Raw genomic sequence first — 42,076 nt, 5'->3', positions numbered from 1 at the left:
CCCACGCCGACCCCCGCCGCCCCGGCGGACATGAACTCGGCGGCGTTGGCGCTGCTGATGCCGCCCACGGCGAAGAGCTCGAGGTCGGGGTAGGGGCCGAGGAGCTGCCTCACGTAGGCCGGGCCCAGGACCCCGGCCGGGAAGAGCTTCAGGAACGTGGCGCCGGCGGCCCGGGCCTGGGCGACCTCGGTCGGGGTCATGACGCCGCAGAGGACCCCGAGGTCGGCCTCGCGGGCGAAGCGCACGACGTCCAGGGCCAGGTGGGGCGTGACGAGGAACGCCGCCCCCCGGTCGCGGGCGGCGGCGGCCGCCTCCGCGGAGGTGACGGTCCCGGCGCCCACGAGGACGTCCGGCGGCGCGCGCCGGCGCAGGGCGCCCACCTGGCCCAGCGCCGCCGGGTCGGACAGCGAGACCTCGATGAGGCGCACGCCGCTCTCGACGAGGGCGTCGGCGAGGCCGGGGAGCTCGTCGTCCGCTACGCCCCGCAGGATCGCGACGAGGCGGTGGCGACGCATGGCGCCGGCGAACGCCGCGGCGCCGCTCACGCCGCGACCCCCAGCTCGCGCGCCCGCTCGTACAGCCTGACCGCTCCCCTGGCGGCCGCCTCGTCGGCCGCCTCAGGCTCGACCACGCGCACGTCGGCGTGGCCGTGCTCCGGCAGCAGCGCCGCCAGCACGCGCACGAAGAGCCCGCCGCCGTAGAGCACCACGGGCGTGTCCGGCTCGGCCGCAGCGAGCAGGTCGAGGTCGAGGGACGCCAGCGCGCCCAGGAGGTAGCCGGTCATGCGGTCCCGGGGCTCGCCCGCGAGCTGTTCCCCGACCCTGACGAGGAACAGGGCGCGCCCCACGCCGTGCTCGCGGGCCGCGGACGCGCCCGCGAGAGCCGCCTCCAGGTCGAGCTCCAAGTCCTCCAGCGGCACGACGCTGCTCCTCAGGACCGTGTGGCCCGTGACCGCGGCCAGCAGCTCGCCGGTGATGGCGGTGCGCGAGGCGAGGATGCGCCCCTCGGCGTCGACGTCGATGGCCTTGTGGTGCGAGCCCACGTGCAGGTAGACGCTGTCGCGGCCGAGCGCGAGCCGAGGGTGCAGCCCCGCCACCTCGGCCTCCTCGCCCCGCAGCACGTCGCCCGTGACGAGTCCCTCGAGACCGCCCGAGGGCGGCGTCTTCACGCCCGGCACGAACGAGAGCGTCACCGGGCCGACCTCCGGGAACGCGCGCTGCCTGATGCCCGCGGCCAGGTCGTCGAGGCCGGCCGGTGCCGGCAGGTGCGGCAGCTCGTAGAGGCCCAGGTTCGAGGTGATCATGCCCGAGCAGACGATGGCCGCCGGCGCGGTGCCGCACTCGTCCAGGAGCGAGCGGAGGGCGGCCACCACCTTGCCGGTGTGCCCGTCGATCGCCGTGTCGCGCGCGCCGGCCTGGCGGCTGCCGCTCCACGCCACGCGGCCGTCCCGCCACACGCGCAAGCGCGTCGTAGTGGTCCCCGAGTCGACGACCGCGTAGGCGCTCACGGCGCTCCCCGGGGCGCGATGGGAGCGGGGCTCACGGCGCGCCCACCCGCGTCTCGGCCGCGGCGCTCACGGCGCCACCGCCAGCGACCTGACCTTCTCCTCGTCGACCTCGATGCCGAGCCCCGGTCCCTGCGGGACGGGCAGGTGCCCGTCGACGAGGCCCAGCGCGGGCTCCACGAGGATCGCGTCGCCGAGCGGGTTCTCGCCGAACCAGTACTCCATCATGTGGAGGTTGGGCGCGGCGGCGGCGCAGTGGGCGCTGGCCACGAAGTGGATGGCCGAGCCGATGCTCACGTGCGGGGTGAACGCGACCCCGAAGGCGTCGGTGAGCACGGCGATGCGCTTGAGCTCGGTGATGCCGCCGGCGCGGCAGACGTCGGGCTGGACGAGGTCGAGGGCGCCGGCGCGCAGGAAGCGCAGCACCTGGTAGCGGCTGTAGATGAGGTCGTTCGCCACCGGCAGGGCCAACGCGTGAGCGACCTGCGCGTAGCCCTCGACGTCCTCCGGCGGCAGCGGCGCCTCGAGGAAGCCCACCCGCAGCGCCTCCAGCTCGCGGCCCACCCGCACCGCGGTGCCGACATCGTAGTTGCCGGCGGCGTCCACGAAGACCCGCACGTCCGGGCCCACCAGCTCGCGCACCGCCGCCACCGAGGCGACGTCCGCCTCGGGGTCGAGGCCGATGGCCATCTTCAGCCCGCGGAAGCCGCGGTCGACGGCGCGCTGGGCCGCCGCGAGCATGCGCGTGTGGTCCTCGCCGCCGCGCGCTGCCCTGGTGGCTGGCACGCCGGAGGCGTACACCAGCACCCTGTCGCGGTAGGCGCCGCCGAGGAGCCTGTGCACCGGCTCGCCGGTGGCCTTGCCGATGATGTCCCACAGGGCGATGTCCACGCCGCTCATGGCCTCGAGGAGGAACCCGCCCTCGTGGCCGCGCAGGCGCATCGAGGCGTACATGGTCTCCCAGATGACCTCGACGTTCCTCGGGTCGGCGCCGATGAGCAGCTCGCGCAGCAGGTCGTGGACGATCGCCTGGGCCACGCGCGGGGCCACGGGCGCCTTCGCCTCGCCCCAGCCCACGAGGCCGTCGTCGGACTCGATGCGCACGAGGCAGGTGTCTATGCCGGCGGCGTACGACGGGCGCATGCGGGCCGGGTGCGGCACGCGCGTCTGGTTCCAATGAGCCAGGGGGTCGGGCACTGAGGACGCGGCGTCCGCGGCGCCCCACGACGCCTTGCCCCAGTACGCCCCGGCGGGGCTGGGCGCGCTGATCGCGATGGCCTCGACGTCGACGATGCGCATCACGCCACCCGGTGCGCGGCCACGACGTCCTCGCGCACCTCCACGCCCAGGCCCGGCCGGTCGGAGACGTGCAGGCGGCCGTCGCGCCAGTCGAGCGGCTCGGCCAGCAGGTCGTCGACGAGGGGGTTCTCGAACACGGGGAACTCGTGGATGAACACGCTCGCCTCGCTCACCGCCCAGTGCAGGGACGCCGCGATGTGTACGGCCGAGCCGATGCTGACGTGGGGAGCCACCCGCAGGTTGTGCGCGTCGGCCAGCACGCCGATGCGGTGGCAGGCCGTGAGACCGCCGGCGCGGCAGACGTCGGGCTGCAGCACGTCGTAGGTACCCGCGGCGATGAGGTGCGCGAAGCGGTAGTGCGTGCACTCGCACTCCCCGCCGGCGACGGCGATGTCGAGCTTCTCGCGCAGGAGCCGGTAGCCGGCCACGTCCTCGGGCGGCACGGGCTCCTCGAGCCACGCGAAGCCGTTGTCCTCGAGCACCCGCGCCATCGCCACGGCCTCGGACGCGCTGTAGCGGCAGTTCGCGTCGGCCATCAGGTCCATCGCGTCCCCCACCGCGGCGCGGGCCCTCTCGGCCTTGAGCCTGTCGACGCGCGGGTCCTGCCCCACCTTCAGCTTCAGGGCGGTGAAGCCCAGGTCGCGGTAGCGGACGGCCGCCTCGGCGAGGTCCCCCGGCTCGAGCCACTGCAGCACGCTGGCGTAGGTGCGCACGCTCTCGCGGCGCCTGCCGCCGAGCAGGGTGTAGACCGGCACGCCGAGGGCCTTCCCCGCCAGGTCCCAGAGGGCGATGTCCACCCCGCTCATCGCCTCCTGCATGAAGCCGAGGGCGTGCCCCCGCGGGCGCATCAGCGCGTACTGCTGGTCCCACAGCACCGCCGGGTCGAGAGGGTCCTTCCCGAGGAGGTGCGGCGCGATCAGCGCGTCGATCGCGGCCTTCGAGACCTCGGGGGCGACGGGCGCGTGCACCTCGCCCCAACCGACGAGGCCCTCGTCGCTGGTCACCCGCACCAGCGTCGTCTCGGCGAACCGGAACGGCACGGCGAAGCTGGCGGCCCTCCAGGTGCCGATCCCCGGCACGGGCGCCTTCAGGACCATGGCCTCGATGCTGGCGATCTTCATGACGTGACTCCTCCGGTCTCCATGCGGCCGTCCCTCCGGCACGCACGCGGCGACCCCACCGGGCCTCCCGCCGCCTCGCCGCCGGGGCTCATGCCGCGACCCCTCCGGGTCGTCCGCGCGCCGCTGCCGTCACCTCGAGGAGGGTGAGCAGCAGCGGCCCCTGGCCCCAGGGGAAGACGCCGACGGGGGCGTTCGCGTAGGTGTCGCGCCCGCCGACGGGCGTGGCGTGGGAGACGGGCAGCGCCCCCGGCTCGCCCCTTCCCTCGGCCGGGTCGACCACGGCGAGGAGCGCCCCTACGGCCGCCTCGACCATCGCGTCCAGGCCGGGCACCGAGCCCAGCAGACCGTGCCGACGGGCCTTCAGCGCGGCCGAGGCGTAGAAGGCGGCAGCGGAGGACTCCAGGGGCGTGGAGGGGTCGTCGAGCACCGTGTGCCAGTGGCCCGAGGGGTGCTGGAGGGACGCGACCGTGCGCAGCTGCCGCTCCAGCAGCGCCCCGAGCACCCCGCGGCCCGGGTGCGCGTCGGGCAGCTCGACGATCGTGTCGAGCAGGCCGTGCATCGCCCAGCCGTTGCCCCGCGCCCAGCAGCACTCGCTCCGCTCCCGGCGCCGCGTGTCGTAGCCGTGCCTGAAGAGGCCCTCGTCCTCGTCGAGCAGGGTGTGGGCGTAGGCGAGCGTCGTCTCGATGGCCAGGGCGCGCCACCTGCCGTCGCCCGTGACGTTCGCGAGGCGCGCGAGGAACGGCCCGTCCAGGGCGAGGCAGTCCACCCAGATCAGGTCACTGAGCCCGGGCAGGTCGGGGCGATGGACCCTCACGCCGCTCGCCGCCGGGAAGCTCAGGTGGAGCTCGCCCAGCCTCAGGGCGGCCTCCAGGTAGACGGCGTCGCCGCTGGCCTCGTAGAGCTCCAGGACCACGACGCCGGGGGCCACGTGGTCGGCGTACGGCAGGGGGTCGGGCGAGCCGGGAGCCGTCCTGGCCTCGCACCACGGACGCACCAGGCCGGCGACGAACTCGCGGGGGCGCGCGTCGCCCGTCGCCCTCCCCACCTCGAGCAGGGCGCGGAGGCAGACGTCCTCGCCGAAGCCCCACACCTTGTACGGGTAGGCCATCGCCCTCTCGGCGGCCGCCCGCATCACCCGCGCCGCTGCGGCAGCGTCCACGGCGGGCCTCAGGCCGGCACCGGGGCGATGAGCAGGTCCTCGACCTCGGCGAGCAGGGCGTCCAGCTCGGCGTGGTCGACGGCGTCGAGCGGGATCGCGCCCACCCTGACGTGGCTCGAGCGCAGCACGCCGCGCCGCCTCAGCACCTCCTTGGTCATGTCCATGCGGAACACGGCCTGGAACGTGAGCAGCGGGAGGCTGCGGTTGTAGAGCGCCCTGGCGGCGGCCACGTCGCCGGCGCGGTGCAGCTCGTAGATCCTCACGTGGACCTCGGTGAGCTCGCAGGCGGGCATCGCCCCCAGGGCGCCGCGGTTGAGCTCGTCGACGATGTAGCGTCCGCCGGCGCCGCCGAACACGCCCTCGAGGGCGGGCGGCGGGTCCGTGAGCAGGCGCGTGATCCGCTGGCCGCCGGGGGCCGTCTCCTCCTTCACGTAGCGGACCTGGGGCACCTTCTCGATGAGGTCCCTGATCGTGTCCGGCGCGTAGGCGGAGCCGAGGGGCGGCGGGGCGTTCTGGACGATCAGTGGCAGGTCCACCGCCGCGGCCAGGCGCTCGAACAGCCTGATCGTGGCGGGCAGACCGTCGCGCACGACGTACGGGGGCATCACCATGACGGCGTCGACACCGGCCCTCTCCACCGCCCGCGCCAGCTCGACGGCCCCCTGCGGGCTCGTCGCGGTGGCGGTGCCGACGACGGGCACGGCGCCGCCCACCTCGGTGACGATCAGCTCCGTGAGGCGGAGGCGCTCGGCCTCCGTGAGGGCGTAGAACTCGCTGGCCATGGCCGGGAACGCCACGCCGTGCGCGCCGGCCGCGAGGACGTAGCTCACCACCCGTCGCATCCCGGCCTCGTCGACGGCGCCGTCGTCGGTGAAGGGCGTTGGCAGGATGGGGATGATGCCTCGTAAGCGACTCATTGCTTGACACCTCCGGCCGCGATGCCCTGCACCAGGAACCGCTCGAGGAACGAGAAGAGCAGGATCACGGGCACGACGAACACGAGTGAAGCGGCCATTATCTCGTCCCACTGCACCTGGTACTGCTGGTTGAACGAGGCGATGCCGATGGGGCCCGTCCAGCGCGACTCGCCCGACATGAGGGTCGCGGCGAACACGAACTCGCCCCAGGTGAGGATCGCGCAGTAGATCGTGGTGGCCGCCAGGCCGGGCAGCGAGAGGGGCACGACGACGCGGGCCAGGGCCATGAACGCCGAGGTCCCGTCGATCATCGCGGCGTCCTCGAGGTCGCGGGGGATGCTGTCGAAGAAGCCCTTCATCATCCACGCGCCGAACGGGACGATGAACGTGGTGTTGGCGATGATCAGCGCGGCGAAGCTGTTGATGAGGCCGAGCTGACCGAAGATCGCGTAGAGGGGGATGATCAGCAGGCTGGCGGGCAGCATGCGCGCGGTCAGCAGCAGGTAGCCGGTCTCGCGGACGCCGCGGAAGGAGAAGCGCGACATCGCGTAGCCGGCCAGCGACGACACGGGCACGGCGACGAGGATCGTGAGGACCGTGACGATGGCGGAGTTCTTGAACCAGACGAAGATGTCGCCCTCGCGCAGCACCCTGGCGAAGGCGGCGAACGTGCCGTCGTCGGGGAAGAACCGCGGCGGGTAGGACAGGAGCTGGTTGCCCGGCCTGATGGCCGTGATGAACATCCAGTAGAAGGGGAAGAGCAGGACCACCAGGGTGGCGATGACCAGCGCGTAGATCAGTACGGTGGTCGCTCGGCGGCGCGGCATCAGTAGAACGACCTCGACGTCAGGCGCAGGTAGAAGAACGTGCTGATCACGGAGAGCGCCAGCGTCACCATGCCGACGGCGGCGGCGTAGCTCATCTCGAAGTACTGGAAGGCCTCGCGGTAGATCTGGACGGCCAGGGTCTCGGTGGCCCCCGAGGGCCCGCCGCCGGTCATGACGAAGATGATGTCGAACACCCTGAACTGCCACAGGGTGGCGATGACGAGCGAGATACCTATGACCGACCGCAGCGCGGGCACGGTGATGAACCGGAACTGCTGCAGGGGGCTGGCGCCGTCGACGCGCGCGGCCTCGTAGAGCTCCTTGGGCACCGACTGCATGCCGGCCAGCAGCGAGATCGTGAAGAACGGGTAGCCCTTCCAGATCGTGGCCGCGGTCACGGCCGCCAGCGCCGGGACCGGCTGCGTGAGCCACTGCACGGGCCGGTCGACCAGGCCGCCGCGCAGCAGGAGGTAGTTGACGACGCCGAACGACGAGTCGAAGAGCCAGATGAAGATGGTCGCGGCGACCACGCCCGGGACGGGCCAGGGCAGGACCATGAGCACGCGCGCCAGGGTGCGACCGCGGAACGGCTGGTTGAGCAGCACGGCGGTGAAGAGGCCGACGCCGAACGAGCCGGCCACCCCGAAGAAGACGTAGTAGAGCGTGACGCGCAGCGACCGCCAGAACGCCCTGTCGCCGAACATCGACCGGAAGTTGTCGAGGCTCACCTCGCCCGTGATGCCGCGGTCCACCCTGAAGATCTCGATGTCGTGGAGGCTCATCCGCGCCGCCATGAAGAGCGGGTAGACGATCACGAGCAGGACGACGAGGATCGCCGGCGCCAGCAGCGCGAACGCGTAGACGCGGCTGCGGAGCGCGCTGCGGGTCGGCCGGCGCCGGCGCGCGGCGCCCAGGCTGATGGGGCTCATCGTCACGTGGTCGGGCCTCCGGCGTGGTCGTGGGCGAGCGTCACGAGGGGCTCGGATGCGGTCACGAGCGGTCTCCGTCGGCGCCTCGGGTGCGTCGCGGTGGGACCGCCCGGGGCGCCCGCCTGAGCGCGGCGCCCCGGGGGCGAGCGGCGACTACCTGAGCATGCGGTCGATCTCGGCCTGCATGTCGTCGAGCACGGCGTCGGGGTCCTGGCCCTGCACCACGACCGCCAGGGTCGACTCGACGACGAGGTCGCGGAAGCGGGTGTACTCCTCCTCCAGGCCCGGCGGGACGTAGTCGCGGGCGTTGTCGGCGGCCTGGACGTACTGCTGCATGTTGGGGTTCTCGGCGAGGATCTCGTCCGAGAGCACGCCCGCCCGGGCCGGCGGCTGGCCGGCGATCGTCGCGTACCTCTCCTGCCACTCCTGGGAGGTGAACAGCTCGATGAACTCCCAGGCGAGCTGCTCGCGCTCGGGGTCGAGGCCGGCGGGGATGGCGAGGACGTTGGAGGCCCCGCCGTAGACCTGGCCGTTCAGCGGCAGCTGGGCCACGCGCAGGCCCTCGCGGACCTCGGGCGCGGCGCTGTCGATGTTGCCCTGGATCCACGGGCCCTCGAACATCATCGCGGCGCGTCCCTCGACGAAGTACTGGCGCTTGCCGTTGTTGTCGAGGCCGAGCGGCACCGAGCCGTCGTCGACGAGCTGCTTCATCACGGCCCAGGCCGCCTTGGCGGCGTCGCGGTTGAGCTGGCCGTCGGCGTCGACCCAGTGGCCGTCGGGGTCCGCCTCGAACAGGAACGCGGTGGCGTAGGACTCGACCCCGGCGTGCGTGACGGTGGGGAACGCGATGCCGTACTGGTCGATCGTGCCGTCGCCGTCCTTGTCGACGGTGAGCCGCCTGGCGTACTCGATCAGCTCCTGGCTGTTGGTGGGGGGACCGTCGAGGCCAGCCTCCTCGAACGCGGCCTGGTTCCAGCCGAGCACGTAGCCGTAGCCGAGGACGATCACGCACAGGGTCTGGCCCTCGTACTGGCAGGAGGCCTGGACCGGGGTCCACTCGTCGAGGACGGGGCTGCCGGACTCGGCGAGCCGGTCGTCGAGCGGGGTGAGCCAGCCCTCCTGGGCGTAGATCATGAAGTTCGCGGCGGGCAGGTGGAGGATGTCGGGCGGGTCGCCGGCCGCGAAGCGGGTGACCATCTTGTCGTTGTAGCTGGCGAACGGCTCGTGGGTGAACGCGATCGTGACGCCGGGGTGCTGCGCCTCGAACTCGTCGATGAGCGCGTTCCACCAGTCCGAGGTGCCGGGCTCGGTCACCTGCCACGACGGCATGTCGAGCGTGATGTTCTGCGCGGTCGCGGAGCCCATGGCGAGGGCGCCGGCGACGAGCGCGGCCGCCACTGCGCGACTGAAGCGTGGTCTGTACATGCTTCCTCCTTAGTGGGTTGCGTCGGGGGAGACCGGGGCTTCCTTGCTGGCTGGTTCCCTCCCTTCGGCGCGCGTGATGTCACCTATCAGCGAGGCGGCGGAGCGCCTGAGGTGGGCGTCCAGGGCGGCCTTCAGGGCCTCGGCGTCGCGCCGGGCCAGGGCCCTCACGATCTCCCGGTGCTCGCGCGTCTCCTGGGGCACGCGCGCCAGCCACCCCGTGGCGTCGACGTGCGCCCTGGCGATCTTCAGGTGGGCGCGCAGGTCGGCGTAGAGGGCGATGAGGCGGCGGTTCTTCGAGAGCCCGACGAGCTTGAGGTGGAACTCGAGGTTCTTCGCGTCGTGCACGCGCGCGGCCTCGGCCGGGCTGGAGGCGTTCCTGACCGTCTCCGGCATCCCGTCGACGAGCGCCTGCAGCTCGGCGATGTCGGCGTCGGTCGCGTTGGCGCAGGCGGTCTCGCAGGCGAGCACCTCGAGGGCCCGCCTGATGTCGAGGGTCTCGGCGTAGTCGGTGGTGGTGAACTCGGTGACGAAGGTGCCGCGGCGCGGGCGCACCTCCACGAGGCCGTCGGTGGCCAGCATGGCCAGCGCCTCGTGGACCGGGGTGCGGCTGACGTCGAGCTGCCTGGCGATCTCGTCGACGTTGATCTTGCTCCCCGGCGGGAACTGCTGCTCGACGATGCGCTCGCGCAGGACCTGGTAGACGGTGTCCGTGACGCGCTCGGTGCGGATCGCTGTGAGGGGCTGCTCCATCGCCCTCGCCTCCTGGGCCCCGCCGCGCCGGCGGCGGCTCGGCACGGCTCGTCTCCTCGTCTCGGCCGCTCGCTCGGCTCCTTCTCTCGTACCGGCTTCTCGCGGGCTCCTCGACCCTCGTGGCTTCTCGCCGAGCTCCTCCACCCTCGCTGGCTTCTCAGCTCTTCGACCCTCGCTGGCTTCTCGCCGAGCTCCTCGTTCGCTACCGGCCCCTGGCCGGGCCTCTCGGCTTGACGAGCCTGACTTGTGCTGTAATATCTGAAATGTTACATATCAGCTTCTACGGCGTCAAGTACGGCCCCGCAGTGGAGCGGCCGGTTAGGGCCCCGCAGGCAGAGCGACCGAAGCCGGCGGCGCCGCAAGCGCAGCGTCCGAGGCCGGCGGCCCCGCAGGCAGAGCGACCGTGGCCGAGCACGGTCCGGTAGGAGGCAGCGATGTCCGACCAGGTTCCCGACCCGCACGCGATCGTCGCCGCGTTCGCCGCGCGAGCCAAGCTGGACCTGAGCGCCGACGAGCGGGCGCGGTTGGTGGAGTACGTGAGGGACACGTGGGACCTCGCCGACCGCCTGCGCGAGGTCGCGACGCCCGGCCTCGAGGGGCTGCGAGAGGCCCTGCCCCTGCGGGCCGCCTACGCGAACCGCCCAGGTCGGGAACGCGCGGAGGAGCTCGCGCCGCCGCCGGGACCCGGCCGGCCGCGGCCCGTGCCCGACGAAGTCCTCCTCGGCAGCCTCACCGACGCCGCGAGCGCGCTGGCCCGGGGCGACCTCACCCCGCTCGACCTCGTGCACGCCCAGCTCGAGCGGATCGCCCGCTACGACGGTGCCGTGCGCAGCTACGTCACCGTGGACGGGCAGGGCGCCCTGGCCGCGTCCGCCAGGCTCACCGACGAGCTGGCGACGCAAGGGCTGCGCAGCCTGCTGCACGGCGTACCGTTCGGCGCCAAGGACAGCATCCCGGCCGCGGGCCTGCGCTGCACGTACAACTCTCCGCTCACGCGCGACTGGCGCCCGCGACGCGACGCCGAGGCCGTGCGCCGCCTCCGCGCCGCCGGCGCCGTGCTGGTCGGGAAGCACAACCTCAACGAGTTCGGCTGGAGCCTGCCGCGCGAGGACGACCTCAACCCGCCGCCGCGGAACCCCTGGCTGCCCGAGGAGTACTCGGTCGGCTCGAGCAGCGGCGGCGGCGCGGCGCTGGCGTCCGGCCTGGCGATGTTCGCCCTCGGCACCGACGGCGGCGGCTCGGCACGCCTGCCCGCCGGGCAGCACCTGCTGTTCGGGCTCAAGCCGGGCCACGGACGGGTGCCGTCGGCGGGCGTCTCGGAGGGGCGCGTCTCCGAGGTCAGCGTGCTCGCCCGCGCCGCCGAGGACGCGGCGGCGGTACTGGCCGCCCTGCTGATCGACCCAGACGAGGACGGCGCCGCCGAGCGCCTGCGCCTGGAGCCGGCCGCCTGGGTCGAGCACGTGCGCTCCTCTCCGCGCGGGCTGCGCGTGGCCGTGCCCGAGGGCTACGTCGCCGAGGTGGGCATGGAGGACTCGGTGCGGGCGGCGTTCGACGCCACGGTGCGCGCCGTGGAGGACCTCGGCCACGAGGTGGTACGCCTGCCGCCGCCCACCTTGAGCATCCTCCGCGACGGCGTCAGGGCGAACTTCGTCGTCATCGCGGCCGAGCACTACTTCGACCACGAGGGGCCCGCCAAGGACCGCGGCCGCTACGGCGCCAGCGCCGCCTTCTACAACCTGCCCGGCGCCTGCCTCACCGCCGCCGACTACCTCCACGCCCTGCGCGTCGGCGAGCTGGTGCGCCGGGAGGTGGACGCGGTGCTCGCGGACGTAGACGTCATCCTCACGCCCACCAGCCCGGTGACGCGGACCTCGACAGCGCGGAACCCCGAGACGCACCGCCGCGGCGGCAACGCCGCCTACACCTCGCCCTTCAACATCTCCGGCCACCCGGGCGTGTCGCTGCCGGTCGGCCTGAGCGACGAGGGCCTGCCGATCGGCATGCAGCTCGTCGGGTCCGTGGGCGGCGAGTTCGAGCTGCTGCGCGCGGCGCGGCAGCTCTCCGGCGCCTTCGCGCTGCCGGCCTTCCCCGACCTGGACCGGATGGCGAGCCTGGTAGCGGGTTGAGCCCGTGACGACCCGCGCCTACGACCTCGTCCTGCACGGGGGCCGCGTGCCGGGGCCGGACGGCGCGTGGCGACGCGCCGACGTGGGCGTCGCGGGCGGGGTGATCGCCGCCGTGGAGGACCGCATCGACCCGGCGCTGGCGCCGCGGTCCGCCGACCTGGCGGGCGCGCTGGCGCTGCCCGGCCTGGTGGACCTGCACGTGCACGCCTACCCCGGCGCCACCTACTGGGGCATCGACGTCGACGAGGTCAGCCTGCGGAGCGGCGTCACGACCGTCGTGGACGCCGGCAGCGCCGGGCCGTACACGTTCGCCGGCCTGGCCCCGCGGCTGCGCGCCGCCCGGGTCAGGGCGCTCGCGTTCCTGAACGTCGCCGCCGGCGGGCTGGCCGCTCCATCCGGCGAGCTGCTGTCGCCAGCGGCCCTCGACGTCGAGGCCGCCGTGCGCGTGGCGCGCGAGCACCCCGACCTCGTCGTGGGCTTCAAGCTGCGGGCCTCGCCGAACACGGTCGGCCCCAACGCCGCCGCGGCGCTGGCCGCCGTCCGCCGCGCCGCCGACGAGACCGGCCTCAAGGTCATGGTCCACGTGAGCGAGGCGCCGCCCGACCTGGCCACCGTGCTCGACCACCTGCGCGCCGGCGACGTCCTCACCCACTGCTTCACCCCCTACGACAACTGCGTGGTCGGCGAGGACGGGCGCCCGCGCCCCGAGGCCGTCGCGGCGGTCGAGCGGGGCGTCGTGCTGGACGTGGGGCACGGCAGCGGCAGCTTCTCGTTCCCGGCCGCCGAGGCGTGGGCGCGCTCCGGCCTCCCGCCGGCCGTCATCAGCACCGACCTGCACCGGCGGTCCGTGCTGGGGCCGGCCTTCGACATGACCACCGTGATGGCGAAGGCGCTCGCCGCGGGCGAGACGCTCGAGCGGGTCCTGCGCGCGGTCACCGCGCTGCCGTCCGGCGTGCTGCGGGGAGCCACGGGGCGCTCGCAGCCTCCCGGGGTCTCGGGCGCTCTAGACGTGGGCGCGCCGGCCGACATCGCCGTGCTGCGGCTCGAGGACCGCCCGCTGAGGGTCTGGGACTCGCGCGGGATCGAGAGGGTCGCCGAGCGGCGGTTCGCCTGCCTGCTCACGGTCAGGTCCGGCGAGGTCGCGTTCGCGAGCCCCGAGGTGCGCCTGGTCGGGGCTTGAGCCTCTCACGGCGCCGCGGGTGCGAGACGCCCGCGCCGCCGGTTCCCGCTCCACGCGGCGTCACGGCCGCGAGGTGCCCGCCGCGGGTCCCGAGCCCTTCAGACCGCCGCGGGGCCGAGCCGGCCCTCGCGGTAGCGATCGAGGTCCGCTGCCGGCAGCGGACGCGCGAAGTAGTAGCCCTGCACGGCGTCGCAGCCGAGCGCCTCGAGGAACTCGAGCTGCTCCCTCGTCTCCACGCCCTCCGCTATGACCTTGAGGCCGAGGCTCTTGGCCATCGAGATCATCGCCTCCACGATCGCTCGCTGCTTGGTGCCGGCGCCGAGGTCCCGCACGAAGGAGCGGTCGATCTTCAGGCTGGTGATCGGGAGCCCCGAGATGTAGGCGAGGCTCGAGTAGCCGGTGCCGAAGTCGTCGAGCGAGAACCGCAGCCCCTTCTCGACGAGCCGGGCCATCACGGTGCGCGACGCCTCCACGTCGTGCATGAGGTGGCTCTCGGTGATCTCGAACGTCAGCAGGCGCGGGTCGACGCCGGTGCGTGCGATGGTCTCCATGACCTGCTCGTAGAGGTCCGGCTGGTGGAACTGGCGGGCGGAGAGGTTGATGGCCACGCGGGGCGGGGTGCGGCCGTCCTCGCTCCAGGCCCTCGCCTGGGCGCTGGCCGCCTCGATCACCCACGCCCCCAGGGCCGTGATGATGCCCGTCTCCTCGGCCAGCGGGATGAACCTCGCCGGCGACACCGGGCCGACGCCGGGCCGCTCCCACCTGACGAGCGCCTCGACGGCGTCGAGGCGCCTCGTGGCGAGGTCGACGACGGGCTGGTAGTGCAGCGTCAGCTCGCGCGCCGCCACGGCGTTGCGCAGGGCGTTCTCCAGCTCGAGGCGCTCCTCGGCCTCGGCGCTCATCGCGGCCGAGTGCTTCAGGTAGCCGCCGGGGCGGTCCTGCCTGGCGCGGTACATCGCGATCTCCGCGCGCTGCACGAGCTCCTCGGCGCCGGCGTCGGCCTCGCCGCAGACGGCGACCCCGGCGCTCGCGCCCACGAACAGGTCCTCGTGCTGACCCACCGTGAACGGGAGCGACAGCGCGGCGATCAGGCGGCGCGCGTAGGCGTCGGCGGCGTCGGCGTCGCCGCCCCGCACCGCCAGGGCGAACTTGTCCCCCCGCAGCCGGGCGACGACCGCCCCGAAGGGAGCCACCTCGCGCATGCGCTCGCCCACGGCGCGCAGCAGCTCGTCGCCCACGTCCTTGCCGAGGCTGTAGTTGATGGCCTGGAAGCGGTCGAGGCCCACGACGACCACGCCGGCCGGCGCTGTCCGCGGGGGGTGGTGGCCCGGCTCGGAGGGGTCGTGGGCCGACCCGAGCCACTCCGCGAGGTAGGCGGCGTTCGGCAGCCCCGAGACGCTGTCGAAGTAGGCGAGCTCGCGGATCTTCTCCTCGTTCCTGATGTAGTCGAGCGCGAAGGAGACGTCGGCCGCGATCTCCGTCAGCAGGCCCATCTCCCTGTCGTCGAACACGCCGGTCTCGGCGGCGAACAGCGTGAAGGCGCCCACCAGGCGGGACTCCGAGCGCAGCGGCAGGACCACCGCGGAGCGGCACCCCAGCGCGAGGGCGGCGTCGGACCACGGCACCTCGGGGCGACCCGCGCCGGTGTCGTCCCATACCAGCGGCTCGACCTCGCGCTCGGTGCCCGGCGCGAAGCCCGTGCCCGCCGGCTCCGCCGCGCCCAGGTCGATGAGGCTTCGGAAGCGGTCGTCGCCGCCCGCGCTGGCCTCCGGCACCAGCGCGCCGCCGTCGGCCGCGTACGTGCCGATCCACGCGAAGGCGAAGCCGCCCTTCTCGACCGCGGTGGCGCACGCGCGCTCGAAGAGCTCGCGCCGGGTCCGCACCCTCACGATCGTCGTGTTGATCTGGCTGAGGACGGAGTAGTACCGGTTCAGCCTGGCGACCCTGGCCTCCTGCCTCTGGCGCTCCTCGACCTCGGCCGTGAGCGCCGCCGTGCGCTCGTCCACCAGCCTCTCGAGCCCCTCGTAGAGCGTCGCGCGGTCGAGAGCCACCGCCACCTGGTCGGCCAGGGCGGCGAGGCGAGCGCGCGTGGCCGGGTCGAGCTCCCCGCCCGTCCACGTCAGCGAGATCGACGCGACCTCCTGCCCGCGCGACACCAGCGGCAGCCTGATGGGCACGCCCGCGGCGGACGCCGGTCCCCCGGCGCCGGCGTCCGGCGCGTCGCCTTCGCCGCCCCTCACGGCCACGTCGACCGCCGCGACGCCCGGCATCTCGGACAGCCGTCGCCGCGCGACCTCCACGACCTCCGAGGTCGAGGCGGCCTGGTTCAGGGCCCTGGCCAGGCCGTAGAGGCGGGCGAGCACGAGGTTCGCCTGCGTCACCTCGCGCTGCTTGCGCACCAGCTCGGCGTTGAGGTCCACCGCCTGCTCGAACGTCGAGATCAGCAGGTCGAGGATCTGCTGGCGCTGAGCGCTTATGAAGTGCGTCTTGCCCCCCAGGCGCAGCTCGAGGCCCATCTGCATGCGCTGGTCCTCGCGGAGCGCCCTGTTGGCCATCAGGTAGTTGAGCCGCGACAGGAGGTAGCGGGCGCGGTACGGCTTGCGGATGAAGTGGTCGGCGCCGGCCTCGAGGCCCTTGATCACGTCGGAGGGCTCGGACAGCGTGGTGACCAGCATGACGGGCACGTCGGAGAGCCGGGGGTCGTCCTTCACGGACCGGCACAGCCCGTAGCCGTCCAGCTCGGGCATGACGATGTCGCTGATGATCACGTCGGGGCGGCGTTTCCGCGCCAGTTCCAGCGCCTGACGCCCGTCGGCCGCCCACACCACCTCGTAGCCCTCCTGCTCGAGCAGGACGCGCAGGCCCTCCGCCTCGGTGCGGCTGTCCTCGGCCACGAGGATCAGGCGGCCCCCCGGTCCTCCGCTTGCCATCTCCTCCATCCCTACCCCTGCCTTCCCGGTCCCGTCGCCGTCGCGAGGCGCCTCACGGCCGGCCCGATCTCCTCGAGTGGCAGCACGTGGCTGGCCCCATCGAGGCGGATCGCCTCCCCCGGCATCCCGTGGACCACCGACGACGCCTGGTCCTGCGCGATGGTGACGGCGCCCGCCTCCCTCAGCTCCCTGAGCTCCGCGGCGCCGTCCCTGCCCATGCCCGTGAGCAGCACGCCCACGACCCCGGCCCCGTACACGTCCCTCAGCGAGCGGAACAGGTGGCCCACAGAGGGCCTGAGGCCCGGGCGCGCCGCGCTCGACGTGAGGGCGACGCGACCCTCCGGGGTCACGCCCATCTCCCGCTCGTCGGGGGCGAGGTAGACGTGCCCGGCGACGAGCCTGTCGCCGTCGGACGCGACGCGGACCGGCAGGCCGGTCGCGTCCTCCAGCCACCTGGCGAGCCCCTCGATGAACCCGGGCGACATGTGCTGCACGACGAGGACCGGCACGGGGAGCCCCGAGCCCAGCGCGGCGAGGACGGTGCGCAGCGCCGGCGGGCCGCCAGTCGACGCACCGATGCCCACCGCGCGCACGCGCGCTCCCCTGGCGAGGGCGCCCGCCGGGCCGGCGGCGCGAGCGGCCGCGCGGGACCTGCGCTCCTCCGGCCAGCGACGCACCGGCTTGACCTCCGCCATCAGCCTCACGGTCCTGCGGAGCGACTCGGCCGAGGCGCGGTGGTCCGGGTGACCGGGGCCCGGCGGGCGGGGCACGGCGACGAGGGCGCCGGCCTCGATCGCGGCCATCGCCGTGGCCACCTCCACCGGCTCCACGCTCCCGCTCACGACGACGATCGGGGTGGGCTGCGTCTCCATGATCCGCTTCGTCGCCTGCACGCCGTTCATCCGCGGCATGTGCAGGTCCATCGTGACGACGTCGGGCCGCAGGCGGCGCACGGCGTCCACGGCCTGCTCGCCGTCGGCGGCGGTGCCCACGACCGTGAGCCGCGGGTCCGCGCCCAGCACGTGCACGAGCAGCTCGCGCGCCACCGGCGAGTCCTCGACCACCAGCACCCTGAGCCGCCCGTTCATCCGATCAGCCGCCGCACCGTGTCGAGCATGCCGCGCTGGTCGAACTCGCTCTTGACGATGTACGCGTTCGCGCCGGCCTCGACGCCCCGCTCGACGTCGAGCGGGGAGCCCAGGCTCGTGATGAGGATGACGGGCAGCTCGGCGAAGCGCTTGTCGGCGCGGACGCGGGCGGTGAGCTCGAGGCCGTTGAGCCTCGGCATGTCGACGTCGGTGACGATCAGGTCTATCGGCTCCGCTTCCAGCTTCAGGAACGCGTCGATCCCGTCGACGGCCGTGGTGACCCTGTACCCGGCGGCCTCCAGTATCCCCTTGAACAGCGAGCGCGAGGTGATCGAGTCCTCGACCACGAGCACGCGCCGGGGCGCCCCGTCGGCGTCGTCCCGGCCCGCGCGCTCCGGCCGGCCGGTCGCCCTGACGGCCGTGCTCAGCGCCTGGAGGACGTCCGGGACGTTCAGGACCGGAGCCACCCGACCGTCGGGCAGGACGGTGGCACCGGCGAGGTGCCTGACGCGCCTCAGCTGCGGGCCCAGGGGCTTCACGACCACCTCGCGCTCTTCGATGACCTCGTCGACCTCGAGCGCCACCCGCGGCGGACCAGCGACCACGACGGCGACGGACCACTCCGCCCCCGCCGCCTCGGTCGCCGGCAGGCCGAGCAGCTGGTCGAGCCTCGCCCAGCCGACCTGCGCGCCGTCAACCTCGACGGTCCGGCGGTCGCCGGCGCCGTGCAGGTCGTCGGGGCGCACCCTCAGGACCCGGTCCACGCCGGCGGACGGGACCACGAACGCGTCCTCGCCGAGGCGGACCACCACGCCCCTGAACGTGGCGAGCACCAGCGGCAGCGTGAGCCTGAACTCCGTGCCCCGGCCGGCCCTCGTCTCGACCTCCACGCGCCCCCCTACCTGCTCGACGCGCTCGCGGACGATCGCGAGCCCCAGGCCGCGGCCCGAGAGGTCGGTGATGACCGGGCTGGTCGTGACGCCGGAGCGGAAGGCGAGCTCGATGAGGTCGCGCTCCGTGAGGTCGGCCCGGTCAGCTACGCCCAGGAGGTCGGCGGCGGCCCGGCGCAGCGCGTCCAGGTCGATGCCGGCGCCGTCGTCGGCGACGACGACCTCGACCGTCGCGCCGTCCCTGGGCGCCACGCCGACGCGGACCGTGCCCTGCCGCGGCTTGCCGGCGGCGGCGCGGACCTCGGGCGCCTCGATGCCGTGGTCGACGGCGTTGCGCAGCAGGTGCAGCAGGGGGTCCCTAACCGCCTCGAGGACCCCGCGGTCGACCCTGATGTCCGCCCCCTCCAACGCCAGCCTCACGTCCTTGCCCCGGGCGCGGGCCATCTCGCGGACCGTGCGCGCCAGCGGCTGGAGGACGGTCGAGAAGGCGACGGCCTGGAGCTCCCTGACGTCGGCGTAGAGGCTGGTGCCGAGCCGGCGGAGGGTGCGGGCGTGGTCCTCGGCCGCGTGCGCGAGCTGCGCCAGCCGCGCACCCAGCCGGTCGCGTCCGCGCGGCGGCTCGAGGAGCGCCGCGGCCCGGCGCAGCGCTGCCGCCAGGCCCTCGCCGTCCGGGGGCAGCCGGCGCTCGAGGTCGCGGAGCACGGCGCGCGCCCGCGCCCGCTCCTCGTCCGCGGCGACGGCCGCAGCTACCGCCTCCCCCAGCTGGGCGGCCAGGCGCTCGGCCTCCAGGCGGGGCTCCATGAGGGCCTCGACGTCCGACAGCACCTCGTCGAGCTTCGCGGTGGAGACCCGCACCGAGCCCTGGGTCGTGCGCGACGCGCCGCCCCGCCGCGCCTCGCTCGCCGCCGCCGGCGCGCTCGGCTCGGGCGCGAGCGGCACGAGGGCGTGCGCCGCGTCGACGGCGCCGACCGCGGGCTCGACCCAGGCGCCCGTGACGGCTCCCTCGAGGCGTCCCACGAGGCGCTCGACCGCCTGCGTGTCCGTGTCGCCGGCCGCGAGCATCGCCGTCAGCTCGTCGACGGACTGCTGCAGCAGGGCGGTCAGCTCCGCCGTGACGGCCAGGCGGTCGCGCTTGACGTCGGAGAGGACGCTCTCGAGCGCCTGGCAGACCGCCTCGAAGCCGGTCATGTTCACGGCGCGCGCGGCGCCCTTGAGGTTGTGGGCCTCCCTGAACAGGGACTCGACGGCATCGCGGTCCCCGGCCGCCAGGGCCGACAGGCCGGCTGACATCGCGGCGAGCCTCTCCTCCGCCTCGGCGGAGAAGGTCGCCAGGAGGCGCCTCAGTAGCTCCGCGTCGCTCATCTCGCTACCGCCGCCTCGGCGGGGTCAGGCCTCCTCTGTCGAGATGAGCCTGCGGATGCTCTTGGCGAGCTCCTGCAGGTCGCGCGCCGCGGCCTCGGCCTGGCGCGTCCCCGCGACGTTCTGGGAGCTCGCCTGCTTGATGTTCTCCATGGCCAGCGCGACCTGGTCCATGCCGACCATCTGCTGCTGGTTCGAGCCGACGATCTGCGTGGCCGCGTCGGCCGCCGCGGCGACGGTCTCGGCCAGGGTGTTGATGACCTCGCCGGTCGCCAGCGTCTGCTTGACGCCGGTCTCGACGGCCTTGTCGCCCTGCTCGGCGGCGAGTACCGCCGCGTTGGTCGCCTTCTGCACGTCGGCGAGCAGCGTGCGCACCTGGGCCGTGGCCTGCTTCGACTGGACGGCCAGGCTCTTGACCTCCTGCGCCACGACCGCGAAGCCCTTGCCGTGCTCGCCCGCCCGCGTCGCCTCGATCGCCGCGTTCACGGCCAGCAGGTTGGACTGCTCGGCCAGGTCGTTGACGGTGGCGACGATCTCGCCGATGGCCTGGCTCTGCTCGGCGAGCTGCACGATCGTGCTGGCGATCAGGCTCATCTGCTCCTGGATGTCGTGCATGCCGTCGATCGTCCGCTCGATGGAGTCCCGCCCGGCCTGCGCGACCTCCGACATGCGGCGCGCGCTGTCGGCGACCTGCTTGGCCTTGTCCGTCGCGACCTGGGAGGTCTGCTTCACCTCCTCGACCGTCGCCGTCGTCTCGCTCACGGCTCCGGCGCTCTCGGCCGTGGCGGCGGCGACCTCGGCGGTCGTGGCCAGGATCTGCGAGGCCGCGGCGGTGAGCTGCAGTACGCCCTCCCTCAATGGCCTCGTGATCGCCCGGCCGAGGTAGAAGGCCGTGGCCAGGCCCACGACGATGGCGATGCCGCCCACGACGAGCATCGTGATGGTGATCGACCGGACCGCCCGCGCCGTCGCCACGCGCGCGTCGCCCACCTCCTGGGCCTGCAGCGAACGGAGCTCGCCGACCAGGTCGAGCACGGCAGAGGTGGGTCCCGCGAGCTCCACCTCCGAGCGCTCGACCCCGCCGTCGTCGCCGGTCACCGCCTCCGCGAGGAAGCGGTCCTGGCCCTCTGCCAGCTCCCGCTCGCGGGCGGCGATCTCCTCGAGGAGGGCCTCCTCCTGCGGCGTCAGGCCGAGCTGGCGGAGCGACTCCAGGGCGGCGTCGAACTCGGCGCGAGCCGTCGCCAGGCCCTCCCGGAACTCTGCGGCGAGGGAGGGGTAGAGGAGGACGCCGCGGAAGTCGATCACCTGGTCGCGCACGCGCAGCGCCAGGGTGTTCGCGACGTCGGCGGCGCGCTCGGCGCGCGTGCTCAGCTCCTCGTACTGCGCGCGTATGCCGTTGACGCTGTAGATCGCGATCGCCGTGACGAGGGCGAAGACCGCGAGCACGACGGCGTACCCGAGGAACAACCTGCGGCTGATGGTCATGTCGTCTGCTCCTCCTGGGCAGGGTGGAAGGTGTCATGTCCGACGATCAGGGCCTCGTCGCCCAGCAGGCGCGCGGCGTCGAGCACGACGAGGCCGCCGGGCGCGACCCCGGAGGCGTAGGCGCCGCCCCAGCCCGAGCCGGCCGGTACGGGCTCGACCTCGTCCCGCCCCAGCGCCTCCACGCCGGGGACGTCCTCGACGGCCAGGCCGAAGCGCATCTCTCCCTCCTGCAGCAGCACGAGGAAGCCGCCCTCCGGGGGACGCGCCCCGGAGACGCCCAGGAGGCGCCCGGCGTCGAGGACAGAGACCACGTCGCCGCGGTGGTGAGCGAGCCCCAGGACGAACGGCGGCGTCCCGGGCAGGCGCGTCACGCGGCCGAGCGGCAGCACGGCTCCCACGTACGCGGCGGGGACGGCGAACCTGCCGCCGGCCACCGCCACCACCAGGTGGTCAAGCAGCTCGCCGGTCGCCCGCTCCGGCTCCAGCGGCGCGGCGAGCTCGCGCGCCCGCGCGGCCAGCAGCCTGCCCACCTCTTCTGGGGTCGGCTCCCTCGTCGCCGCGGCCAGGCGGGCCTTGACGGAGTCCCACCACTCCGCGCGGCTCTGGCTCGCCTCCGCGCCTCCCGTGCGCCCGGGGCGGCTCATCCGGCCGGGCCCACGGCGGCGCGGGCCGTCGGTGCGCGGCCGTCCAGCTCGGACATGGCGACGTCGACGAGGGTGATGAGGTCGAGGACGGTCAGGCCCTCGGACCCCTCGACCTCCTCGTGCGGCGGCCTGGCGTGCAGCAGGGCGAGGGCGGCGGCGTAGGAGCGGCGCGCGTCGGCGCGGCGGCCCTGCGCGCTCCGCAGGCAGGCCAGCGCGACGTGGGCGAGGACGAAGTCGGGGTCCAGGTAGATCGCCTCGCTCAGGGCGCGCGCCGCCCGCTCGGGGCTGCCGCGCTCGAGCTCGACTGTCGCCAGCAGGTAGCGCGCCCTGGGGTCGCCCCGGGCGGACGCGATGGCCGCGGCACAGAGGTCGGCCGCGCGGTCGACGCTCCCCCTGTCGGCCGCCTCCTTGGCCAGGCGTAGCAGCGCGGCGCCGTCCGCGGTCGGTGCGGTACGCGGGACCCCGCTCACGGGCCGTTCGGGCGCGGCGGGCCGCCGGGCCCCGCTCGCGGCCCTCCTCGGCGCGGCGGGCAGGCGACGGGCGCCCGCGGGGGCCGCGCGGCGCGGAGGGCGCGGGGCGGTCCCCGACCGCGGCGGCTCGGTGTCCGGAGCGGCGGGTCGCGGCGGCGTAGGGCGCGCGGCCGCGCCCGGTCCCGCGCGGTCGGCCAGCGCTGTACGCGCCCGCTCGGCCGGCGAGGTCCGCGCGCGCTCGGCCCGCCCGGGAAGCCGGTACATGGGCACGTCGACCGACCTGTCGCGCTCGAGGCCGCGGAAGAGCTCCGGGGAGGCCTCGTAGGGGCTCGGGACGAGCCAGCCGTCCGCGGCCAGCACGGAGCCGAAGAGCTGGACGACGCGCCGGGCCTGACCGGGCGCGAAGTACATGAGCACGTTGCGGCAGAGGACGAGGTCGACGGCCCCGGGCCCGCCCGCCGGGTACGGGTCCTCGGCGAGGTTGTGGACCGTGAACCTCACGCGCTCGCGCAGCCAGGGCGCCACCTGGACCTCGTTCCGCCCCACGGCGACGAAGTAGCGACGCCTCACCCAGTCGGGCGTCGCCCGGAACGACCACTCGCCGTACACGCCCGCCTCGGCGACGCGGACGGCCGCGGGGTTCACGTCGCTCCCCACGATCGAGACCGACCAGCCGTCCTGGACCGGCAGCAGGCGCGCCAGGAGGATCGCCAGCGAGTAGGCCTCCTCGCCCGTCGAGCAGCCGGCGCTCCAGAGCCGCAGGCGGCGCGTCGTGCCGGCGCGCTCGCGGATCAGCCGCGGGAGCGCCTGGGTCTCGAGGGCGCGGAACAGCTCGGCGTCCCTGAAGAAGTACGTCTCGCCGATCGTGAGGTGCCGTCCGAGGCGGCGCAGCTCGGCGGCGCCCACCGGCGCGGCGAGCAACCGCTCGGCGAACGCGGCCACGCTCCGGCTGCCCGACTCGCGCGCGGCCTCGCTGAGGCCCTGCTCCAGCTCGCGCGTGCGGTTGGGCGGGAAGGCCAGGCCCAGCCGCGCGGCGACGAGGGAGCTGACGCCGGCGGCGAGGTCCTCAGTCAGCGCGCGCGTCATCCCGGCGTCCCCCAAGCTCGTTCAGCGCGCGGTCCAGCTCCGCCTGCTCGTCCAGAGACAGGAACCTCTCGAGGTCGTGCACGAGGACCAGCCCGTCTCCGAGGGTCGCGACGCCCGCGACGAGGTCCGTCCCCGGCAGGACCTCGCGGGCGACCTCGATCGCCGCCCGCGGCACCGACTCGACGCCGTCGACGGCGTCGACGAGCAGAGCGACCGGCCGCCGCTCGGTCCTGGCGAGGACCAGGACGTCGTCGGCGGCGATGGGGCGCCGCGGCTTGCCGAACCTCTGCCTCACGTCGAGCACCGGCACCACGTCCCCGTGGACGTCGACGATGCCGAGGACGACGGGCGGAGCGCCCGGCAAGGCGGTCGGGCGCGCCGCCCGCGTGGCGCGGTCGACGATGGCGGCGTCGAGGGCGTACCTGTCACCGTCGAGCTCGAAGACGACGAGCGAGGCTTCCCCCTGCGCAGCCTGGCTCTGAGGGTCGGCGTGCGGAGTCAAGGCTCACACCAGCTTAACAGGCGCGTCTCACCGAGTACTAACGAACGGCACGGGTCGCCTGCGTTGCCCCCGGGGGCGCGCGTCCGCCGGCGCTACCGAGACGCTGCCCCCGCCCGCGGGGCTCCCCACGCCGGTGGCCCGCTTCTACGCGGCCCTCTACGGCGACGCCGTCCCCGTGCGCACGTCGGCCGTGACCAGCGGCCGCGGGCGGATGACGGTCGGCGGCATCGCGTTCCCTGCCCGGTTCCGCTTCACCCACGACGCCGGACGCGCCTACCGCCACTACTTCGAGCTGACCTCGTTCGGTGTTCCTGTCGTGCGCTTCGACGAGGTGACGGGCCTCCCCAGGTTCAGCGAGTCGCTGTGCTACCGCGAGGCCGACAGCGAGGGCATGAGCCTGTGGATCAACGAGCTGCGGGAGTGCGGAGGTGAGAGCGTCGCGCCCCGCGTCCGGGCATCGCCGCCTCCGAGTGACGCGTAGACCGCCGCATCGGCCGAGCGCCTCTAGAATCCGGGGAGCGCGGAGGAGAGGCGTTGCGCGTCGCTCATGGGGGCGTGACCGGGAGGGTCGGGGCGGAGGCCTCATGCACAGGATCCTGATCGTCGACGACGACCCGGCGACCCGCGAGGTGCTGAGGTCGTACCTGCGGCACGAGCGCTTCGAGGTCGCCGAGGCGGCCACGGGCGACGGCGCGCTCGACCTCGCCGCCGGCTCCGAGCTGGTGATCCTCGACCTGATGCTGCCCGGCACTGACGGCTGGCGCGTCGCCGACGTCCTGAGGCAGGAGCGCCCGTCGCTGCCGATCCTCATGCTCAGCGCGCGCGGCGGCGAGGAGGACCGCGTGCGCGGCCTCGAGATCGGCGCCGACGACTACGTGGTCAAGCCGTTCAGCCCGCGCGAGGTCGTGGCGCGCGTGAAGGCGCTGCTGAGGCGCAGCGGGGCCAGCGACGAGCTGCGCCACGGCGGCCTGGTGATCCGCTCCGCCAGCCGCGAGGTCCACCGCGACGGTCAGCCCGTCCCGCTCACGCGGCTCGAGTTCGACCTGCTGCTGGTCCTGGCGCGGCACCCCGGCATGGTCTGGCACCGCGAGCGGCTCCTCGAGAAGGTGTGGGGGCCGGACTTCCCCGGCGTGACCCGGGTGGTGGACGTCCGCATCGCCGCCCTGCGCAGGAAGCTGGGCGACGAGGCCGAGCGGCCCACGTTCATCGAGACGGTCCACGGCGTGGGCTACCGCTTCAAGGAGGCCTGATGCGGCTGTTCACCCGCATCCTCCTGAGCCACCTGCTCGTCGTCCTGGTCGTGAGCGTGTCGCTGATCGTCCTGGCCGGCGTCGTGTCACCGTTCTTCTACCGCGACCACGTCGAGCTCCTCGTCGAGCCGACGGAGGACGGCATCGCGCTGCGCCAGCAGCTCAGCTACGGGCACCAGCGCACGATGGTCCGCGCCTTCCTCTCGTCGCTGCCGCTGGCGCTCCTGCTGGCCGCCGCGACGGCCTACCTGGAGGCGCGGCGCATCGCCAAGGTGGTGGACAGGACGGCGCGCGCCAGCCGTGAGCTGGCCGAGGGGCGCTACGACAAGCGCCTCAAGGTGACGGGGAGCGACGAGCTGGCGGAGATCGCGCGGCACTTCAACCAGCTCGCCGAGGCGCTGGAGCGCCACGAGCGGTCGAGGAACGAGCTGGTCGCCAGCATCGCTCACGAGCTGCGCACGCCCCTCTCGGCCCTGCAGGGCTACGGGGAGGCGATGTCGGACGGGGTGCTGTCACCGCAGGCCGGCTCGGCGGCGATCAACCGCGAGGTGAAGGCGATGCGCCGCGTCGTGGAGGACCTGTTCCTGGTGGCGAGGCTCGACGCCCGCGCTGTCGGTCTGCGGCCCACCCTCTGCGGCACCGGCGACCTCCTGTTCGACGCCTACGACCGCTTCACGACGGTCTTCGAGGACAAGGGCGTGGACCTGAGGCTCGAGGACGCGGGCCCGCGGACCGAGGTCTACGTGGACCGCGACCGCATGATCCAGGTCCTCTCCAACCTCCTCTCGAACGCCCTGCGCCACACGCCCGCGGGCGGCAGCGTGACGCTGGGCGCGAGGGCGGACGGGGGCGAGGTCAGGCTCTACGTGACCGACACCGGCGAGGGGATCGCCGAGGAGCACAAGCCGTTCGTCTTCGAGCGCTTCTACCAGGCCGACGCGGCGCGCAGCCGCCGCGGCCACGGCAGCGGGCTGGGCCTCACCGTGGCGAAGGGCCTCGTCGAGGCGATGGGCGGGCGGATCGGCTTCGAGAGCGCGCTGGGCTCGGGGAGCTCCTTCTACATGACCCTGCCCCTGCCGGACGCGGCCACCCGCTCGGCCGCGTGAGCCGCCCGTCCCTCGCCGCCGTGAGGTCGCAGGACGCCGCCGGCCGTTCGGCCGCCCCTCCTCAACTCAGCCGCCCGCGTTACAGAACGGTAACGACCCGCTGCTAGCCTCGCCCCCGACGAAGGCGTTCGGTGGCCCGTCGCCGCGCTGGCGGCGCCGGAAGGTGGCGCCGCGACCCTTCAGCGCGGCTCGGGCCATGGGGAGGAGATCGCGATGCGGCTTGTCGGCCTGGAGACGGCCTCGAGGGACGGCCGCGTGCGGCTGTCCGGCTGGGTCGAGCGGCGCGGGCGACCCGGGACGGTCGAGGTGTACTTCGAGTACGGCGAGGACCTCCGGCCGTTCGTGCGGGAGTCGGCCGACGCGTTCTTCCCGGTCCTGCTCGTGGCGTCGATGCTCTACGCCGAGCCCCTGAGGCTCGACGCGCCCGTCTCGGCCGACCTGCTGCGCGGCGCCCGGGAGCTCCAGGCCGTCTTCTCGCAGTGGTACCCGGAGGAGCTCTCCGAGGTCGAGGTGACCGCCGAGGAGGCGTCGCCGTCGCGCGTGGATGCCGGCGCCAGCGCCAGCTTCTTCTCGCTCGGCGTCGACTCCTTCTACACCCTCCTCAAGCCGGCCAACGACGCGATGCTCGGCTACCTGATCTACGTCCTCGGCGTGGAGAAGCCGCTCTCCACCTACGGCAGGGGGCAGCACGAGCCCGTCGTGCGGCGCGTCGAGCAGGTCGCCGCGGCGACGGGCAAGAAGACCATCATCGGCTGGACGAACCTGCGCGACGTCTTCCCCCTCGACTGGAGCCGCCACCTCCACGGCGCGGGGCTGGCGAGCGTGGCCCACTCGCTCGGTCGGGGCCTCGGGGCGGCGCTGGTCCCCTCGACGCACCCCTACCGCGACATGCTCCCCTGGGGGAGCACGCCCCTCACGGACCGCCTGTGGTCCTCCGAGCTAGTGCGGATCGTCCACGACGGGGCGGAGGCCGCGCGCGTCGACAAGATCGCGGGGCTCCTCGTCGACGAGCCGCTGGCGGTCCAGCACCTGCGGGTGTGCACCGAGAACGACGGGGGTCCAGACAACTGCGGTCGGTGCAGCAAGTGCGTGAGGACGATGCTGACGCTGCAACTGCTGGGGCGCCTGAGCTCGGCCCCGACCTTCCCGCCCGAGCTGCCGCCCGACTACGCGCGGCGGCTGAGGCACGACGACGAGAACGACGTCAGCTTCATCAGGGAGAACCTGGAGCTCGCCCGCCGCGTCGGCGCGGACCGCCGGGTCGTCCGCACGCTCGAGCGCCTCGTCCTGGCCTCCGAGGCCGAGGCCTACTGCGAGGGCAGGGGCTTCTTCCCGTCCCTGGCGGGGCTCCTCGGCTGGTACGCCTGGACCAGGAACGTGCTGCGGCTGAAGGAGTGGTACGCCCGGTCGCAGAACCCGGCGGTCAGGTTCGCCTGGCGCCGGCTGAAGGGAGCCTTCACCGCGCAGCGGCGCGAGCCCGACGCCGACAGGTCGTCGCCCGACGCGCAGCGCGACGCCGTCGCGTGGAGCGGCCAGCGAGCGCGGCCTAGCTAGGCGTTCGGGGCCCTCGTGGGCGAGGCCCGCCCCTGTGACCGGGCCCGTCGCCGCATGCCCCTCTCGTCCTCCAGCGCAGGCGATGCGGACCGACGGCTCCGGCGGCGGTATAAGTGGCACGGCTCCCGGGGCGTCCGCCGGCGACGTTCGCGCGTACCCTTGCGCCGGCGGCACGGGGCGGTAAGGAGTGCGAGGGATGAGCGGCACAGCGGGCGATAACCAGGACCAGCCCCTGCGGCAGACCGGCACGCCGCGGGTGAAGACCGGCTTCGCGGAGATGTTCAAGGGCGGCGTGATCATGGACGTCGTCACCGCCGACCAGGCGCGCATCGCCGAGCAGGCCGGCGCCGTCGCCGTCATGGCGCTGGAGCGCGTCCCCGCCGACATCCGCGCGCAGGGCGGCGTCGCCCGCATGTCGGACCCGGCCCTGATCGAGGAGATCATGGCGGCCGTCTCGATACCCGTCATGGCGAAGGTGCGCATCGGCCACTTCGTCGAGGCGCAGGTGCTGCAGGCCATCGGCGTGGACTTCATCGACGAGTCCGAGGTCCTCACCCCCGCCGACGAGGCCCACCACATCGACAAGCACGCGTTCACGGTGCCGTTCGTCTGCGGCGCCACGAACCTCGGCGAGGCGCTCAGGCGCATCGGCGAGGGCGCCGCGATGATCCGCACCAAGGGCGAGGCCGGCACGGGCAACGTCGTCGAGGCCGTCAGGCACGCACGTGCCGTCCTCGGTGAGATCCGCGCGGTGCAGGCCATGCCGCGCGAGGAGCTCATGTCCTACGCCAAGCAGATCGGCGCGCCCTACGACCTCGTCGTCTACGTGCACGAGCACGGCAAGCTGCCGGTCGTGAACTTCGCCGCCGGCGGCGTCGCCACGCCCGCCGACGCGGCGCTTCTCATGCAGCTCGGCGTCGAGGGCGTGTTCGTCGGCTCTGGCATCTTCAAGTCGGCGCCCGGCGAGGTCGACGAGGCCAAGCGCCGCCAGGCCTGGTTCCGGCGCGCCGAGGCGATCGTCAAGGCCGTCACCCACTACCAGGACCCCGCGATCATCGCCGAGGTCTCCAAGGGCCTGGGCGAGGCGATGGTGGGCATCGAGATCGACAAGCTCGCCGAGGAGGAGCTGCTCGCGAGCCGCGGCTGGTGAGGCGCGCAAGCAGGGAAGCGCGACCATGACCCGCGTCGGCGTGCTGGCGCTGCAGGGCGCCTTCCGCGAGCACCGCCAGGCCCTCGAGAGGCTGGGGGCGGAGGTCGTCGAGGTGCGCCTGCCGGGCCACCTAGCGGGCCTGTCGGGCGTCGTCATGCCGGGGGGCGAGTCGAGCACGATCGCCAAGCTGCTGGTCACCTACGGCCTCGACGAGGCGCTCTCCGGCTTCGCCTCCGCCGGCGGGTCCCTGTGGGGCACCTGCGCCGGCGCGATCGTGCTCGCCAAGGAGGTCGTCGGCTACCCGGAGCAGCCCCGGCTGGGGCTCATCGACATCGCCGTCGCCCGCAACGACTACGGTCGGCAGGTCGCCTCGTTCGAGGCCGAGCTCGCAGTGGCCGGCCTCGCCTCCCCGGTCTGCGTGCCGTTCATCAGGGCGCCGCGGATCGTGCGGGTGGGGCAGGGCGTCGAGGTGCTCGCGAGGCTCGACGGCGACCCCGTGCTGGTGCGCCAGGGACGCGTCTGGGCCGGCGTGTTCCACCCCGAGCTCTCGGGCGACGACAGGCTGCACCGCCTCTTCCTCGAGAGCCTCGCCCTCGCCCCGGCCTGAGGCCGGGCCCTCCCGAGCCGCCGCGGGAGTATGTTGGCGCGTGCACTCGTCGCCCTCGCGCGCGATGCTCAGCCGACCGCCCGACCTGATCGGCCCGAGGCGCTACCGGGGGCGCTTCGCCCCCTACGCCCTGGGCACCGTGCTGCTCGGCCTCGCGGCCGTCCAGCTCGGCTTCGTCGCCTACGCCCGGGTCCTCCACGAGCCTCCCGGCGGCTTCCTCGCCACGGCCCTCCTCGCCCTGCTCGCCGGCTACGCGCTCAGGCGGCTGGGCAGCGCCCGCGGCGAGCCGTCGCGCCGCGAGGCGCTGCTGACCGTGATCCTCACCTGGCTCGTCGTCCCCGCCTTCGGCGCGGTCCCGCTCTACGTGTCCGGGTACTTCACGCCCGTGAACGCGCTCTTCGAGGCGATGAGCGGCTTCACCACGACCGGCGCCACGGTCCTGCAGGACTTCGCCACCTTCCCGCTCTCCATGTTCATGTGGCGGGCGTTCATGAACTGGGTGGGCGGCATCGGCATCATCCTCGTCTTCATCGCGGTGTTCCCGCAGCTCGCCATCGCCGGCCGGCAGGTCTTCACCGCGGAGGCGCCGGGGCCCACCGACGAGCGCCTGACGCCTAGGCTCCGCGACACCGCGATGATGCTGCTGGGCGTGTACGGCGGCCTCACCTTGGCCTGCGTCCTGGCCTTCCGGGCCGCCGGCATGAGCCTCTTCGACGCCGTCGCGCACGCCTTCTCGACGCTGGCCGCCGGGGGCTTCAGCACCCGGGCGCTGTCGTTCCAGGCGTTCGAGCCCGAGGCGGTGCACTGGGTCGCGGTGGTGTTCATGTTCCTGGCCGGCGCCAACTTCGCCCTGCAGTACCGGCTCTACGTGCGCCGCTCCGGCGCGCTGCTCAAGGACCCCGAGTTCCGCGCCTACCTGCTGACCGTCCTCGCCGCCTCCGCCTGCCTCGTCTACCTGCTGCGCGGCCAGTACGCCTTCGGCGACTCGGTGAGGCACGCGCTGTTCCAGACCGTGTCGATCATCACGACCACGGGCTTCGCCAGCGTCGACTTCGCCCTGTGGGCCGCCCCCGCCCAGGTGATCCTCATCGCGCTGATGTTCATAGGCGGCAGCGCGGGCAGCGCCTCGGGCGGCATCAAGGTCGTGAGGTGGCTGATCGTCCTGCGCCAGACCGGCCAGGAGGTCTTCCGCACCCTCCACCCGCGCGCCGTCCTGCCCGTGCGGCTGGGGCGCGGCATCGTGCCCGAGGAGGTCGTGAGGTCCGTGGCGGCGTTCATGACACTCTACGTGCTGCTCTTCGCGGTCAGCACGGCCGCGCTGGTGCTGCTGGGCGCCGACTACGTCACGGCCTTCACCGCCAGCATCGCCTGCATCGGCAACATCGGGCCGGGCCTCGAGGACGTCGGCCCGATGCTCAGCTTCGCCGAGCTCCACCCCGTCGCCCGCGGGCTGCTCACGTTCGACATGTACGCCGGTCGCCTGGAGGTCGTCACCGTCTTCGCGCTGTTCACCCGCGACTGGTGGCGCCTGCCGCGGCGCGACGCCTACCGGGGCTGAACCCGAGGGGCGGCGCGTGCCGGCGGGCGTCTCTCACTCTCCCATCTCACCCGCGGCGGCCTCGAAGGCCTCGGCGGCCGCCTCGAAGTAGAGGCGCAGGCCGTCCCGCTGGTGCTCGTCGAGCCCGGAGATCGCGTCCGCTATGGGCTCGCGCACCCGCTCTAGCGCCGCCCGCAGACCGGGGTCGATGCGGCCCGTGTGCTCGATGCGGACCTTCCGCCTGTCCCCCTCGTCGGCCACGCGCCGGGCGACGCCCGACTCCACCAGCCTGTCGACGAGGCGCGTGGCGGCGCCGCTGGTCAGCCCTAGCGCGGCACCCAGCTCACCGGTCGTCCAGGACGGCCGCAGCGCCAGCAGGCTGCTCGCCTGGTAGTCGGTCGTGCCGATCCCCGCGACGCTCGCCGCCCGCTGGTGGAACAGCACGACGGCCGCCAGGTAGCGCCGGTAGACGGGGGTCAACGCCTCGAGCGGGTGGGCTTGCACGTTCGTACCTCCTTGACATGTCTGAGTATACGCAGTATCTGTGTCAACGCAGATGAATGGAGGAGGTCACATGACGCTGACCACATCTAGCAGAACGGCCCTCCCCGACGCCCCGGCGGCCCGCCTCGGGCTCGGCGCCGGCGTCGTCGCCGCGGTCGGGTTCGTCCTCGTCGACCTCGCCGACGCGCTCCTGCGGCCCGGCTACTCGCCGCTGCGTCATTGGGTGAGCCACCGCGCGCTCGGCGACCTGGGCTGGATCGGGACGGTCTCGCTCCTGGCGGCCGCCGCCCTGCTGCTCGCGCACGGGGCGTCCCTGTTCGCGGCCGCCCGCCGCGCAGAGAGCAGGAGCGGCTACGCTACGGCCCTCGTCGTCGCCGCGGTCGCCCTCCTGGTCGCCGCGGTCTTCCCCATGGACCCGTCGCTCGGCTACCCGCCCGCGACGCCGCAGCCCGACGCGCCGACGCTGGCCGGCCGGGTGCACGACGTGGCGGGCCCCGTCTTCGTCCTCGCCATGGCGGTGAGCGCGTTCCTCAGCCCGAGGTTCCTGCGCGCGCTGGGCGACTCGCCCCAGTGGGCGCGCTTCGGCCCGGCCGCCGGGATCGCGATCGCGCTGGCCTTCGTCCTGACGGCGGTGCTCGTCTCGCTCGACTACGCGGGCGTCGCGTGGGCGCGTTGGAGCGGCGCGGCCGAGCGCCTCGCCATCTACCTCGGGCTCCTCTGGGTCGCGTCCGTGGCGCGGTGGCTGAGCCGGGCTGAGAGCGGCTGACGGCGAGGCCTCTGGCGGCGCGGCCCGGCTCCCCCGGGCGTGACCCGTTCGCGCCCCGTTAACGGTCGTTCGGTTAACCTCCCCGCCATCGGAGGTCCGGATGACCGTGAGAGGTAGGCACGTTCCGTTCCTGGGACTCGCCGCCGCGGCGCTGCTGGGCGCCTCGCTCGCAGCCTGCGGCGGGCCGACGCCGGGCGGCGACGACCCCCGCGACACCGTCCCCATCCCGCCGGCGCAGCCGCTCGACGTGACGGTCGTGGCGGACGACGCCCTGGCGGTCACCCAGACCGTGCCCACCGACGGCGGGACCCTGAGCGTCACCGTTGCCGACGGGACCCAGTACCGCCTCACCGTCCCCGCGACGGCCCTGCTCGCGGACACGACGATCACGATGACGCCGCTGTCGTCTGTCGACGGCGCGCCGCTCGCGGGCGCCGCGCGCGGGGTCGCCCTGGAGCCCGACGGCCTGAGGCTCTACGACACCGCGACCCTCGAGATCGTGCCTCCGCGGGCGCCGGCGAGCACGTCGCGGGCTTCGGCACGCTCGGGGGCGGCCAGGAGTTCCACCTCCAGCCGCTGGTCCCGGGCGAGGGGGTCAGGCTGAGCCTGATGCACTTCTCCGAGCACGGCGCGTTCTTCAGCGAGGTCGGTCCCATCTTGGTCGAGGACCCGGTCGAGTTCATGCCCGCCGACTGGGAGAGCGGGCTGAACCAGATGCTCGCCGAGCTCCTGCAGACCGAGCGCGAGGCGCAGCTCGCCGGCCTGCCCGGCGACCCCGACCTCGACCGGAAGCTCGAGGCGGTCCTCCGCACCTACTTCCAGAAGGTGGTCCAGCCGATGCTGCAGCAGATCAGGCTCGACTGCGCCTACGCCAAGGAGAACGCGTCGAAGGTGCTGGGCTGGAACCGCGCCGTCGCGCTGGTCGGCAAGGAGGACGTGTTCTCGGCCGAGACGGCGGAGGTGCTCGGCGCCGTCGTGGAGGGCGCCGAGAACTGCTGGCGGGAGGCGACCGAGCCGTGCGTGAACCAGGCGGACCCGGTGCGGTTCCCGGAGGTCCTGGCGGCGGCGCGCCTCAACCAGCTCCTCGGCGGCGACCCCAGCGTCTACGACCCCTACGACCCGGAGCTCGCCTGCGAGCCGGAGTGGACCGGGACCATTACGCTCACCAGGGAGAGCGCGATCCACGACGCGTATCACGAGGAGACCCCCTGCTGCGACGGCCGCGTGAAGACGACGGACGGCACGCTCGACTTCGTGACGACCACCAACGAGACCTGGACCGTCACGGGCGCCGGCCTGGCGTACAGCTACACGGCTCAGTTCGAGGGCGAGGTGGACTTCGACCGCAGCGCGCACACCGTCATCGCCTCGTGGCTGAACTGCGGCGAGGATTGGCAGGCGCACGAGTCCGTCACCACGACCACGGAGAGCGGTTCGGCCACGGGCTCGGGGTCCACCGTCGTGTACGTCCAGGTGGCGGACGACGGCAGCTACCAGGTGAACGCACAGCCCCCCAACATCGAGACGACGGGGATGCAGAGCTACGAGTCCACCTCGCGGACGGGCCCCGATTGCGTCGGCGAGTACGAGGACGGCTCGAGTACCTACACCGAAGCTTACTCACCGGACCTCTTCGCGGCCTACGGCCACGAGACCGTCGACCCGGAGGACCCGGGCGTGCTGAGCGGCAGCGAGACCACGGTGGAGGACGACGGCTACACGGTCGTCACCACCACGGTGACCTGGGAGCTGAGGCGCGCCGGGGGCCAGTGAGGGCGCGAACCCGCTAGACGCGTGATGCTCTGGCGTCCCCGGCCAGCCTTGGGTCGGAGAGGTCGACGTGGGCCCGCGGACCGAGGAGCTATCGCCCCCGCGCCACGCCGAGGTAGAGCGCCGCGATGTCGTCGCGCCCTCTTAGCTCCGCGGCCGGGCCGCTGAGGCGCACCGAGCCGTTCTCGAGCACGACCCCGCGGTCGACGAACTCGAGCGCCTGGCGCGCGTTCTGCTCGACCATCAGGACCGCGGTACCTTCCGCGCTGATCGCGCGGATCGTCTCGAAGACCTCGCGCACGGCCTGGGGGGCGAGGCCGGCCGTCGGCTCGTCGACGAGCAGCAGGCTCGGCTCCCGCATCAGGGCGCGGGCCATCGCCAGCAGCTGCCTCTGCCCGCCGGAGAGCGTGTGCGCGAGCTGGCCGCGGCGCTCGCCGAGCAGGGGGAAGCGCTCCTCGAGCTCCCGGACGCGCCGCCGGACGCGCCGCCGGCTCAGCGTGGCGCCGCCCATCTCGAGGTTCTCGGCCACGGTCATCGACCCGAAGACGTTGTCGAGCTGCGGCACGTAGCCCACCCCGCGCCTGACGATCGCCTCGGTCGGGAGCCCGGCGATCGACTCCCCGCGGAACGTGAGCCTGCCGGCGGTCGGGGTGACCAGGCCGAGGAGGGCCTTCATCAGCGTGCTCTTGCCGGCGCCGTTCGGGCCGAACACCAGCACCTGCTCGCCCTCGCCCACCTGCAGCGACACGCCGAAGAGGATCTGGAGCGGCCCGTAGCCGGCGTCGAGCCCCTCGACGACGAGCAAGGGGGCGGGCCGGTCGCTCACAGCGCCCCTCCCAGGTAGGCGTCGATCACGCGCTCGTCGCGCTGCACGGCGGCGGGGGCGCCCTGGGCGAGGACGCGGCCCTGGTGCATCACGACCACGTGGTCGCACAGGCGCATCACGAGGTCCATGTCGTGCTCCACGACCAGCACGGTCACGCCGCCGTCCCGGAGGTCGGAGATCCTCGCCATCAGCGTCCGCGTGAGCGTCTGGTTCACGCCGGCCGCCGGCTCGTCGAGCAGCAGGAGCGTGGGGTCGGTCATCAGGGCGCGGCCGAGGGTCAGCAGCTTGCGCTGGCCGCCCGAGAGCTCCTCGGCGGGAGCCGCGGCCAGGCGCTCCAGACCGAGGAAGCGCAGGAGCTCGGCGGCGCGCTCCGCCAGCTCGCGCTCGCGCGCGCGGGCGGCAGGGCCGGGCAGCAGGCTCCCGAGGACGCCCTCGCCGGGGTGCCGCTGGCCGCCCGCCATGAGGTTCTCCCACACCGACATGCCGGCGAAGATGCGGGGCGTCTGGAACGTGCGGCCGAGGCCCGCCCTCGCGATGGCGTCGGGGCTCCTGCCCACCAGCTCCGTCCCGCCGAGGAGCGCGCTGCCGGCGTCGGGCCTGGTCACGCCGGTGACGAGGTCGAAGAGCGTGGACTTGCCGGCCCCGTTCGGGCCGATGAGCCCCGTGATGCTGCCGCGCAGGACGTCGAAGCTGACGCCGTCGACGGCCCTGAGGCCGCCGAACGACCGCGACAGGCCGCGCAGGCGGAGCAGCGGCTCGCCTGGCCTGACCTCAGTGGCGACCGCGCCGGCCGCCGCGGTCGCGCTCGTGCCCGCGGCCCCGCCGGCGCTCGTCGCGGCGAAGCCCGCCCTCACCCGGCCTCACCGCTCTCGACGCTCCGCGGCGGCCGCCGCAGGCGCTCGGGCATGATGCCGCGCGGGAAGAAGCGCACCACCGCGATGAGCAGCAGCCCGATGACCACGTAGCGCAAGGACGGCACGAAGCTGGGGTTGCGGCGCGTGAGCGGCTCGAGGAACCGCAGGCCGTCGAGGAAGCGGGTGCCCTCGGTGATCGCCATGAGCACGACCGCGCCCAGCACGGCGCCGAACGGGTTGCCGCGCCCGCCCAGCAGCAGCGCGAGCCAGACCTGGAACGTGATGATGGGCACGAACTGGCCGATGTGGACGATGCCGAGCGAGTGGGTCCAGAGGCTGCCGGCGAACCCGGCCAGCACCCCGCCGAGCGCGAAGGCCCGCAGCTTCAGGCCGGGGGCGGGCTTCCCCAGCGAGCGCGCCGCCGGCTCGTCCTCGCGGACCGCCCGCAGCGCCCGGCCGAACGGCGAGGCGGTGAGCCGCACGGCCACGACCAGCAGCAGCCCCACGACCACCGCGGTGACGGCCAGGTAGACGAACGGATAGTCGCCGGTCGCGAAGGCGCCCCTGAGCGGCTGGGGGACGCCGGAGATGCCGAACTGCCCGCGCGTGAGCCACGACTCGTTGTTGAGCACGCTGCGCACGATCTCGGCCATCGCGAAGGTCGCGACGGCGAGGTAGTGGGAGCTGAGCCGGACGCTGGTGGCGCCGATGAGCAGCGCGAGCAGGCCGCTCGCCACGCCGGCGGCGAGGAACGCGACGGGGACGGGCAGGCCGAGCCCGACCTCGTAGCGCCCGCCGATCGCCAGGTACGCCTCGCTGCCCTTGGGCGGCAGCGAGAGCAGGGCGCTGGTGAACGCGCCGACCGCGAAGAACGCGACGTGGCCGAAGTTGAGCAGCCCGGCGAGCCCGAACTGGAGGTGCAGCCCCAGCGTGAGCACGCCGTAGATGAGCGCCAGCGTGAGCAGGCCGGCGAGGAACGCCGTCAGCGCCATCAGAAGCTCCCCTTCAACAGGCCCTGCGGCCTCACGAGGAGCACGACGACGAGGAGCAGGAAGGCGAAGGCGTGGCCGTAGTCGGGCGCGACGTAGGCGACGCCGAGCTCGATCCCCAGGCCCACGATCAGCGCGCCGAGCATCGCGCCGTAGGGGTTGCCGATCCCGCCCAGCAGCACGGCCGCGAAGACCACGAGGAGGAAGCTCCAGCCCATGATCGGCTGCAGCGAGAGCTGAGTGATGCCGAGCAGCACGCCGCCCAGCGCGGCGATGGCCCCGCTGATGAACCACGTGGTCGAGAGGACGCGGCCCGTCGCGATGCCAGAGGCGCGGGCCAGCGGGCCGTTGTCGCTGGTGGCGCGCATCATCTTGCCCATGCGCGTGAAGCGCAGCATCAGGTGCACGCCGAGCATCGTGACGAGCGCGATGCCGATCACCAGCACGGGCACCTTGGGGACGATCAGCTCGCCGACGCGCCAGGGGCGCATCAGCGGCAACGGGAAGCGCGTCGGGCTCGAGCCGAAGACCATGCGCACGAGGTTCTGCAGCACGAAGGCCAGGCCGACGCTGGTGACGAGGAGCGCGAGGAAGCCGCGCTCGATGATCGGGTCGAAGAACGCGCGGGCCAGCAGGACGCCGATGACGCCCACCACGACCATGCCGACCGCGGCCGCGAGGGGCACCGGCAGGCCGAGGGAGACGGCGACGAAGGTCAGGTAGGCGCCGAGCGTCAGCAGCTCGCCGTAGGAGAAGTTGATGAAGCGCGTGACCCCGTACGACAGCGACAGGCCGACGGCGCTCAGGCTTATCACCGCCCCGGTGGCCAGGCCGAAGAGCAGCGTCTGCAGCAGCTCGGTCACCGGTTCACGCTAGCCGCGGTGAGGGCGAGGAAGCGGGGCGCCACCGTGAAGGGCGGCAAGGTGGTGGGCGCAAGGAGAAGGCGACCGGGTCGTGACCGCGCGGCGCGGCCGAGGCGGGCGGCGGGCCGGTGCGGGCCGGGCCGCCGCTCGCCTCATCCCACCAGCACGTCGCCGGGACCTCGCGTCCCTCAGTCCAGCGCCTCGGCCGGGAGGATCGTGACGGTCGTCCACTCGCCGTTCACGACCCGCTTGATCGCGAAGGGCGCCGTGATGTTGCCGTACCGGTCGAAGTCGATCGGCCCCACGAGGCCCTGGTAGTCGACCTCCTGGCCGGCCTCGAGCGCCTCCTTGCCGGCGGTGTAGTCGTGCACGACGACCTTGCCCTCGCCCGGGTCGGTGACCGCGCGGATGTTGGCGGTGATCGTCTCGCGCGTGACCTCGCCGTCCCTCAGCGCGGCGCGCAGCATGGCCAGGCCGACGACGTTCATCGCGTCGTAGGTGTTGGTGCCGAAGATCTGCACGTCGTTGCCGCTGTAGGCCTTGTACCGCTCCTGGAAGGCGGCGTTCAGGTCGGCGCTCTCCGGCGCCGCGACCTCCTCGAGGCCGTAGATGCCCTCGACGAGCTCGGGGGTGGCCAGCTCGATGTAGTCGCTCGTCGTCTGGTCCTGCGTGACGAACCAGGTGCCCTCGTAGCCCGCCTGGAACGCCGCCTGCATCACGCGCGCGGAGTCCTCGGGGGTGGCGACGAGCACGATGACGTCGGGGTCGTTCGCCAGCACCTCCTGCACCTCGGTGCGGTAGCTCGTCTTGCCCGGGGTGAAGAGGACGTTCGCGAGGACCGGCGTGCCGTACTCCTCGAAAGCCGCGGCCACGGGGTCCTGGAACGAGATCATCGCCGGTGCGTTCGCCACCATGAGCACCGGCCTCGCGAAGGCGTCGCCCCCCAGGTACTGGCCGTCGGTCGCGGCGCGCGCGATCGCCCTACCGCCGAGCGAGTCGGACGGCACCGTCCGGAAGACGTACTGGTCGTTGAAGGCGTCCAGCGCCGTGGTGCCGGCCGTGGGCGAGACGATCGGCGTGCCTGTGTCGACGATGAGCTGCTGGTTCCCCGCCAGCGAGAGCGACGTGGGGCCGACGATGGCGACGACGCCGTCGGCGTTGATGAGCTTCTGGGCCGCGGTGAAGCCGGCGTCCACCGTGCCCTCGGTGTCGCCGATGACCAGCCGTACCTGCGCCCCGTCGATCCCCCCGCTCTCGTTGATCTCGTCGGCGATCATCTGGGCCACGGGCTGGACGTTCGCGCCCACCCAGTCGTACTGGCCCGTGAAGGGTAGCAGCAGGCCCACGTTCAGGGTCTCCTGCGCCAGCGCGACGCCCCCGACGGCCACGAGCAACGAGATGAGCAGACGCTTCATGGGTCCTCCCTGCAGCGGTTGGAGTTCGGGACCGAGGTTAACACTTGGCCCCCTCGGGCGGACATGACTCCGGTGGAGGGCGAGAGCCGAGCGAGGCCGCGTGCCCGCGCCCCAACGAGGACAGGCGCCGAGCGGGGCGTCGGTCGGCGCCGACCCCAACGCGGACAGCCGCTGACCGGGTTGGGTTCTAGGTTCCCGGCATGACGGCTTCGAGGACAGGCAGAGGCGCGTCGGGACGCGACGCGGCGGCGGCCGCGGACTGGTCCACGACCGCTCCCACCGCGGCCGGGCCGATGACGGTGCGGCCGCTCACCCTCGCCCGCTTCGACGACATGCGGGCGGTCTTCGGCGAGAAGGGCGTGGCGCGCCAGTGCTTCTGCATGTACTGGCGACGGCCGGACGGCGGCTACCCGGAGAGGCGCGACAACTGCGACAGGTTCCACGACCTCGTCGACGACGCCCGCCCGCCGGGGCTGATCGGCTACCTGGACGAGACGCCGGTAGGCTGGGTCCAGATCGGCCCGCGCAGCGACTTCCCGCGGCTGGGTCGTTCGCGGATCCTCAAGGCCGTCGACGACACGGACCCGTGGTGCATCAACTGCTTCGTCGTGAGGGTCGGCCACAGGAGGAGGGGCGTCGGCGCAGGTCTGCTGGCCGCCGCCGTGGAGTACGCGAGGTTCATGGGCGCGAAGGTCGTCGAGGGCTACCCCGTCGACGGACCGGGGTCCGCTGGCGACTACTTCACCGGCACGATGGGCATGTTCACCGCCGCGGGCTTCGAGGAGGTGCTGCGCCGCAAGGACACGCGGCCGATCGTCAGGTTGACGGTGTGAGTTCGCCGCGAGCGGGGTTACAACCTTCTGTGTCGTGACGCGAAGACGTCCGGCTGTGGAGGGTCGTAGATGAGGCCCGCGTCGAAGGTCGACGTGCTCCTGCCGGAGGCCATCCACCCCAGCACGCGGGCACGGCTCGAGAGCCTGTTCGAGCTGCACCTCCTGAACGAGGCGAGCGACCCGGAGGAGCTGCTGGGGAGGGTGGGTCCGCGGATCAGGGCGGTCGCTCGCGGCGGTCAGGCCGCCATCGACCGCCGGCTCATGGAGAGGCTGCCGGCGCTGGAGATCGTGGCGGTGTTCGGCGTCGGGTACGACGGGATCGACCTCGCCTACGCCAGGGAGCGCGGCATCGTCGTCACGAACACCCCCGACGTGCTGAGCGAGGAGGTCGCCGACCTCACCATCGGCCTCCTGATCATGACCTTGCGCGAGCTCGCCAGGGCCGAGCGCTACGTGCGCGCGGGCGACTGGGCCCGGCTCGGGAAGTTCCCACCCACGCGCGGGTCGCTCCGGGGCCGCAAAGCGGGCATCCTCGGGCTGGGCCGCATCGGGAGGGCCATCGCCAGGCGCCTCGAGGCCATGGGAGTGCCCGTCGCCTACCACAACAGGCGGCGGGTCCCGGACGCGCCGTACGAGTACGTCGCTAGCGCCGTCGAGCTGGCGGCGGCGGTCGACACCCTCATCGCCGTCCTACCGGGGGGAGCTGCCACGGACGAGCTCGTCGACGCGGCCGTGCTGCGCGCCCTCGGCCCCGAAGGGGTGTTCGTCAACGTCGGGCGGGGGTCGACGGTCGACGAGGACGCCCTCATCGCGGCCCTGCGGGACGGGACGATCATGGCCGCCGGCCTCGACGTCTTCCGCAACGAGCCGCACGTTGACCCTCGCTTCCTAGGGCTCGACAACGTCGTGCTGCTCCCGCACGTCGGCTCGGCCTCCCTGCCCACGCACGACGCCATGGGCGAGCTGCTGGTCGCGAACCTGAGAAGCTGGTTCGAAACGGGAGAGCCCCTCACGCCCGTTCCCGAGACGCCGTGGCCCGTGGCTGACCGCTCCTGACCGGCCGACTGTCGAGGCGCCCGGGTCCAGCGCCAGGCGGCGACCGCCGGCGAGGGGCCTCCAGTCGGCCCCCTCAGGTCGACGCTACGGCGCGCTCGCCACGGCGCTCTGCACGGTCTGGAGCCTCCCGGCCAGCTCCCTCGCCCAGGCCCGGACCGCGTCGAGGTCCAAGGCGTCGGAGGCGGGAGCCGCGCCGGCCAGGCGGTCGAGCGGGAACGGCAGCAGCTTCGGGTCGAAGCGTCCGCCGAACAGCTCGCAGCTCACCGGCTGCAGCCAGGGGTAGCGCGCGAGCTGCCCCTCCATCTGGCTCCGCGAGCTCCGCCACTCGTCCTCGTCGCGCGGGACCTTCACGGGGCCGAGCACGAAGAGGGCCACATGCCGGCCCGTCAGCTCGCCGCGGTGGCGCTTCAGGAGGCCGCGCACGTCCTTGTGCCAGCGGCCCACGTACAGCGCCGTGCCAAGCACGACCAACCCGTAGCCCGTGAGGCCGCGGACGTCCCGCGCCGGCGCGACGTCCACCTCGAGACCGGCGTCGCGCAGGCCCGCGGCCACCGCCTTGGCGGCCTCACGGGTCGAGCCGAGACGCGTGGCGTAGGCGACCAGCGCCCGGTCCTGCGCCGTCCCAACCGTTCCAGCTCGCACGCTCATGGGCCACGCACCCTTCCCGCCTCGCCCGGACCAGGACCAGTATCGGGCGGCGGCGCGCGGCTGGGACCAGCCGAATGTCCCCATCGCTGCGCGAACCGTGGCCGCGCCCAGCCCTCCCGGGGTGGAACATCGGGCTGTGGCGACGTTGCACGGCTCGAGCGACGAGCCGCTTCGGCCGCGTCTGCTCCCGGTTAGCGTGTGTGCCGGAGGCGTGGGTCTGATGCAGGTGCGGATCGCGTTCGGGAAGGTCAGCAGCGAGGGCGTCGCGGCGCTACGCGGGGTCGAGGCCTACGTGAGGCGCTGCGGTCTCGAGCGGTCTCTGCTCGAGCTGGTGAGGATGCGGGCCTCGCAGATCAACCGCTGCGGCTACTGCCTGGACATGCACAGCAAGGACGCGCGGGTGGCAGGCGAGTCGGAGCAGCGGCTGTACGTGCTGCCCGCCTGGCGCGAGGCGCCGTTCTACACCGAGCGCGAGCGGGCCGCCCTGGAGTGGACGGAGGCCCTCACGCTCGTGTCGCAGGAGGGCGTCTCCGACGAGCTCTACGAGCGCGTCAGGCAGCACTTCAGCGAGAAGGAGCTGGTGGACCTCACGCTGGCCATCACGACCATCAACACCTGGAACCGGCTGGCGATCGCGTTCCGGTCGGAGGTCGGCTC

General features: G+C 73.6%; 39 protein-coding genes. 15 read left to right on the top strand and 24 right to left on the bottom strand.

Annotated elements, in window-relative coordinates:
* The 10 genes from VF202_09470 to VF202_09425 all read right to left on the bottom strand — a co-directional run.
* A partial coding sequence (locus VF202_09470) for a bifunctional 4-hydroxy-2-oxoglutarate aldolase/2-dehydro-3-deoxy-phosphogluconate aldolase (GenBank protein HEX7040330.1) occupies nucleotides 1-545 on the bottom strand: 545 nt, incomplete at its 3' end.
* Nucleotides 542-1,507, bottom strand: coding sequence for a 2-dehydro-3-deoxygalactonokinase (locus tag VF202_09465; GenBank protein HEX7040329.1), 966 nt, complete (start codon nucleotides 1,505-1,507; stop codon nucleotides 542-544). The genes VF202_09465 and VF202_09470, both read right to left, overlap by 4 nt.
* Before the next feature lie 66 nt (nucleotides 1,508-1,573).
* A complete protein-coding gene (locus VF202_09460; GenBank protein HEX7040328.1) occupies nucleotides 1,574-2,803 on the bottom strand; it encodes a mandelate racemase/muconate lactonizing enzyme family protein in 1,230 nt (409 codons plus the stop codon).
* Complete coding sequence (locus VF202_09455) at nucleotides 2,803-3,924, bottom strand: mandelate racemase/muconate lactonizing enzyme family protein (GenBank protein ID HEX7040327.1); 1,122 nt, start codon at nucleotides 3,922-3,924, stop codon at nucleotides 2,803-2,805. The genes VF202_09460 and VF202_09455 overlap by 1 nt, the downstream gene beginning before the upstream one ends.
* 88 nt (nucleotides 3,925-4,012) lie before the next feature.
* On the bottom strand, nucleotides 4,013-5,083 hold the full coding sequence (locus VF202_09450) for a glycoside hydrolase family 88 protein (GenBank protein ID HEX7040326.1): 1,071 nt from the start codon (nucleotides 5,081-5,083) through the stop codon (nucleotides 4,013-4,015).
* 8 nt (nucleotides 5,084-5,091) lie between these two features.
* Nucleotides 5,092-6,000, bottom strand: a complete 909-nt coding sequence (locus VF202_09445; protein HEX7040325.1) for a dihydrodipicolinate synthase family protein — start codon at nucleotides 5,998-6,000, stop codon at nucleotides 5,092-5,094.
* On the bottom strand, nucleotides 5,997-6,827 hold the full coding sequence (locus tag VF202_09440) for a carbohydrate ABC transporter permease (protein ID HEX7040324.1): 831 nt from the start codon (nucleotides 6,825-6,827) through the stop codon (nucleotides 5,997-5,999). Before VF202_09440 ends, VF202_09445 begins: the two co-directional genes overlap by 4 nt.
* Nucleotides 6,827-7,756 (bottom strand): sugar ABC transporter permease, encoded by a 930-nt coding sequence (locus VF202_09435; GenBank protein ID HEX7040323.1) that lies wholly within the window; start codon nucleotides 7,754-7,756, stop codon nucleotides 6,827-6,829. The genes VF202_09440 and VF202_09435 overlap by 1 nt, the downstream gene beginning before the upstream one ends.
* A gap of 153 nt (nucleotides 7,757-7,909) precedes the next feature.
* The gene (locus VF202_09430) at nucleotides 7,910-9,181 is read right to left on the bottom strand and encodes an extracellular solute-binding protein (protein ID HEX7040322.1); all 1,272 of its coding nucleotides are present in this window, start codon (nucleotides 9,179-9,181) and stop codon (nucleotides 7,910-7,912) included.
* A gap of 9 nt (nucleotides 9,182-9,190) precedes the next feature.
* A complete protein-coding gene (locus VF202_09425; GenBank protein ID HEX7040321.1) occupies nucleotides 9,191-9,931 on the bottom strand; it encodes a GntR family transcriptional regulator in 741 nt (246 codons plus the stop codon).
* Between the two features lie 434 nt (nucleotides 9,932-10,365).
* Here VF202_09425 and VF202_09420 point away from each other — a divergent pair, with 434 nt between their 5' ends.
* Together VF202_09420 and VF202_09415 are read left to right on the top strand one after the other, a co-directional pair.
* A complete protein-coding gene (locus tag VF202_09420; GenBank protein ID HEX7040320.1) occupies nucleotides 10,366-12,057 on the top strand; it encodes an amidase in 1,692 nt (563 codons plus the stop codon).
* 4 nt (nucleotides 12,058-12,061) lie between these two features.
* Nucleotides 12,062-13,237 (top strand): amidohydrolase/deacetylase family metallohydrolase, encoded by a 1,176-nt coding sequence (locus VF202_09415; GenBank protein ID HEX7040319.1) that lies wholly within the window; start codon nucleotides 12,062-12,064, stop codon nucleotides 13,235-13,237.
* A gap of 98 nt (nucleotides 13,238-13,335) precedes the next feature.
* On the opposite strand, the gene VF202_09410 is transcribed toward VF202_09415, so the two are convergent.
* The 7 genes from VF202_09410 to VF202_09380 are packed head-to-tail and all read right to left on the bottom strand — an operon-like array spanning nucleotide 13,336 to nucleotide 23,691.
* On the bottom strand, nucleotides 13,336-16,167 hold the full coding sequence (locus VF202_09410; GenBank protein ID HEX7040318.1) for an EAL domain-containing protein: 2,832 nt from the start codon (nucleotides 16,165-16,167) through the stop codon (nucleotides 13,336-13,338).
* 11 nt (nucleotides 16,168-16,178) lie between these two features.
* Complete coding sequence (gene cheB, locus VF202_09405; protein HEX7040317.1) at nucleotides 16,179-17,255, bottom strand: chemotaxis-specific protein-glutamate methyltransferase CheB; 1,077 nt, start codon at nucleotides 17,253-17,255, stop codon at nucleotides 16,179-16,181.
* Nucleotides 17,252-19,507, bottom strand: a complete 2,256-nt coding sequence (locus tag VF202_09400; GenBank protein ID HEX7040316.1) for a response regulator — start codon at nucleotides 19,505-19,507, stop codon at nucleotides 17,252-17,254. Before VF202_09400 ends, cheB begins: the two co-directional genes overlap by 4 nt.
* Nucleotides 19,508-19,531: 24 nt before the next feature.
* A complete protein-coding gene (locus VF202_09395; GenBank protein HEX7040315.1) occupies nucleotides 19,532-20,989 on the bottom strand; it encodes a methyl-accepting chemotaxis protein in 1,458 nt (485 codons plus the stop codon).
* A complete protein-coding gene (locus VF202_09390) occupies nucleotides 20,986-21,633 on the bottom strand; it encodes a chemotaxis protein CheW (protein HEX7040314.1) in 648 nt (215 codons plus the stop codon). Before VF202_09390 ends, VF202_09395 begins: the two co-directional genes overlap by 4 nt.
* The gene (locus VF202_09385) at nucleotides 21,630-23,189 is read right to left on the bottom strand and encodes a CheR family methyltransferase (GenBank protein ID HEX7040313.1); all 1,560 of its coding nucleotides are present in this window, start codon (nucleotides 23,187-23,189) and stop codon (nucleotides 21,630-21,632) included. Before VF202_09385 ends, VF202_09390 begins: the two co-directional genes overlap by 4 nt.
* Entirely contained in the window at nucleotides 23,170-23,691 is a 522-nt protein-coding gene (locus VF202_09380) for a chemotaxis protein CheW (GenBank protein HEX7040312.1), read from the bottom strand. The genes VF202_09385 and VF202_09380 overlap by 20 nt, the downstream gene beginning before the upstream one ends.
* 133 nt (nucleotides 23,692-23,824) lie before the next feature.
* On the opposite strand from VF202_09380, the gene VF202_09375 reads away from it, so the two are divergent.
* From VF202_09375 to VF202_09345, 7 genes are all read left to right on the top strand, one after another.
* Nucleotides 23,825-24,172: a hypothetical protein gene (locus VF202_09375; GenBank protein ID HEX7040311.1), complete on the top strand. Its 348-nt coding sequence runs from the start codon at nucleotides 23,825-23,827 to the stop codon at nucleotides 24,170-24,172.
* 103 nt (nucleotides 24,173-24,275) lie between these two features.
* Entirely contained in the window at nucleotides 24,276-24,941 is a 666-nt protein-coding gene (locus VF202_09370; GenBank protein HEX7040310.1) for a response regulator transcription factor, read from the top strand.
* On the top strand, nucleotides 24,941-26,047 hold the full coding sequence (locus VF202_09365) for a HAMP domain-containing sensor histidine kinase (protein ID HEX7040309.1): 1,107 nt from the start codon (nucleotides 24,941-24,943) through the stop codon (nucleotides 26,045-26,047). The genes VF202_09370 and VF202_09365 overlap by 1 nt, the downstream gene beginning before the upstream one ends.
* 213 nt (nucleotides 26,048-26,260) lie before the next feature.
* The gene (locus VF202_09360) at nucleotides 26,261-27,601 is read left to right on the top strand and encodes a hypothetical protein (protein ID HEX7040308.1); all 1,341 of its coding nucleotides are present in this window, start codon (nucleotides 26,261-26,263) and stop codon (nucleotides 27,599-27,601) included.
* 196 nt (nucleotides 27,602-27,797) lie between these two features.
* Entirely contained in the window at nucleotides 27,798-28,751 is a 954-nt protein-coding gene (pdxS, locus tag VF202_09355) for a pyridoxal 5'-phosphate synthase lyase subunit PdxS (GenBank protein ID HEX7040307.1), read from the top strand.
* 25 nt (nucleotides 28,752-28,776) lie between these two features.
* Entirely contained in the window at nucleotides 28,777-29,358 is a 582-nt protein-coding gene (gene pdxT, locus VF202_09350; GenBank protein HEX7040306.1) for a pyridoxal 5'-phosphate synthase glutaminase subunit PdxT, read from the top strand.
* A 40-nt stretch (nucleotides 29,359-29,398) separates the two neighbouring features.
* Complete coding sequence (locus VF202_09345; GenBank protein ID HEX7040305.1) at nucleotides 29,399-30,916, top strand: TrkH family potassium uptake protein; 1,518 nt, start codon at nucleotides 29,399-29,401, stop codon at nucleotides 30,914-30,916.
* A gap of 33 nt (nucleotides 30,917-30,949) precedes the next feature.
* On the opposite strand, the gene VF202_09340 is transcribed toward VF202_09345, so the two are convergent.
* Complete coding sequence (locus VF202_09340; protein ID HEX7040304.1) at nucleotides 30,950-31,399, bottom strand: MarR family transcriptional regulator; 450 nt, start codon at nucleotides 31,397-31,399, stop codon at nucleotides 30,950-30,952.
* Between the two features lie 70 nt (nucleotides 31,400-31,469).
* On the opposite strand from VF202_09340, the gene VF202_09335 reads away from it, so the two are divergent.
* The 3 genes from VF202_09335 (at nucleotide 31,470) to VF202_09325 (ending at nucleotide 33,938) form a co-directional block, all read left to right on the top strand.
* A complete protein-coding gene (locus tag VF202_09335; GenBank protein ID HEX7040303.1) occupies nucleotides 31,470-32,165 on the top strand; it encodes a DUF998 domain-containing protein in 696 nt (231 codons plus the stop codon).
* Between the two features lie 100 nt (nucleotides 32,166-32,265).
* Complete coding sequence (locus tag VF202_09330) at nucleotides 32,266-32,769, top strand: hypothetical protein (GenBank protein HEX7040302.1); 504 nt, start codon at nucleotides 32,266-32,268, stop codon at nucleotides 32,767-32,769.
* Between the two features lie 5 nt (nucleotides 32,770-32,774).
* Nucleotides 32,775-33,938, top strand: coding sequence for a hypothetical protein (locus VF202_09325; GenBank protein HEX7040301.1), 1,164 nt, complete (start codon nucleotides 32,775-32,777; stop codon nucleotides 33,936-33,938).
* 88 nt (nucleotides 33,939-34,026) lie between these two features.
* Here VF202_09325 and VF202_09320 read toward each other — a convergent pair whose 3' ends face one another.
* The 5 genes from VF202_09320 to VF202_09300 all read right to left on the bottom strand — a co-directional run bounded on the left by VF202_09320 (nucleotide 34,027) and on the right by VF202_09300 (nucleotide 38,882).
* Nucleotides 34,027-34,761 (bottom strand): ABC transporter ATP-binding protein, encoded by a 735-nt coding sequence (locus VF202_09320; protein HEX7040300.1) that lies wholly within the window; start codon nucleotides 34,759-34,761, stop codon nucleotides 34,027-34,029.
* On the bottom strand, nucleotides 34,758-35,615 hold the full coding sequence (locus VF202_09315; protein HEX7040299.1) for an ABC transporter ATP-binding protein: 858 nt from the start codon (nucleotides 35,613-35,615) through the stop codon (nucleotides 34,758-34,760). The genes VF202_09320 and VF202_09315 overlap by 4 nt, the downstream gene beginning before the upstream one ends.
* On the bottom strand, nucleotides 35,612-36,607 hold the full coding sequence (locus VF202_09310; protein ID HEX7040298.1) for a branched-chain amino acid ABC transporter permease: 996 nt from the start codon (nucleotides 36,605-36,607) through the stop codon (nucleotides 35,612-35,614). The genes VF202_09315 and VF202_09310 overlap by 4 nt, the downstream gene beginning before the upstream one ends.
* Nucleotides 36,607-37,467: a branched-chain amino acid ABC transporter permease gene (locus VF202_09305; GenBank protein HEX7040297.1), complete on the bottom strand. Its 861-nt coding sequence runs from the start codon at nucleotides 37,465-37,467 to the stop codon at nucleotides 36,607-36,609. The genes VF202_09310 and VF202_09305 overlap by 1 nt, the downstream gene beginning before the upstream one ends.
* A gap of 188 nt (nucleotides 37,468-37,655) precedes the next feature.
* Nucleotides 37,656-38,882 (bottom strand): ABC transporter substrate-binding protein, encoded by a 1,227-nt coding sequence (locus VF202_09300; GenBank protein ID HEX7040296.1) that lies wholly within the window; start codon nucleotides 38,880-38,882, stop codon nucleotides 37,656-37,658.
* Between the two features lie 200 nt (nucleotides 38,883-39,082).
* On the opposite strand from VF202_09300, the gene VF202_09295 reads away from it, so the two are divergent.
* A complete protein-coding gene (locus VF202_09295) occupies nucleotides 39,083-39,715 on the top strand; it encodes a GNAT family N-acetyltransferase (protein ID HEX7040295.1) in 633 nt (210 codons plus the stop codon).
* 69 nt (nucleotides 39,716-39,784) lie between these two features.
* Nucleotides 39,785-40,771 carry a 2-hydroxyacid dehydrogenase gene (locus VF202_09290; protein ID HEX7040294.1) on the top strand — a complete coding sequence of 329 codons (987 nt, stop codon included), beginning with the start codon at nucleotides 39,785-39,787 and terminating at the stop codon, nucleotides 40,769-40,771.
* An 84-nt stretch (nucleotides 40,772-40,855) separates the two neighbouring features.
* On the opposite strand, the gene VF202_09285 is transcribed toward VF202_09290, so the two are convergent.
* Nucleotides 40,856-41,419 carry a flavodoxin domain-containing protein gene (locus tag VF202_09285; GenBank protein ID HEX7040293.1) on the bottom strand — a complete coding sequence of 188 codons (564 nt, stop codon included), beginning with the start codon at nucleotides 41,417-41,419 and terminating at the stop codon, nucleotides 40,856-40,858.
* Between the two features lie 220 nt (nucleotides 41,420-41,639).
* Between VF202_09285 and VF202_09280 the strand changes: the two genes are divergently transcribed.
* Nucleotides 41,640-42,076, top strand: a 437-nt coding sequence (locus tag VF202_09280) for a carboxymuconolactone decarboxylase family protein (GenBank protein HEX7040292.1), incomplete at its 3' end; no start/stop codon positions are given.

The organism is Trueperaceae bacterium (assembly GCA_036381035.1).
Classification (GTDB): domain Bacteria; phylum Deinococcota; class Deinococci; order Deinococcales; family Trueperaceae; genus DASRWD01.
The sequence above is the reverse complement of the archived record's forward strand: the minus strand, read 5'-3'. Positions and strand labels throughout refer to the sequence as shown.

Coding starts and splice junctions, on each gene's coding strand:
- VF202_09420 (HEX7040320.1), top strand. CDS start 10,366: ATGTCCGACCAGGTTCCCGACCCGCACGCGATCGTCGCCGCGTTCGCC.
- VF202_09410 (HEX7040318.1), bottom strand. CDS start 16,167: ATGGCAAGCGGAGGACCGGGGGGCCGCCTGATCCTCGTGGCCGAGGAC.
- VF202_09395 (HEX7040315.1), bottom strand. CDS start 20,989: ATGACCATCAGCCGCAGGTTGTTCCTCGGGTACGCCGTCGTGCTCGCG.
- VF202_09285 (HEX7040293.1), bottom strand. CDS start 41,419: ATGAGCGTGCGAGCTGGAACGGTTGGGACGGCGCAGGACCGGGCGCTG.
- VF202_09300 (HEX7040296.1), bottom strand. CDS start 38,882: ATGAAGCGTCTGCTCATCTCGTTGCTCGTGGCCGTCGGGGGCGTCGCG.
- VF202_09370 (HEX7040310.1), top strand. CDS start 24,276: ATGCACAGGATCCTGATCGTCGACGACGACCCGGCGACCCGCGAGGTG.
- VF202_09310 (HEX7040298.1), bottom strand. CDS start 36,607: ATGGCGCTGACGGCGTTCCTCGCCGGCCTGCTCACGCTGGCGCTCATC.
- VF202_09335 (HEX7040303.1), top strand. CDS start 31,470: ATGACGCTGACCACATCTAGCAGAACGGCCCTCCCCGACGCCCCGGCG.
- VF202_09385 (HEX7040313.1), bottom strand. CDS start 23,189: ATGACGCGCGCGCTGACTGAGGACCTCGCCGCCGGCGTCAGCTCCCTC.
- VF202_09390 (HEX7040314.1), bottom strand. CDS start 21,633: ATGAGCCGCCCCGGGCGCACGGGAGGCGCGGAGGCGAGCCAGAGCCGC.
- VF202_09435 (HEX7040323.1), bottom strand. CDS start 7,756: ATGAGCCCCATCAGCCTGGGCGCCGCGCGCCGGCGCCGGCCGACCCGC.
- VF202_09290 (HEX7040294.1), top strand. CDS start 39,785: ATGAGGCCCGCGTCGAAGGTCGACGTGCTCCTGCCGGAGGCCATCCAC.
- VF202_09360 (HEX7040308.1), top strand. CDS start 26,261: ATGCGGCTTGTCGGCCTGGAGACGGCCTCGAGGGACGGCCGCGTGCGG.
- VF202_09425 (HEX7040321.1), bottom strand. CDS start 9,931: ATGGAGCAGCCCCTCACAGCGATCCGCACCGAGCGCGTCACGGACACC.
- VF202_09330 (HEX7040302.1), top strand. CDS start 32,266: ATGACCGTGAGAGGTAGGCACGTTCCGTTCCTGGGACTCGCCGCCGCG.
- VF202_09440 (HEX7040324.1), bottom strand. CDS start 6,827: ATGCCGCGCCGCCGAGCGACCACCGTACTGATCTACGCGCTGGTCATC.
- VF202_09295 (HEX7040295.1), top strand. CDS start 39,083: ATGACGGCTTCGAGGACAGGCAGAGGCGCGTCGGGACGCGACGCGGCG.
- VF202_09460 (HEX7040328.1), bottom strand. CDS start 2,803: ATGCGCATCGTCGACGTCGAGGCCATCGCGATCAGCGCGCCCAGCCCC.
- VF202_09455 (HEX7040327.1), bottom strand. CDS start 3,924: ATGAAGATCGCCAGCATCGAGGCCATGGTCCTGAAGGCGCCCGTGCCG.
- VF202_09430 (HEX7040322.1), bottom strand. CDS start 9,181: ATGTACAGACCACGCTTCAGTCGCGCAGTGGCGGCCGCGCTCGTCGCC.
- VF202_09400 (HEX7040316.1), bottom strand. CDS start 19,507: ATGAGCGACGCGGAGCTACTGAGGCGCCTCCTGGCGACCTTCTCCGCC.
- VF202_09445 (HEX7040325.1), bottom strand. CDS start 6,000: ATGAGTCGCTTACGAGGCATCATCCCCATCCTGCCAACGCCCTTCACC.
- pdxT (HEX7040306.1), top strand. CDS start 28,777: ATGACCCGCGTCGGCGTGCTGGCGCTGCAGGGCGCCTTCCGCGAGCAC.
- VF202_09365 (HEX7040309.1), top strand. CDS start 24,941: ATGCGGCTGTTCACCCGCATCCTCCTGAGCCACCTGCTCGTCGTCCTG.
- VF202_09325 (HEX7040301.1), top strand. CDS start 32,775: ATGCACTTCTCCGAGCACGGCGCGTTCTTCAGCGAGGTCGGTCCCATC.
- pdxS (HEX7040307.1), top strand. CDS start 27,798: ATGAGCGGCACAGCGGGCGATAACCAGGACCAGCCCCTGCGGCAGACC.
- cheB (HEX7040317.1), bottom strand. CDS start 17,255: ATGAACGGGCGGCTCAGGGTGCTGGTGGTCGAGGACTCGCCGGTGGCG.